Below are 50936 nucleotides of genomic sequence, written 5' to 3'. Positions count from 1 at the left end.
GCAAATAACGTCGGTGAAATCAATTGCCGTTTGTCATGTGCCGATATTCTTTTTGAAACCAAAAAATATAAGCCAATCGTCAATGTAAGAAAAGGTAAAACAAGCTTTAATACTTCGGTATCAACCCGCTGTACACACACTGCACCAGCCGCAGCGCCCAAAAACGCACAAACAATAGACAGGTACATTTGTCGCAAATCAACTAAGCCTTTGCGGACAAAATAAAGCGTTGCAGAAAAACTACCACCACTTGCTTGAAGTTTGTTCGTCGCCAACGCCGCAGTCGGAGGTAAGCCCGCCCACATAAGCGCGGGTATCGTGATAAGCCCACCACCACCCGCTACGGCGTCAATAAAACCAGCAATAACGGCGACTGCAAATAAGATACTAAACAACTCAAATGTAATCTCTATTGCCACGATATTAATCTCTTCTTATTTACGCGCATGACACTCCGATATACCCATTTGTTGGTCATGACCTCTTCGCGTGTAATTCAAATTCGATGATTCAAACCAAAAATGAAAAAAGCCACCAAATTGGTGGCCTTTTCATCATTCACATTCTAATGCTGACACTGGTCATCACATTGATGCTGCGACGTATCTTCATCAGCAAATTCATCATCGCCTTCTTGGTGTTGCATCACACCCCAGCCATCAGACTGACCACCAAACTCTTGCGCAAACTCATGCAATATCGTTTCTTGCTCTACCAGTAATTCATATTCTGGAACCATTTCGATTCCAACGATGAGCTCCCACTTCGCAAGCTCATCGTTCATGTTCAACTCTGAATCAGCCTCTAAGTCAGAATTCACTATTTCCTCAAGAGCAGACTCTGCATCTCTTTGGTCATCAAATACTAAAAAGAAATCTACGGCTAAAGGTTTTGACAAATCAATGCCCGCCTCCGCCATTGCGGCTAACATTTTGCCGTTGTCATCATCTGGAAACTGCATTTTTTTCTCCAATTTGTCAGCCTTACGCAGCCGCAACAACTAAAACTGACTCACCATTAAATTCGACTGTATCACCAGCGGCAATTTTTTTACGTTTGCGAGTTTCTACTTCGCCATTGACGCTAACCATACCTTCAGCGATCACGTGCTTAGCTTCACCACCCGCACTGATCATGCCTTGTACTTTTAGTACTTTATATAATTCGATGTATTCATCTCCAGCGTTTAGAGACAATGTAGATTCTTGTTTAGTCACGTTTCGTGAGTCCTTCTATGCTTTGCTGGCGCCATTATACCGAGTCGCTATGAAACTGCAGCAATATTATTGGGAATTATTGAAGGTTCAACCCCATACTCCTTAAAGCTTACATCATCAAAATAACCGAAAAGATTCGCTCAATTTAAATCACCCTTTTGACTGAAATAAAATCAGCAATATGTGTGTTTAAACGAATAGGAACTGCCATAAAACCAAACATGCATTAGAGTCAAAAAAGAACAAAACGATAACCTACAATAGCGCAGCAAACATCTAATTTATCAACGCATTATATAGACATGCATTTAACAGTGAATTCGAAAGTAGAAGTGACGAATGCCATTTTGTCTTCATCTTTATAACGAAGATCAATGATTGGGTAACTAACCTAAAGTCCCAGTTGAAAAATTAGCCATGACCATGCTACTTTTAGTGGCAAATATTAATTAGACTAACCACTATACCAATTCTTTTAAGAGGGCATTTCATGAGTCAAACTAGCATTCCTTCAAAATTGCTTGCCAGCACATTCGTTCTCGGTTTATCCGTCAACGCTTGTTTTTCTGCATTAGCAATTTCTCACGTGCCGTTTTCCGTGTTCCCGTTCTTAACCATTTACTTTGTTGCGACGTACTTCTACAAGAACTACATCGAAGCTCAAGATCCATTGCCGCTCGCGCCAGCCTGGGCTGCATTTTTCTTAGGCCTGTTTTCATACTCAGCGTCTTTAGGAGCTCAGTACCCTGAAAATGGCTCTAACATTATTTCAATTGCATTTACTGCCGTTCTAGCTATCTGGCTAGTTTACAAGTTAATGGTCAATAAAAAGCAAGCTTAAGATTTTATCAAATCAATAAAAAAAGGCGGCTCAATGATGAGCCGCCTTTTTCTTTACTGCCAAAAATATCAACACTTTCAACGTTGCCATTCATTTGGCAGTAGCCCCATATGGTTAGCCGCGGCTGGTTACTTCTAGCAAGTGGTAACCAAATTGCGTTTGTACAGGGCCTTGAACTTCATTCAATGGCGCACTAAATACAACTTCATCGAACTCTTTAACCATCATTCCGGGGCCAAAAGAACCGAGTTCTCCACCTTGAGCACCAGATGGGCACGAAGAGTGTGCTTTTGCTAAATCAGCGAAATCTGCACCACCAATAATTTGCTGTTTCAACTCTTCACACTGCTCTTGTGTACTCACAAGAAGATGTCTTGCAGTTGCTTGAACCATTTTGTTGCTCCTATTTCACAAAGGCTATTTGCCTTTTTGCTGCCACAGTCAGCAGCTTATCATTTCATGTGCTTTCGAGTATAAGGAAGTTCACCGGTTAAACAAGCAAACTTCCTGACAATTTGAGCTGTATTAACTTTTACTTTGTTGAGCTATCCAGCGATCAATTTTTTGTTCCATAACCGCCATCGGCAGTGAGCCTGAAGTTAACAACTGCGCATGGAAATCTTTTAAATCAAAGTTGTCGCCCAATTTATTTTCAGCTCTTTCACGCAGCTCCAAAATCTTCAGCTGACCGACTTTGTAGGACAGTGCCTGGCCAGGAATTGCCATATAGCGCTCAACCTCAGCGACAATATCGGAATCTGCAAGGGGCGAGTTATCCATCATGTACTGAATAGCCTGCTCTCTCGACCAGCCTTTTGCATGAAGACCTGTATCTACCACTAAACGCATTGCGCGAAGCATTTCATCAGACAATTTTCCAAAGTATTGGTAAGGATCTTTAAACAACCCCATTTCAATTCCTAGGTACTCTGCATATAACGCCCAACCTTCTTCGAAAGCATTATAGCCGCTGAATCGCTGGAACTCTGGTACACCTTGTAACTCTTGCTTAATTGCGATTTGAAAATGGTGCCCAGGCGCCGCCTCATGCAAAGATAATGTAGTCACTCCCCACTTTGGCTGTGCTTTTAGGTTGTAGGTATTAATATAAAAAATTCCAGGGCGAGAACCATCAACGGCAGGCGACTCATAAGATGCCCCTGCAGCTGACTTTTCGCGGAAGCTCTCAACAGGCTTGACGACATAATCCGCTTTAGGCATGACATTAAAATAGTCCGGAAGCACAGCGTTGATTCGTTGTTTGGCTTCCATATAGCCTTGGATCAAGGCTTCCTTACTTTCAAAGAAGTACTGCTCCTCTGAAGATAAAGCCTCGAAAAACTGAGGGAGCGTACCTACAAAACCTACTTGCTCACGTACTCGGTCCATTTCCGAAAGAATTCGCTTCACTTCAACCAAACCAACTTGATGAATTTCATCGACGGGCATTTTGGTTGTTGTGTGATGATTTGCAAGGTGTTGGTACCATGCTTTTCCATTAGGTAGCCCACTCCAGCCATCACTTCCTCGAGCATTTTCTAAATAAGTACCTTCTAAGTATTCAGTAAAATCTTGTAATGCGGGCATCAATTTACTCTGAATTTGAGTTTGATAAGCCAAAGTTATTTCTTGCTTGTCTTTATCGCTCAAGGTGTCTGGCAATTTACGAATTGGCGTATAGAACAAGCTATCTTCAGCGTTTTGAACTAACTGAGACTTGAATTGAGGAATCATGCGCTCAACGAGTACTCGAGGCAAAACAACCTTACTTTCAATGCCTTGATTCATTCTCAGTTTTACGTCACCAAGCCAAGCAATAAATCCATCCATGCGCGACAACCAATTGTTGTAATCAGCTACGGTCTTAAATGGCTGCGCACTTTCACCACTAGCAAGCTGGATCATCGTAATGACAGGGCTATAGAACTGATTAATTGGTATAAATCGCTCTGGAAATTTCTCACCAATCAGCGCCATGTTCTTATCATACGCAAACATGTCGAAAGAGAGCTGCAAACTGTCAGATAGTTTGTCACGGTCTAGAGCTTTGACTGCATCAAGGTATTTAGTATTTAACTCATGACGAGCCTTCAAATAAGCCTCTGTCAGACCGTTACCAAACCTATCATTATGTTCATCTATTCCAACAAATGTTGCATACATCGGATTCAGCTTAGTGACATCTTTGAAATATTGGTCAACTAAGTTCAAATAGGTTTGGTCAGCACTTTGCTCCGCAGATACCGTTTTAGTGGCTGGATTGGCAGTATGATTCTCGGTCCTTGAGCTATTGTCGCAGCCTTGGAGTCCTAGCATTAGCGCAAGGCTAGCGGCAATATAATGGGTTTTCATTTTTTGAATTCTCCTTAAATCTCACTGCTTGCTTATTCTTTTCTATACTTATTAATAGATGAGTAAGCGGAGCCAACTATGATTTTTTCATTTAGTAATTCTGGGTTTCGAGATCCTGAAACCGGTGTGTATAATTTAACCTACTTTATGGAAGTATTTCATCGAGAATGGTACAGCCACTTAAGAGACGGTCAAGGTTTAGCGCTATTGTATCTTTGCCCTCATATACATGAAACCCATAACCAACCTCATTTGTTAGAATTTTTTACTAAACATGTCCAGCAATCACTCCTAAGACGCACAGACTTGATAGCTCGGGTCAATCAAAATAGGTTTGCTGTCGGACTGTTTAACATTGATAGTAGTGGGGTTGAGAAGGTTCTTAATCGCATTGATGAAGAAATTGCCAAATTTAACCAAGAATTTGGTAAACAACAAAGTATGCAAGTCGATTATAAAATTGTAGCCTGCATCTGCCTACCTAAACAAAAAACCCAGATAGAGTCTTTATTTTCAGCGGCCGACGAACATTTAATTAATCTAGAGCGAACATCAGATGACCATCGCGCACTCTACACACTTGCGTCTTAGGTTTGAACTCTAGCGGCACATTTTATAAAGAACAGTCATGAGCAACTCCTGATTAAAATTTGGCAATAAAAAAGCCCCTTTAAAGGGGCTTTTTAACTGAACATATTTACTATAACGTCACATTATGAATGCGAGCTTTCTCTTTAATATAAGAGATGTAACTCTTCGCAGAGCGAGCCGTTTTCTTATCTTTGCTTGCTTGCGTCGCACGTTTATAGGCTGATTTGTATTGCTTCAAGCTTAAATGTGCTAAAGCAAGTTCAAACTGCGCCTCACCTGGATTTTTGATACCCAGAGACAATGCTTTTTCAAACACTGGAATAGCACGCTTAAACTGACGATCTAGAGCAAGTATTCGTCCCTGCTTTAAATACAGAGAAGCATCTTCATCGATCGCAGCAGCAAGACCATAATACTCAGCTGCTTCTTTCAACTCTTTAGCGTTATGATAGAAACCAGCAAGAGACTTATATGACTTCTTGTTAGATTCGATCAGGCCTTCTTTCATGTGCTTTTCAAAAATTTTCGCTGCTTTATAGTGCGAACCTTTTTGTGATAATAACTGCGCTAATCGCGTGATATTACCAGCAGTTTCCAAAAAGCCATTTTTATACGCAAGGTCATAAGTAGCCAGTGACTTTGGATAGTTCTCTGTCATCAAATAGAACTGCGCCAATTGTACCCATAAACGCTTATCGTCTTGGAATAATGGCACCATAGTTTCGAGCACTTTAACAGCATTCTTAAACTGCTTCTTGTTAAAGTAAGCTGTCAACTTCATCTGATAGAGACCTTTATCAGGCTTATCAACTAAAGAAAGACCTTTGTCAGCAACTTGTAGTACTTTATCCCATTGTGATAGCTCTGAGTGAGCAATACCAATACGCTTAAATACGACAGCTTCCGTTTTACAGGTGAAGTCCATCCACTTGTAATAACTATCAATTGCTTCTTTGTACTTTTTCTCTTGAATAAGCAGGTCAGAATACAGCCTTAAAGTTTGTGCATGATCCGCACCACCAAGGTTATCCGCATCTACAGCTTTCTTAAGATACTTAAGTGCTGAGCTCATTTTACCTTTTTCAGCGTAAAAGTTACCTAACATTCTATCAACAAAGGCTTTATCAAAGTCGTTTCGAGGGTTCAGCTCTAGCATAATCGCTATCGCTTCATCTAGTTTCGACTCCTGATAGGCTTTATATGCCTTACCAACTTTCTTACCGACTCGCTCACCAACAGCCTTGTTTTGACGATCATCAATTGGGCATTTTGGTGCAGCAATAGCTGGAGTAACAGCTAGTCCAGTTAAAGACAGAACCACAGCAGCGGTGATTTGCTTCAATTTATTCATTGCATATCTCCTCTACTTATTTTGGTCGTCAAGTGAAAAGTCTAACTGAACAGTCAAGCCAGTACGCTTCATCGGTTTGCCATCAACAATTTTCGGCTTGTACTTCCACTTTTTAAGCGCCTTGATTGCTGACTTATTAAATAAGCGTTTTGGTTCAGCTTTAATAACTTTAACGTCGGCTGTGCTTCCGGTTTCCGTAATCGAGAAACTCAGTTGCACCCAACCTTCTTTTCCATCACGTAAAGCTTTGATCGGCCATTGTGGTGGAATACGTACGATTGGCGCTACATCACCATCGCGAGTCATCATGTTGCCAAGTTTAAAACCAGTGCTTGCATCACCTGTGTTTAAACTGCCCATACTAAACGCCATATTGGTATCAATATCTGACGAAGAGTCAGGTGGCGGAGTATCTGGCAGTGGTGGTTGCTCTGGTGGTTTTGGTGGCTTAGGTTTAACCCTAGGTTTATCCTGAACTTCTGTATCCTGCTTGTCCATGCTGATCTCGATCACTGGAGAATCAGATTTGACGTCGGCGCGTTTAGCGCCGCCGCCGACCAAAAAGGCCATGAATACGAACAGGGCAAAAGTAACAGCACCACCAACAATGAATGATACTATTCCTCTTAGCATATTACTCCTTCCCCGCTGATACCGATATTTTATCGACACCTGCTTTCTTAACATTATCCATGACCTTAATTACAATGCCATGTTCTGCTAGTTTATCTGCTTCAATCAAGACAGCAGCTTCGGGAGTTTCCGCTAACATACGTTCAACGTTCGCTGTAACTCGTTCAATGTCAACCTGACGGTTTTCCATCTTAATTACACCTGTGCTGCTCACACCAATAAAAATGTTCGCAGCCTTTTTCGTGGTCGCTGTCGACGCTTCAGGCTTATTATAGTCAAGTCCAGATGGCTTGATAAACGATGTTGTTACAATGAAGAAAATCAGCATGATAAACACGATGTCTAGCATCGGCGTCATATCAATTTGCGCTTCTTCGTCTACACTGGAATGCTTTTTACGTGCCATTTTCAATCTCTCTCTAGTGGTGCGGCAGACTGTCTTTCAGTCTCTCTAAGCTGATTTTCATTTTCGCATCGAGTCGGGTACTGAAGAATACGCCCGATAATGCCGCAACCATTCCTGCCATTGTTGGCATGGTCGCCATTGAAATACCAGCTGCCATCATACGAGCATTACTCGTGCCATGAACCGCCATCACATCGAATACTTGTATCATACCTGTAACTGTTCCCAATAAGCCTATCATTGGACAAATGGCAACTAAGGTTTTGATAATCAGCATACGTGCATTCAAATCTTGTTTAGCTTGGGACATCCAAGCTTCACGGATACGGTGTGCATACCAAGAGGTAGAGTCCTCTCGAGCATCCCATGCTGCAATAATCGCTTGATGTTGCTTTGGTGATATCCAGTTAAGATACCAGTAGCGCTCAAGCATTAGCACCCACATAAGGAAAAGCACAGCCGCGACTAACCAGAGGACATCGCCTCCGGAGGCCATGAAGCCCCTGACGGAATCCCAAATGTCCATCAGGAATAGCATCATTAGGCGTTCCTCTTCTCAGCGTGCGCAGCAACAAGACCTGCACTTTGCTCTTCAAGTATTTGAACTACAGATTTGCTACGAGCAATTACAATCGCGTGCATTAGCATTAATGGTAGTGCTGCAACTAGACCTTGTACCGTCGTCATCAGCGCCATAGAGATACCACCAGCCATTAGCTTTGGATCACCTGTACCGAATAGTTGGATACTTTGGAACGTTGCAATCATACCCGTTACAGTACCAAGAAGACCCATCATCGGTGCGATTGCAGCAAGAACTTTAATGATCGAGATGCGTGCTTCTAATGCAGGCGTTTCTTTAAGAATAGCTTCATCAAGTTTAAGCTCAAGAGTTTCAACATCAACATTCTGGTTTTCTTGATACACTGTGAGTACACGACCCAGAGGGTTGTTACCAGGGCTATCAACTTTCTTACGCTGACTTTTAACTTGCGCGCCAACTAGGTACAGCTTAACCAAACGTTCGATAGAGATTAATGCACCTAACGCCAGAAGGCCGATAATGATGTAACCAATAGTACCACCCGCTTCGATACGCTCTTCGATCGTTGCTTTTTGAGTGAATACGTTTAATAGAACACCACGTGCTGGGTCAACAAACACTTTAGCAAAACCAGAAGTTGTGCCTTCGAAGTCTTTTACGCTGGCGACATGCTGGCTACCTGGTTGCTGAGATAGTTCCTGAATCAACCCTAAATCAGCGTTGTAAACTACGTACTTTCCTTCAGCAAGAAGGTTATATGCACCAATTCGAGTCACTTTAGCATTACGAACATTGCCATCAATTCCGGTTACTGAGCCGTTAAAGCTTACAACCTTCGCAGACTCAGCCATCTCGAATAACTGTTCTTCCCAAAAACGTTCTAGCTCATCGATTTTAGGTAGTTGTTTACGAGCACCTAGTTCAGCAATAAATTTGTCGCGACCAGGGTACTGTGCACTGATGTTTGAACTGACAAGCTTACCCGCAAAGTCGCCGGCCTCACCCTTCACAACACCAAACATTTCACCCAAGTCACCTTGAGCCGTTTTTAAATCTTCTTCTAACTGAGCAATTTTACGCTCGTTATCTAAAAAGGCTTGGCTTAAATCTTTACCACGTTGTTTTTCAGCAGCAAGAGCTTGCTTCTCACGCTTCAGCAAAGCGGCTTTGTCACCACGCTCGTTTAAGAATTCCTTCTCTCGAGCTTTGTTAACTTTAGAATCTTTAGAGCGATCAACTTTTACTTGTTGCAATAGCTCTTGTATATTTTTAGGCGCATCGGCAGCTTGGGCAATACCCGCTGTCATAGTTAAGCTTGCTGCGATTAGCGCGGATGTTAGTAACTTCTTCATTATTGTGCAGCCTCCGCAGCAGGGATTGGTAACGCAAACATATCAGGAGCACCTTGACCGCGTGCCTGGCGAATCGCCTTTGTGATGTTGCGTAGGTAGCCATCTTCTAGCTTATCCCAACCTTTCGACTCAGCGTTATACATCCAAGCAGCCTTTTGATCTAAGCTTTGAGCATATAAAGCAACACGACCAAAGTTGATAAAATCAACCAGGATCTCTTTACCATCCATTTCTAACTGGCCAGTTTCAACACTCATCTTAGAGCCATACTCGCGCTCGATGTTATAAGCATCAAGAATGAGACGATACTTTTCAGCAAGCGTCACTTCTGCAGTACTTAGCATATCTTTTAGGCGAGCAACTCGTTCTTGACGAATTTCTTGATTAAATGGCAAGTCTAAAGCAATGAATTGCTCTAGTGCTTCTACCATTTTGAACATCAACGGTACAACACCTTGACGTAAAGCATCTACGCCATCGATATCTTGTTGAATTGACTTCATTGTCGCTTCTTGGTCTGCAACCAAAGTAGCAACATAGTCGTTATAAGATTTAAGAGACTCTCTTTCATCAACCACTGAGCCATACTCAAAGAGCATGTCTTGTGCTTGATCAAAATATTTATTGATTTTCTTTTGAGAAGAGGCTGCTTCAGCATGAATTTTGCTATCAGCTTTTTGTACATTGCTCAGCTGATCTGCTGCAACAACGTTACTACCGGCTAAAGCCATCGCACCCAAAAGCGCAGATGCGATTTTAGTTCTATTGCTTACCTTGGACATAGTTCCCAACCAATTTGAAGTGAGTTAAAAAGCTTTGACTCGTTTAAAGAAGCCCTGACGATAAATCTCAAACAGCGACTTCTAACGGTTCTACTTTCTTATGTGATTGTTTTTTTATTTTCAATTTTCTATGCGCTTAAGACATAGACCCGCTGGCATCATTCCATAAAATGTTGACCTATGTCAACATTACCAAGTGAAGGAAAATGCAAGAAAGATGCGTTAAAACATAAAAAATCATGAAGCGCGCGTTTTTACAATTTATTAACCTTTACATTTAACCTCAAGCAATCTCAAAACCAAAAACAGCTAGCTAAGCTGTTGATAAAAACAAACTATAGCGCTAACACTTAGCAGCAATCAAAATGATAAAATTTTGTATATTTTATAGCTTTTCTGCCTGAATGAACCAAGAAACGATCTGTTTTTCTGCGGTTTTAAGCACTTTCACTGCAACTAGAGTCAAACCAAATTTATTCAATTTTGAGATCAACTCTCCCAATTGATTTTCATCAATTGAGGCGTCCGTCAGCTCTTTTAATCGGAGCTCTAGGGCTAAAATCTGTTGTTTAACAAAATCAAGATACCGAAGCTTCTCTGCCAAAGGCCACAACATGCCTTTTTGAAATATTGTTGCAACATAAGACATAAGCTCACTGTCCTTTAATGCGTCTTCATCATTCTTAACTAACTGGTTTATCGTTGAGTTCAATTCCTTTCTGATCGTTTCACACGTTTCATTTGCCTTCACTCGAGCAATATCTTCTGGCTCCCGCACCTCCCCCATAGCTTTGACTAAACGAGCCATAGTCTCGAGCAACTGTTTAGTTTCTTTAGAGCGAATTAAACTTAAAATTCGTTCGTTCCGTCGGATAACTAGCGACTGAAAGTGATGCGAAACTATGGTAAGCACCCCTTTTGGTTTTAACACCCGACTTGCTTCAGGGAGGGATAAATTAAAATCTGAATACTCAATACCAAACTGTGAAATAACTGCATCAAACGATTGAGACTCATAGTCGACTAGGGCTTCGCAATTCTTATTCGACACCAAATCAACTTTAATCGTCGTATGTGCTATAGGTTCGGGTTGATGGACCTTTGCAAAATCAACGCCTATAACAGTTCCAACTTTACCTTCACAGCACTCTCTCACAAGAAGAGCAAGCGCGCCGTTACCAGTAGCTACATCGAGCACTTTGAACTGCTCAGGAAGTTCAGTGAAAGTTTCTTGCCAACAATCTTTCAAGACTCCTTCATAGTTACCTTGAAAGCTATCTCCAAAGGACGTCAAATGCCCTTGATTCCAGTAATCGCTCCAATGAGAATCCATCATTTAACCTTTTAAATTTTTGTTTAGTTTTATTACCGCGAGACACAAACGGACAATATCAATATCAGCATCAAGATCAAGCAAAAACAAAAAAGGGCCCGAAGGCCCTTTTGTATCTATAACTAACTTAGCTTAGAACTTGATTGTATAACTCGCACGGTATTCACGACCGTAGTTGTTGTACAAGTCAGCATCGTTAAACTGACCAGATGAAGTCAATACAGGGTCTTCATCAGTTAGGTTGTTAACACCCAACAAGATTACACCGTAATCACCAGAGTCATAAGTATAGCTGATGTTATGGATAGTCCAAGAGTCCAACTTACCAGTTGGGTTGAAGTCCGTATCACGTTCTTCAGCCGTAGAATCTGTGTAGTTGATGTTCCAAGAGAATCTGTGGTCACCATTAGTGTAGCTAGTCGTTAGGTTAGACTTCCACTCAGGTTGACCAGCCCAACCAGCTGTATCAGTTAGGATAGAGTTGCCAGCAGAATCAGTTTCAGCAATATCTTGCTTGTAAGATAGAACAAAACTGTTGCTCCAAGCTACGCCGAACTCACCAACTTCAGTTTCAAAGTTACCGTTTAATGCTAAATCGATACCTTCAATTTCAAAGCTAGCATCGTTGCGGTAACCTGTACCAACTGATAATGCACGACCTAGTTCACCGTTCGCACCATTTGGAGCACGATTTACATAGAATGTATCACTAGTTGCAATTGAGCCGCTATCAATGCCATCAATCACTTTCGTGTTTGATAACTGAGTAATTACGTTATCTACAGTAAGGTTAAAGTAATCAACCTTAACAGAAATATCATCAACGATATCCCACGCTACACCAAAGTTAATGTACTCAGAAGTTTCTGGACCTAACTCATCATTTGCTGTGATATAAGTGTCAATCTGACGGCTTTCACAATCAGCAAGATCAATACCGTTTGACTCACAGAATGGTTTATCAGTACCAGTTTCAGCACTGAATGTTTCAGCAGCATAAAGCTGATCTAGAGAAGGAGCGCGGAAGGCTTCAGAGTAAGAAGCACGAACAACGACGTTGTCCATAGCTTGCCAGCGTACAGAAGCTTTCGGAGACAGTTCGTCACCAAAGTCGCTGTAATCATCGTAACGAACAGCAAGGTTAAGCTCTACGTCATCATGAACAGGAAGAATGGTCTCATAGAAGAATGCAGTAACTTCACGAGAACCACCTGCAGAGTTACCAGCACTACCACCTACGTTACCCGCTTCAGAAGCAGCATCGTAGACAGAAGCGTAATCTTGCTCGAAATACTCCATACCCACATAGTGGCCAATTGCAGTATCGTTAATTTCACCAGCTTCGAAGCCTAAACCTGCAAAGTACTGATGGAACTCAGAAGAGTCTTCAGTCAAGGTTGTTGCCTTCATGTTGGCAATACCTTCTTCAGAACCAAGGTCGATATCATTCGCCTGGTTGTATGCAAGACCTGTGTAGCTTAAGTAGTACTTACCAACAGACTTGTTGTCAGCCTTGTTGTAGTGGTAATAAACTTCCCACTCAGCATCATTCCAAGAGCTGATTGTACCTTTAAGACCAGTTAAGTAGTCTTGGTTATAATCAGTTACAAAACCATCACGGTTACCGATACCAACCCAGCGGAAGTAACCAGTCGTTTCTTCACCGAACTCATTATGCACGTTATCAGCGCCCATACCACGCCAAGGTGCCGCTGGTGGAGCATAACGACCAAATGATTCGTTTTGCGTGAACATTACACGGCCAAACCACTCAACGTCATCAGCAACTTCATAGTTAGCGTCTACATATACTGTATTACGGTCTACAGAAGCTTTGTTGTAAGAAACGTTTGCGTAAGCAAACATACAGTACTCAGAACCTGCAGACCAATCATCATCAGCACGCACGCGAGCAAAAGTATTTGAGCCATATTCAGCAATTAGATCTTCACACAGTGGAGAAGCAGCTGCAGTAGAGAAATCAGGAGCGGCGACTGTAGCACCATAGATGCTCCAACCGTCAGTTTCAGTATAAGCCTGAATGATTCCGTCACCGTTAAAGTCGGTCATTTTCGCTTTAGTGAAGTCACGATCGCCGTCTGAGATACCTTTACGGTCTTGATGATCAAATGCAAAGGTAATATTACCTTTATCCATCTGATAACCAGCAGTAACCGAGAATTCTTTGCTCGTTAGGCCGCCATCACGTTCACGATTACCGCCACCAACATTAAACTCTAGACCTTGATAGTCTTTCTTCATGATGATGTTTACAACACCAGCAATCGCGTCTGAACCGTATACTGAAGAAGCACCGTCAGTTAGAATTTCAATGCGCTCAACGGCCGCCATTGGAATCGCGTTCAAGTTAGCAGAAGCACCGCCTAACGTAGGCGAGCCTGGGAAACGCTTACCGTCAATCAGTACCAACGTACGCTCAGAACCAGCACCACGTAGGTTAATGGTTGCTTGAGACTGAGCAGAACTACCAGAACGCTCAGAGAATGAACCGAACGAGTTCAAGTTACTGTTACGTAGTGCGTCAGCAACTGTAAAGTTACCTTCTACTTTCATGTCTTCAGTAGAAATAGTAGCAACTGGAGAAGCACCTTCTAGGTCACTACGCTTAATGCGTGAACCAGTAACTTCAATACGTTCTACTTTATCGCCTTCTTCTGCAGCGTAAACTGCTGGCATGGTAAATGCTGTAGCTGCTGCGCCGCCAATTAGTGCGAAGCGCACTGAATTAGCCAAAAAGCTATTCTTATGCATTATCAATCTCCCTGGATATATGTCTTTTATTATTACTGCCACTACATGGTGTGAGACAGTATATAGTTTCGATATAACAAAATTTCGTTACATCTTTTTATATTCGCAGGGGAATAGAATCACATTTGAAACACATTATCAACATTTGAAACGAAATAATCGAAACTTATGAACTTCACTGTGGTCATAAATTAATCGGCCAAATTCGTTTTTTTAGCACCCAGAACACTAAGCCCCCGCACAGCCCCTACCTACAAAGGGTTTGATCGTACTCAGCATTTTTTAATCAGGTCTAATTATATTTTGCTAACTTTGCCAAATGTTAAAAAAATGTTTTGCTGATTGTTTGTTAAATAAAACAAATTTCTATCAAAACTGTATAATTAGCAGCTAGCAACAACATCACTATATATTCACTTTTTTTGCATCAGTTAAAGCCCGACGTCAATCACAATAAAATGGAATTCAAAGATAAAGATCACAAACCATCTATCGACAGAACCTAAAGATATTTAACGTTCAAAGGCATTTACTCAGCCGTGTGCACCGTCATTTACGAGAACCTTGTCACATTCCCAAGAATTACTTATGCAAGAGTAGTCATAACAGGTTTGATACTATTGAACGGTTTTCACCTTTGAAGGCTATTCGCCTTGGAACGCAGGCATCAAGCTCTAGGGTATTGCTGTTCATTTATTTACAGCAAAGACATTTGATTGCTAGTGATCGTTGTAATTTCCTTCCCCAGCACCGCAAAAACCGGTTCGGCAATGGGCAACAGCTGCTTGTCTAAATAGTAGGAGTAATCAATTGCTGATTGGAGATGCTGTGTCGGTTCAGCGCCATTTATCGTTATCATGTACTCAACAAGAGCACCGCGCTTGATCACTTTTGAATCGCCGTTCATACCAAATAGTTTTAATGCTGCTTTGACGTGTGGAATCGATTGCGATTTATAATGTTCCACATTACGTTTTAGTCGCTTTTGAAACACAAGTTCTTGATCAAGCTTGCCTTGCCACAAGCTTTCAATAATATCTTGCAAGTATTGTTCTACAGGCTGATGCGTAAAGAGCCTCTCATACAGTTCATATTGAACCTTTCGTGCTAAAGGGCTCCAATCCGTTCTTACTTGCTCCATCCCTTTAAATACAATTTCTAATTGTGAGTCTGCTTTAGTGTATGCCCCAACATAGCGCTTCTTTGACCCTAGTGATGAGCCCCTTAATGTCGGCATGACAAATTGCTCAAAATGCGTTTCATACTCAAGAACTAAGTGGCTAGTTAAACTCATCTGGCAATTGAGTTTCTCACGCCATTTTTCGGTAATTTGTTGTGCAAGTTCATGACCAAATCTCTGGACATCCTGAGCATCATGCTTTTCGCCTAGCCATACAAAGGTTGAATCCGTATCACCATATATCACTTTATACCCAAGCGCTTCGATCCAGGCTTTCGTCGTCAACATGATTTCATGCCCCCTCATCGTAATTGAACTCGCAAGCTTTGCATCGTGAAACACACAGCCTCGAGAACCGAGTACTCCATACAGAGAGTTCATAATAATTTTTATTGCTTGTGAGAGTGGCAAATCTTTAGCCTGTTTCGCTTGTTCACGAGATGCGGAAAGCTCGGCAATCAAAGAAGGAAGGATAGGAGTGTTTCTGCTAAATTGTGCACCTAGAAAGCCCGGAACTAAGTTATCTTCTCCTTGCGTTGAGATAAGCCCCTTTGGGTCAATTAAAAAGGTTTGGATGATCGACGGGTACAAGCTCTTAAAGTCGAACACCAAAATATCTTTATAAAAGCCAGGGATAGAATCCATTACATAACCACCAGGGCTTTCAATCCCTGTACTCACAGGCTCTGCAGGAGCAATAAATCCAGAACGATGCAAATGCGGTAAATAGAGACGATTAAATGCCTCTACAGACGCGCCGACACGACCAAGCTCTAGACCGGTCAACTGGGCTCGCGCAATTGCAAAGTCAAACAATTTAGTCGACTCAAATATATCCCAAACTAAGCGACTGTCAGTGAGGTTGTAATGAGCTAAAGCGGGTTTATCTTGTATGAACATGGTTTCAATTTCTTCGAGTCGATTATCAACCTGCTCAATTGCTTTCCCTTCACCAAGCAAAGCTCGCGCAACAAACTCTAGTGAATACCGTTCAAAGTGATAAAAAGCAGCTTTAAGCCAATCAATACCATCTAAAACGACACGTCCAGGCAAGTTGAGAGTTTCAGGTCGATATTTATCCTCAACCTTCCAACCCAAAGATTGATTTTGTCGTCCAATGGTTAAATCAATCCCCAGCTTTTTGGCTCTTCGATAAAGCAAGGCCAGATCAAATGTAACCACAGCCCAACCAATGATGACGTCAGGGTCATACGCTTCAAACCAAGCAATAAGACAAGTAATTAGCGCAGCTTCGTCTGCAACAAACTCAATATATTCTTGTTTACCGAAACTCTGTTGATTATTTTTCGTCACTTGACAGACATCGGTTTCCTTCCCTACGAGTATCACTTTGCGATAACTTTTACCATAGAGCGCAACAGAATATAGTTCGCCATGACCACTACATTCAAAATCTAAAGAAATCGCTTTGAGGTTAACATCAATAGCGGCCTTTCTCGCTCTAGTAATAACAAAAATTGCTTGTGAAATTTGATGTTCAAAATAGCCTTCGCATTCGATATCTAATGCGATAAAACGCTCCGTCAAAAAACGCTGCTGGGGCTTAATATCCGCTTCATGAAGGCTGACGCCAAGGTCCTTGGCAACTCGCAATAAATGACGATAGTCTTTTGTAGAACGGCAATAAATTGCGCTCATGGGAAGATGTTGAAAACTTTTTAACTGAAGTGGTTGGGTTCTATAGCCGTTGTGTTGCAAAAGTTTACTTAAGGCTGCTAAATCTTTGCTCGGACAAAAGCAGACATATTCTTGCCCTCTCACTTCAGCCACGACAGACCCATTACGCGTTGCGATATAGTATCGAAGCGTCAGTCCGCTTTGCCCTTGTATAAGGTGACGACTCAGAATTCGGCCTGTTATCGTCTCCCTATTTTGTTCAATTAACATAATTGGTAGTTACTCTGTATCTAGGCAAACAAAAATTAGCAAACGATTAAAATCAAACTCTAACCTTGAATCGATTTAAACTGCAAGCATTCACTGTTATTATATACAGCATCTTACTTGCAAGTGATCCTCCATGTTAAAAGACCAAGTTAAAACTCAAATTCGAGATATCTATAAAGACGTCGCCACGGCTTTACCAAACTTTCGCTCCCGAAGGGAGCAAAACTATATGGTGGCAGAGATCTCTAAGACACTTGCAGGCGAATATGACAAAAACCGTCGAATTATAGTCGTTGAGGCGGGAACAGGTATTGGTAAGTCACTATCCTACCTCCTCGGTACAATTCCGCTCGCACTCGCAAACAAGAAAAAAGTCTGTATCGCCACTGCAACCGTTGCACTTCAAGAACAATTGCTACATAAAGATTTGCCTTTTTTCGCGAAAGAATCTGGACTCAACTTCCGCTTTGGTCTCGTTAAAGGACGCCAGCGCTACGTATGCTTATCTAAGCTTCGTCAATTAACCGGTACAGACAATGAAGCGCAAGCTGCTTTATGGCAAACCCGTCCAGACAACCACCAGGTCAAACAGCTACAAACACTACTTAAAGAATATGAAACGGGCCAGTGGAACGGCGAAGTAGATACACTGAGTGAACCTGTACCAGATCATTTATGGCAACAAATTGCTTGTGATAAACATAGCTGCCATAAACAAGTTCCAAGCCATAGCCATTGCCCTTTCCATAAAGCGAGGGAAGATCTCGATACTTGGGATGTCCTCATCGCCAACCACAGTCTTTTATTTGCGGACTTAGAACTCGGAGGGGGGGTAATACTCCCTGAGCCAGAAGACCTCTACTACGTTGTCGACGAAGCACATCACCTTCCTGTCGTAGCCAGGGATTTTTCGAGTGCACAAGCGACCCTACGCGGTGCATGTGATTGGCTAGAAAAAATCGGCAAAACAACCGCAAAATTACAAACTCAAATCAAGAGCAACAGCATTATTTCACCAGCTCAATCAATGCTAGATCATATAAGTGAACTCACCACTCAACTCAACCAAGTTGCAAACTTTTGTGAAGGCCAGATTCAGCAATTCTCTAACCCAGAGAACCGATATCGATTCGAACATGGTCAAATCCCAGAATCCTTACTTATCCTTGCAGAAAATTTATCAACAACATCAAACTTAGCTGTTAAACAGTTCAATAAAATGATGATGCTGCTTACCGAAGCAATTAAGGATGGCGATATAAATAAAATAATCGCAGAGCCATTAGTCACCGAAACAGGTTTTATGATGCAGCGGCTTGAAAACCTCCACAAGCTTTGGAAGATGATTGCTAAACCTGACAATAAAAAAGGGGCACCTCTCGCCCGCTGGATAGAACTCATTACGGGCAACAAACAAGCAGATTTCCTGTTTTGCGCATCCCCAATAGAAGTCGGCTTTATGCTCGAATCATTAATCTGGGAAAAAGCGGCTGGAGTGGTTTTATGTAGCGCAACGTTAAGGGCGCTCAATCAATTCGATCACTTCACCCATCAAGTGGGTCTATCTATCAACGATGGCAGCCGTTATTTAGCGCTACAATCCCCTTTTGACTATCAAAACAATGCAACACTGTTTTTGCCACAAATGGATACAGAGCCAACCCATGATGGCTATACCGAAGAGCTCGCAGAAAAAATCAGGTATTTAGTTGAAGACGAAATGGCAACGCTCGTTCTTTTTGCTTCCTACTGGCAGATGGACAAAGTTGCAGATTTACTAACCAATAAACTCAAAATAAAACTTCTAATCCAAGGCACATTGTCGCGACAAGAAATACTAGAACAACACAAAACAAATTGTGATAACGATATACCAAGTATTATTTTCGGAACCGGTAGCTTTTCAGAAGGGCTCGATTTGCCTGGAGACTATTTAACAAATCTCATCATTACCAAGCTACCTTTTGCTGTGCCTACCTCACCAGTAGAACAAGCACATGCCGAGTACATTAAAGTCAAAGGTGGGAATCCGTTTTTAAAGCTCACGATCCCCGATGCTTCTCGCAAATTAATCCAAAGCTGTGGACGTTTACTTAGAAAAGAGCAAGACTATGGTCGTGTAACAATTTTAGACCGACGCTTAGTTAGCAAACGCTATGGCAAGTCTTTGTTAGATGCACTACCACCATTTAGAAGAGTAATCGAGTAACTTTGGGCGTTCTTGCCTTTCATTTTTATTTCACGGGTCAAGCCAATTGAATTCAAAGCAACTCATCACAAAACTCAAACAACAATATTCTGCATTGGCTCAGGAAGTGTTCAATCACGATACTCAGTTGCCCGCGTCACAACAAAAGTTACTACAAAATATAGAGCGTTTTAACGAAGAACTATTTGTTCAAGAAGGAGCAAAGCTGTCGCCATGTGTAGAACAGCTGCGCCACGACATTCAACAATTGGAAAAACTACTTAATCACAAGGCGCACAATCAAGCCATTGAATTACATTGTGAGCGAATTCAGCAGCGCTTTTCAGCGATAAAACGAGCCATGACAACCACGCAAATAGACATTAAATCAGTCAAGCAGCAACAAGTCAGCAAACGGGCTCGAATCAAGAAATATCAAGAAAAAAATCACCAAAATGCAGGCTTTAATTGGATTGCATCTAATGTAATGCAATCGAGCCACCAGCTCTATGATGAACTAAATAAGCATCTAAACTGGGCAAAAAAAATTGAATATAAGATCCAGCAATTGCAATATCAGTTAGAAAGCTGTCATAGTGCTGAAAAAATTGCGAAGCAAAATGAAATTTTGCTCATGCATCGGCGATTGGGTAAGTGTCGTCAAGCGATCAGCTATATCGAAGATCGTATCCAAGTGTTCGAGCGCCCATATCAAAGTCATAATCGTTAAAGGAATGAGAATGAAGAAGCTACTTTCCGCATCCGCTATTCTAGCGCTTGTCAGTTCAACCTCTGTTTTTGCGGCTAATCTAAACATCCCTATGGATTTCGAATATTTAGCTTTAGATGGCAAAAAAGTGAAAACGAGCCTGTTTAAACACAAAGCCGACCTAGACTTGACCCAAGGCGAACACAAGATCGCAATTCGTTATGCAGACATGATTGATGATGACTTTAATGACAGCCAAAGCGAAGTTTCATCGAAGCCGTTTGTCATTACAATTCAAGTTGATGGAGACCACGAATACAAACTGAAGCCTGCCGAAGGTGAGTTTGTCAGAAATCCCCATAAATTTGCAGAGAAACCGCAAATTGTCATTCGCAGAACGGATAATGGTCCAGTCAACTATGCTGTAACCCAAACAAACATTGAAGAGAAAAGCTATCTCTCCAGCGTTTTTGGTGGCGATTCAAATGACCAAGCAGAGAAGCATATCGTCGCAACAACTGCAGCACCGACAACAGCACCAACAGCACCCGTCGCAGTCGTGGCTCCAGCAACTGCAGTTGCAGCTACAGCGACTGTAGCTCCAATATCGGCACCAGCCGTAAAAGCTCCAGCAGCAACGGATGCACGAGCACAGCAAATGCTGCAATACTGGTGGTCTCAAGCCGATGAAAAAACCAAAAAAGAATTTATGAGCTGGGCAATTCAACAGCTTTAAACTGACTTTGGCTTTAATGATTCGAGCAGCGAAAATCGTTTAATGATTGACCTTGTCTACCACGCCAGCTACTCCAAGCTGGCGTTACCCCAACAACATGGTTTTCCAATAACTAAATATCAGCACTTATTTGAATATTTGCTTGGACACAAACTAGCAATCGAATCACAATTCCATCAGCCGCAAAAAGCACAACCTGTTGAATTAAAACAAATCCACTCTCCCGAATACGTCACACAATTTGTCAACAATAAACTCTCTAGCAAAGCGATTCGTAGAATTGGTTTTCCTTGGTCTGAGCACTTAAAAGAACGAACATTGTACTCTGTCAACGGAACATACAAGACAACCGAGCTAGCCTTACAGAAGGGCATTGCGATTCACCTTAGTGGCGGGTATCACCACGCCCACTATGCTTATGGTAGCGGCTACTGCATTTTCAATGATTTATATTTTGCAGCACATCAATTGCTTCACAATAAGCAAGTACACAATATTCTTATTTTTGATTGCGACGTCCATCAAGGCGATGGCACAGCCGCTTTAGCTAGCCATGCCCCTGAAATCATCACCGCCTCGATCCATTGTGATAACAATTTTCCTTCCAGAAAACAAAACTCTGACTATGATTTTGCGTTACCGGCTCACGCTAATGACCAGCATTATCTAGAAACCGTCGAGCAAGCCCTCACACTACTTATTCGGCTTCACCAGCCCGATATCATCATCTATGATGCAGGGGTCGATATTCACCAAGATGATCGCTTAGGACACCTCAACATTACCGATCAAGGCCTATTCAAACGAGAGCAATTAGTTTTATCCATCGCCCAAAATTCAGGCATTCCGATTGCTGCGGTCATTGGTGGTGGATACGACAGAAATGAAACAAGCCTGAGCCAACGTCATAGCCAATTATTTAAAGCTGCTAATCAATTATTTGCGTAATCCCTTGATATGACCTCAAGTTATCGACAAAGTGTGCGCTATTACAAATCAATAATTTGCACCTATAATAAACCAATATAGACTAAAAGATTGAACATGATATTGAGTCGTAGCGACGACTAACATGCTAATCACACTAGAATTATTTGATTTAAGATTTACAAAAATCAATTTCAAACGTATTGTTTCTAGTGATGGCTGAAGACGAGTCCAATGCGCGAAACACGGAGAGTAGGTATGCAACTTGAAATTCGAAACTATTATGAAGTTTTATTGCTTGAAATACTGCAGGATGAAGGCCTTTTAGATGAACTTCCTGAAGACTATATTTCTGATCTATGCTGCGTCACGCTAAACCAGTTACCTGTGCGTTATGTCAGACACCTAGTCGACACTTACTTCTTTGAAGATTATAACGAATTACAACAAATGAAAGCAGAGATCCAAGATAAGCTTGAAAAATCGAGAGCCTTCCTCAAACAAAATCTACACAAAAAACTGAAAGAAGCAGAATAAACCAAACGGAGAGTTTTGGAGGTTCCCCTAGAGCCACACTCCGGCACACGAGTCGCCTGCTGCGGTTGCTCCCTTCCGGGCCTGGCCGAGTTCACAAGTTATCGTTGCGGAGGGACCCTAGGGTCACCATTGAATTTCTAGAGTTGCCTCTAGAACGGCGTGGATTATCCCCTAACCTAGTTCGATGATCAAGCCATTTACTAAAAGAATCCCTCAAGCATGCGCTAGGTGGTGAATCTATAGACAAAAGCCTGCTTGAGCAGGCTTTTTCTTTGATGAAACTTCGCCAAAATCTTTACAGTCGTATATTGGCTCTGTTCTGCTCAACGATTACCGGGCCGATGCCAGGGACGGCCGTCAAATCATCAATACTGCTAAAGCTTCCATATTTATTCCGGTAATCCACAATGGCTTGAGCCTTCTTTTCACCCACGCCTTTCAGAAGACTCAATTGCTCCGCAGTATCTTTATTGATATCTACGCTTTGCATCGTGGTCTTCACATTGGCCTCAGCATGATTAACCTTGGTCGTCACTGCTTGAGTTGCGAGCGAGAGTTCAAGGCTAAAGGGTTCTGCGTCAACACTCAAAGTGGATAAGCTCAGGCCAACAAGCCCGGCAAGTAATAACTTGTTCATATTTAATTCCTTGTATAGTCCATGAATCACTAAACCTACCAACAGGTCACTGGCAACAATCTAGTTCCTTGGTTTAGTGACATAAATCTAGGATATGAACTCAACATTTGCAAAATACGAATTAAAATTAAAACCAGTCACATTGCGATTCAGCTCACTGGAACTAAAGCAACTTTCAATGCATGAATCAAGTCATCAACATCTTCTAAACCTACCGATATTCGCAACAAATTGTCTGTAATACCCGCGGCATCTCGAGCTTCTTGAGTATACGGAGAATGGGTCATTGAAGCGGGGTGCTGAATTAATGATTCTGCATCCCCCAAACTAACTGCGATTGAAAACAAATCTAGACGATTGATAAAAGCAAGCGAACCTTCAAAATCCGTCGCCAATTCAAAAGCAATGACGCCACCCGCTCGCTTCATTTGAGTTCCAATGTGGCGATGCCCTTGATGCTCATCGAGCCCTGGATAAAATACCCGAGCAACTTTCGAATGTTGATTTAGAAAGTTCGCTATTTTCTCCGCACTGTCGCAGTGACGCGTTAAGCGAATATCAAGGGTTTTTAATCCCCGAGAAATCAACCAAGCATCATGGGGGGATATTACTGCACCAATATCTTTAAGCGTTTGAAATTTTACTTTCTCAATAAACTCACTTCGTCCACACACAACACCGGCGATAACATCGCCATGACCATTCAAATACTTAGTGGCCGAATGCACAACCACATCCGCGCCTAAATCCAAGGGTTGCTGTAAAAGCGGCGTCATAAAAGTATTATCTACTATCGTAATAATTTGTTGTGGTTTGGCTATACCAACGATTGCTTTGATATCAAACACTTGCAAATGAGGATTCACTGGCGTTTCAAAAAAGATAACCTTTGTGTTATCTGAAATTGCGTGTTTTATAGCTTCAGGCTCGGTAAAATCGACCAGAGTACATTCAATTCCAAATTTAGCCAGCTGCTCAGTTAATAATGAAAATGTACAACCATATACCGCATTGGAAGCAATCACATGGTCCCCTTGCTGCAGCGCTGATAACAGGGCAGCAGAGACGGCCCCCATACCAGATGCTGTTGCGGCAGCGGCCTCTGCCCCTTCTAGACAGGCGATTTTTGTCTCGAGTTCGGTGGTTGTAGGATTACCTAATCGAGTATAGATGTAACCGGTTTCGTCACCACGAAAACGAGCTCCGCCTTGTTGTGCATCGTCAAAAACAAAAGTCGCGCTTTGGCATAATGGTGAAACTAATGCGCCACTGACATTCGGCAGGTGGCCCGCATGGATCGCAATCGTGGCTGGCTTCCATTTTTTTTCCATCGTTTGTTACTCCTCTCCCCTTCCGTTTAATTATAGTTATGGGGAGGCTCTAACATAATCGCTCGAACTATTTAGCCCAATGTTAGCTGCAGAGAAACCTAGTCTATCGATGTAAGATTTTTGTTACGCTCTTTGCGAAGTGCGTTGACTGAAAAGCGTTTGAGCTCAGCTAAAAGTTGTTGATGAATTTTTGAAAGCTTGGGTCGACTATCAGTAGTAAAAGGTACAGAACGACACAGTGCCATTGCTTGATACCCTAGCCGAGCAGTTAACAAGCCACCACCGAGCCCTTGACCCAACCTCGCCGATAATCGATGCGACATTTCAACCGAAAATAACTGAGTGCCTAAGTCAGTGATTATCTCTGTCGTCCCAGCATATACGATATTCGTAACAATCCCTTTTATAAGCCGAATGCGAGACCAATACCCCAACTCAATGCCATACACTTGCGCAATTTGATTTATCATCCGTTGATTTCGCCACAGAATAATGGCCATATCAACGATAGCTAAGGGGCTGGCTGCAAGTAATAAAGCAGATTCTGCCGCAAAACGGCTCACTAATTTTTTCGCTATTGTGTCTTGTTTCTGCACCACAGTTCGTTCAAACAATACAAGCTTTTCACTATCGTTATGATCATCATTTTGCAATTCAATGTAGCGCTGAATATCTACGCCCGGTGTAATATTCGCGAGCAAAGGATTGATAAACTTGTCCGCTTCACCAATTTGCATGCTTTGACGTAACCGATTAGCAATCTCATGTTGAGAAGCAACATGCTTTAATCGTCGTAGCTTTCTCCACTCGACAAAAGTCGTTTTGGCTGCAATGAATATAATTAAACTCGCAACAAAAGAATACAGCCCAAACAGCATGGGGCTCGTCAGCCAAGCTTGCTGTAAACTCAATGCAGTTTCTACGATAAATAGCAAAACTAGACTTAAAAGCAATAACTGAAATAATAGAGATTTAAATATGGATGATGAACTGTGGTTTTTGTTTCGCGTAGCGCCAAGGCCTAACTGTTCAATATCAAGCCCTGATTGTATTGCTGCTTTTTCGGTTTCAGAGTCCAGCGTGGCATCAAGCGCTTCCAGCTTTGCATCATTATCAAATTCTAATTGTTGTGCGAGTTGCTCAATATCGTCTGCCGAATTTGCATTAGTATTGTGATTTTCATTTTCAAAAACCTCTTCATGATGAGTGTTATCTGGCTCTTTAGCCGGTCTCTCACCTTCACTAAAGTCAACTTTTGGCTGCAAGCTATCCTGCTCGTGACCGAGCTCATCACGATTATTCGATACGTTCATATTCACTCCAACTTATCGCCAAGTAAGAACTGCAGTAAATGATCAAGGCGAATATGTTCAAATGGCTCTCGACGATTTAATGGCACAAAGGGCGGTGCAAATGAGACAAACTCAAATCCTTGTTTTTGCCAAAATTTAGAATCTGGTAGTTTTCTTGGCACCTCACCGGGATACAAAGTAACAGCCTTTCGTTGCTCGAGAGACAGGCCTCGCACAACTTCGAATGACTGTTCGTCTTTCTTTACCATTCCGTGTTGCGTGGACTTAATAGCGCTTATAGCCATGGTTTCTACTTCGCAGCCTTCGAAGCTCGCAAAGTGCTGGCAGTGGCTCAACATATCGCTCAACAGGCTCAAAGTATTCCCTTGTTGATCACGAGTAATGTGATCCACTTTACTCGCTGCAAACAACAATTTATCGACTCGCGGAGAAAACAAACGCCTTAAAAGGCTTGATTGGCCAAATTGAAAACTTTCAACGATGCCATTCAAGGCATGGGTCATATCTTCAAACTGAGAGCGACCTTTATTCAAAGCGCTAAAACAATCAACAAGAACCAGTTGTCTATCGAAGCTTGCAAAGTGGTTGCGATAAAAGGGCTTCACCACCTGACTGACATATTCTTGGTAACGCCGTTTTAATATCTTGTAATTAGATTCGCTATCGAGTCTTTCATAACGCTCCACCTGTTCCTCTGTAAGGTTAAGGAGTGGGAAAAAAGTCAGCAGTGGAGTGTCTTCGTACTCCCCAGGAAGCAGCATGCGCCCCGGCTGAGCGAGGTAGTAACCTTGGTTTTGCACTAAATCAATAAGTAAACTTCGGTAACAACCAGCAATAAGCTTGAGCTGTTTGTCCTGAGCTGGCGCTTCAAGGTCTAACAATTTAAATTGATTTTCAAAATCAGCAAATAATGGCGATTGCTGAAATGCTTGTTGACGCTTTGATTGACTTATAGACCACTGGCAGTAATCAAGCTTCAACATTGGTAAATCAAGCAGCCATTCACCGGGGTAATCGACAATATCTAAATATAACGTGGCAGTATCTGAAAGTTTGGCTAAAAGCCCTTTTTCTGGACGATATTTTATCGCGAGTCTGAGTTCAGTGATGGTTCGAGTTGATGCAGGCCACTGCGTAGGTTCTTGGCTAAAGCATGCCATTGCCGATGGATAATCAAAGGTGGCAATATCTAAATCTGGCTGCATGCTTGATTTTACACCAAGTAGTCGCCCTTCCCGATTGACTTGCCATAAAGGTAAACTACTTTGATTCGAGCACGTACCCGAAGCGAGAAGTTGATTCACCAGCCCTGTAATGAAAGCTGTCTTGCCAGCACCGGCCAGCCCCGTGACCGCTAGTCTTAAATGTCGGTCTGCGCTTCGACTGGCTAAATCTAATGTTTTCTCGGTTATTTTGTTGAATGATCTTTCAAATATGCTCATACAACTCACAAATCTAAAGAATGGGAGCGGTGCATCAGTTGTAACTGTTACCGCCCATGGGATAGTGAAACTATAAGTTGTCTATTTCTCTTTTCAAATCAAATTGATCAGATGTTACGTACTGTTCAAGCTTTTGTAGACGTAACTCGAGTGAACGAAACTGTCCATTTACATCTCGAAGTGCTTGTTGTGCCGGTTCTCCAGCCTGCCAAAACTTCTTCTTTACCTCGATATCCTTATGCTCATACTGCCCTTGCACTGTTGCCGGCTTAATATCAAGGATCATCCACAATAGAATATAGGCGATAACAATGATCCCAGAGCCGCCCAGCAAAAAGATTGAAACCGTTGCAACTCTGACTAACCAAGGTTCGAAGTTAAAATACTCAGCTATCCCTGAGCATACCCCAGCAATTTTGCCAGTTTGGGGTATGCGATATAGTGTTTTATTTTCAGGTCCGCTCATGTTTAGTCCTCCACTCTGGCGACTCTGTATCTAATATCGATTCGAGTGTTTCAATACGAGTCGCCATTTTATCGGCCTTCACAATCAGTTCATTGAGCTGGTTATACTCTTCTTCGCTAAACCCTTGGCTTACTTGCCTTTTACTTCGGTAATGAAGAATCAACCAAATAGGGGCAACAAATACCATGAACACAATAATTGGTACCACTAGAATCTCTAATTCCATAATTCACCCCGAGTATTAATTAAGATTTTGCTTTGGTTTTCTTTGCATTCACTTTGGCTTTCAGTGCTGCTAATTCATCACTTACTGCATCTTCAGCTTCCAGTGAGGCAAACTCATCTGCGAGTGTATTCTTATTCCCGAGGTCATAAGCTTCAACTTCAGCCTCTAAACCTTCAACACGGCGCTCATATTGTTCAAAACGCTGCATTGCATTATCAATTTTGCTTGAATCTAGCTGACGCTTGACATCTAATCTTGAATTAGCAGTCTGCTTGCGCATGATAATTGTCTTTTGGCGCGCTTTGGCATCGGCAAGCTTTTCTTGTAGCAAACCCACTTCTTCTTTTAAGCGAATAATATGCTCTTCAACAACAACCAACTCATTTTCTAGTGACTCAGCAATGCCATTGACCTTTTGCTTTTCAACTAAAGCGGCTTTGGCAAGGTCTTCTCTATCTTTCGAAAGTGCCAACTCAGCCTTATCTTGCCAATCTTGAATTTGCTGCTGCACACGAGTTATGCGGCGATGTAGCTCTTTCTTCTCTGCGAGTACCTTCGCTGACGTTGAGCGAACCTCAACCAGTGTATCTTCCATTTCTTGGATAATAAGGCGAACCATTTTTTCTGGATCTTCAGCTTTATCAAGTATAGAGCTGATGTTCGAGTTAATGATGTCTGCGAAACGAGAGAAAATTCCCATAATAATGTCCTCAATCTAAAAGTTATTTTCGATAAGAGTAATACACATACCGTGCCAAACTTACAAAAACAACCAATAACAATGACTTAATCAAATATTTAACTTTTTCTTTATTTTATTAACCAAGCCACTTATTATGAATTTCACCAAATGTTAGCGTGAAAGACTAAAAATTACTGTGACTACAAAATTTCAGCAAGATAACCTCATTGGACAATCCAACGCATTGCTTGAAGTATTAGAGCATGTCTCTTTAGTTGCGCCTCTTTCTAAACCTGTATTGATTATCGGTGAGCGCGGTACTGGTAAAGAGCTAATTGCAGAACGCTTACATTACCTTTCCCAAAGATGGGATCAAAGCTTTATTAAGCTAAATTGTTCATCTTTGAGTGAAAACTTACTAGAAAGTGAATTGTTTGGCCACGAATCCGGTGCTTTTACTGGTGCCAAAGGAAAGCATGAAGGACGATTTGAACGAGCCGATAGCGGCACGCTATTTCTTGATGAATTGGCGAATACGTCCGGTTTAATCCAAGAAAAGCTTTTGCGCGTGATTGAATACGGTGAGTTTGAGCGAGTGGGCGGAAGTAAAACAGTACAAACCGACGTCCGTTTAATCTGCGCCGCGAATGAGGACTTACCTTCACTTGCCGAAGCTGGCGAGTTCAGAGCAGATCTCTTAGATCGTCTCGCGTTTGATGTGATCACCCTACCGCCACTTCGTTCTCGCCCAGAAGATATCATGCCACTTGCAGAGTATTTTGCGGTCGGCATGGCGAGACAGTTAAGCTTAGAACTATTTAATGGTTTTGCTAACAGTGCGATTGAGCAATTAATGAATTACAGTTGGCCTGGAAATATTCGCGAACTAAAAAATGTCATCGAGCGCAGTGTTTATCGCAACGCAGCCGAAACTCAAGCCATTACTGAAATCGTTCTTGATCCTTTTGCGTCTCCCTACCGCCCAACGCAACGAGTAAAAACCAAGGAGCGCCAACAAACGCCAAGTAGCCAACCGATAGAAACAGCACAAGATATCACTCCTAAAACCCCGAATTCAAATACAGTTGAACCGGCAAAAGAATTAACCTTCCCTATTGATTTTAAAGAATATTGTGAACAAAGGGAGGTGGACGTAATTCAAGCGGCACTAGCTGCGGGTCAATTTAGCCAAAAGAAAACTGCGGAGCTCCTTGGGCTTAGTTACCATCAATTAAGGGGGATTTTGAAGAAGTACAATTTGCTTGATAAGACATAAGCACGTTGCTCATAGGCAATTACCCCTGCTAAAATAAATGCTTAACATCTTTTTTAACAATGGCCGCCCATGAGAGTACTGATGAGCCAATTCAGTATACGTCTACTTTGTTTCACTTTTGGCCTACTGCTAATCGCTTGCGGCCAGCAAAAAGTGCCGTCAGGCCTTGTGTACTGCTCGGAAGGTAACCCTGAAACCTTCAACCCTCAGTTAGTGACATCCGGCACGACAATTGATGCAACTTCTCACCAAATATACAGCCGCCTTGTTGATTACGATGCGCAAACAGGTCAAATCGTTCCTGCACTAGCGTCAGATTGGCAAATGGCTGCTGACGGGCTCAGCTATCGCTTCAACCTGCGCAGTGATGTGAGATTTCATCACTCGCCACATTTCATTCCCACGCGTGTCTTTAATGCTGATGACGTGTTATTTTCATTTAATCGCGTGATTCAAGAAAACCACCCTTATCATTTTGTGTCACGCACCGGCTACCCATTTTTTCAGAGTATTGGGCTTGATAAACTAGTTCGACAAATTGAAAAAGTTAATGATTACCAAGTGATATTCCATTTGAATCATGCCGATGCGTCGTTTCTTGCCAACTTAGCCACCGACTTTGCCATCATTCAATCGCAAGAATATGCCAATCAACTCTGGAAACAGAAAACGCCAGAAAGAATCGATAGCGATGCGATAGGTACAGGCCCATATCAGCTTGCCAAATACGTTAAAAATGATCATATACGCTATCGTCGCCACGAGTTTTATTGGGGGCCAGCACCAAAAACAGATGTTCTCGTTTTTGATATTACGCCAAGAAGTAGCCGACGCCTTGCAAAACTCATTACAGGAGATTGTGATGTTTCCGCCCTACCAAAAGCAGGGGAGCTTCCGGTCATCAATGAGCACGCAGAGCTTAGATTGGAACAACAAGCAGGCCTAAACGTTGCTTACTGGGCGTTCAACACACAAAAACCACCTCTAGATGATGTCCGTGTCCGAAGAGCGTTATCCCATGCGGTGGACAGGCAAAATATTCTACGCGCGGTTTATCAAGATACAGCCGTTGAAGCCACAGGTATTTTACCGCCTGCATCATGGGCTTATCAGCCGAACGATAGTTTAAGCGACTATAACCCGGCAAAAGCTGAAGCTTTGCTAAAAGAAGCAGGTATTAAGGATCTCGCGATTGATTTATGGGCAATGCCCGTTGCACGAACTTATAACCCCAACGCACTAAAAACCGCCGAGCTAATCCAAGCAGACTTAGCTAACATCGGAGTCCATGTGAACATTGTCAGTTATGATTGGAGCGTGTTTACACAAAAGCTGAATCAAAGTGACTATGACTCCGTTCTTATTGGCTGGAATGCCGACAATAGCGACCCAGACAACTTTTTTACACCCACATTGAGTTGTGATTCCGTCATTTCCGGTAGCAACCGAAGTAAATGGTGCCACCCAGACTTCGATCAAATTTTACGTCTCGCAACAGCAACGATGGATCGCAGTGAACGCACTGAACTCTATCAGCAAGCCGAAGCCATTCTCGCGGAAGATGTACCACTGATCAGTCTTGCTCATGCAAAGCGATTGGCTCTAAAACGCACAGACGTCACCGAAACCAGAGTCACTCCCTTTGGCGGGATTTCCTTTGCTGATTTAAAACCGATGAAGGTACTTCGTTAATGGGCAAATATTTATTGCGTCGACTCAACCTTTTTGTCGCAACATCGTTAGTTTTAGCGGGTGTGCTGTTCTACACGACGGGTTTATTCCCTGTTGACCGAATCACAGCACTATCAGGAATTGTATCACCCTCTCCCGCTCAGGTTGAGCAAGTCACTGAACTCTATGCTTTGAATAAAAATACCCCCCTGCAATTTTCTGCATTTCTTCAGCAGCGACTCAGTGGTGACCTTGGCATATCGATTACATCTCAACAAAGTGTTTCTCAAGAACTAATGGCCCGCTTGCCTGCCACGTTAGAACTGGCCAATGTGGCTGCGCTACTAGCCCTTGTCTTTGGCGTCCCAATCGGAATATTGGCATCGTTAACACAGCATCGCCTCACGCAGCATGCAATTATGGCAATGACGCTGACCGGCTATTCGATTCCGGTTTTTTGGCTCGGCCTTACCTTATCACTATGGTTCGGCGTCCATCTGGGTTGGTTACCCATATCTGGTCAAATAAACCTACTTTATGAAATAGAACCCGTCACTGGATTTATCTTATTTGATACTTGGGTCTCAGACTCAGAATATCGAATGGCAGCTTTTTTAGATGCGCTTCAGCATATGATACTCCCATCAATAACCCTTGCCGTTTTGCCTTTCACCGTTGTCGTGCGAATTACGCGGTCAGCAATGCTCAACATTATGAATCAAACCTTTATTCGCGCCGCCGAAGCGAGAGGGTTGAGTACAGCGAAGATCGTGCTTCGCCATGCATTACCCAATGCACTCATCCCTGTGTTAAAGCATTTGGGAATTATGCTTGGTCCCTTTGCGAGCTATTCCATCATCGTCGAAGTGATATTCTCATGGCCAGGTGTAGGCTCATGGCTAGTTTCAGGTATATACCAACGTGATTACACGGTGATTCAAGGCGGGATATTGGTCGTTGCGCTTTTAATTATGCTTTCTAGTATCTTGATTGAGATTGTGCATACAGCAACGAACCCAATTAGTAGGAAAGAGCTTTATGCCTCAAATTAAAATATATCAAGAAGATGAGATCCCCTCACCATCACTTCGAATATGGCAAGTGTTTTCATCAAACCCGTTTGCGGTTCTCGGCTTATGGTTAGTGATATGTTTACTGCTGCTGACCGTTTTCGGGCCGCTAATAGCACCGTACACAGCTGAGCAACAAGACACTCAGGCATTACTCCTCCCTCCCTCATGGGATCCTGCAGGAACTGTGGAACATTTTCTAGGCACAGACGACCTTGGCCGAGATATATTTAGCCGGCTGCTCCACGGTGCACACCTCACGTTTGGGATGGCGTTATGGATAGTGATATCTGCACTATCAGTTGGCCTCGTCATTGGCTCGTTGTCAGGCATGATGAAAGGTATTAAGTCCAGTATTTTAGGTCATTTGCTTGATGCACTCCTTTCTATTCCATCAATGCTCCTCGCTATATTAGTCGTCGCGGTTATGGGACCAGGGCTTGAAAATATATTCTGGGCTGTTGGTTTAGCACTTACCCCCCAGTTTGTCCGTTCAACCCATTTGGCGGTGCGTGAAGAATCACAAAAAGAATATGTGAAAGCCGCTATTCTTGATGGTGCAAACCCGTTACAAATATTTTGGTTTGTGATCATGCCCAATGTCTGGGAAACCATCATCGTACAAACGACGTTGGCAATCTCGGTCGCGATTTTGGATATTGCAGCACTTGGTTTTCTTGGGCTTGGCGCGCAAGCCCCTAGTCCAGAATGGGGAGCAATGATTGCGCAAGGGTTAGACAACCTTCTCACAGCGCCGTGGACAGTAACCATTCCCGGAGCGACAATATTGGTAAGCGTGCTTTCAATTAACCTTGTCGGCGATGGTTTACGAACTGCCTTAGCGCCAAGGTAATGGAAGATGTGTACCATGCAAACGATAGCATTATTTTTACTTAAAAATTAAAGACGGCTTTTTGCCCTTTTGCGACTAAACAATGCAGTTACTGGATATTCGAAACCTAACCATTGAGTTAGATACCCCACAGGGGAAGGTTAAAGCACTCGATCGCGTGAGCTTAACTATCCAAGATGGAGAGATCCACGGATTAGTCGGTGAGTCAGGCTCTGGCCGTAGCTTGCTTGCACGCGCTATTCTAGGGATCCCAGGCAGCAATTGGACCATAAAAGCAGACCGTATGATGTTGAATGGTCGCAATTTGCTTGAGATGAACAGCCAAGAACGACGTAGCATTATGGGTTCTGAGATGGCAATGATATTTCAAGATCCATCGAGCAGCCTTGATCCAGTGATTAGTGTTGGCTCGCAGCTCATCGAAGCAATGCCCGCATCAACAGGCTTTTGGTGGAGTCGTGGAAAAAAACGTAAGCGCGCTGCGGAGAAATGGCTTCACAAAGTCGGCATTAAAGATCATAAAAAAATTATGGCAAGCTTCCCATGGGAGCTATCTGAAGGTGAATGCCAAAAAGTAATGATAGCAATGGCCGTCGCCAATAGCCCAAAACTCTTGATCGCCGATGAACCAACAGCTTCAATGGAAACCAGCACCCAAGCTCAGATTTTTAGGCTGCTATCACAGCTCAATCAGCTCCATGGCGTATCGATACTGCTTATTAGTCATGAACTGGAAACTGTCTCTCAATGGTGCGAACGTCTGACGGTGCTCTATGCAGGGCAGGTGATGGAAGCCGGTCCGACTCAGCAACTGATCGCTAAACCTTTTCACCCATACACCAAAGCCTTGCTCGGGCATATTCCTGATTATACAGAGACAACACAACAAAAAAGCATTTTGCCGACCTTACCAGGTTCGGCGCCTGCGCTACAGCACCTTCCCATTGGTTGTCGCCTGGGACCTCGATGTCCTGAAGCCAAAAAGACCTGCGTAAAACAGCCAATTTTGTGTAGAAAAAAGGGCCGCCACTTTGCCTGCCATTTCCCTTATACCAACGAGACATGCCATGACAGCACCATTGCTTAGGGTTACGGACCTTCACAAACGCTACTTTGAAGGCTACCGCTGGTTTAAGCGCCAATACAAACAAGCGCTCAAACCCGTATCCTTTTGCCTCAATGAAGGGGAAACATTAGCGATTGTTGGCGAAGCGGGCTCAGGTAAAAGCACTCTCGCCCGAATCCTTGTTGGTGCTGCTTCTCGCACGGGTGGAAGTATCTGTTTTGAAGGTGAATCCTTAGCCAATAAGGACGTCAAACAGCGTTGTAAAATGATCAGAATGATTTTCCAAGATCCAAATACATCATTGAACCCACGACTCACTATTGGCGAGCTGCTTGAAGAACCACTGCGGTTTACTACGGGGATGAGTTCAAAAGAACGGAAAACACTCGTCTCAGAAACTTTAGTGAAAGTGGGCTTATTACCAGAACACTTTGAATTTTACCCCCATATGATTTCAGAAGGGCAAAAGCAACGTGTCGCCGTCGCTAGAGCCATAATCTTAAACCCTAAAGTGATCATTGCGGATGAAGCATTAACAGCTCTTGATCTCTCGGTTCGCTCTCAAATATTAAACTTATTGGTACAACTCCAAAAAGAGATGGGACTTTCCTATATTTTCGTTTCTCACAATTTAAATGTGATCCGACACGTTAGCGATAACATCATCGTGCTGCATAAAGGGGTTATCGTTGAGCAAGCTGCAACGGAAACCCTATTTAACGATCCGCAACACGAATACACCAAAAGATTGATCCGGGAGCAAAGTATGTTCACTCATAAACGTTGAACTGCTCCAACCACTGCTTGAATCACCCCAATTTTTTAAAAAAAAGTGCCATTTATTGAACGAAGTAATTATTCTATTGGCAATTTAAAAAGAAGAGCCTCAACATGATTATCAAACCAAAAATCCGTGGATTTATTTGTACAACGACCCATCCCGTTGGCTGTGAAGCAAACGTCTTAGAGCAAATTAATACAACTAAGGCCCTTGGCAAAAATGCAAACGGCCCGAAAAAAGTTCTGGTTATTGGCTCATCGAGCGGTTATGGACTCTCCTCTCGAATTGCAGCAGCTTTTGGAAGTGATGCGGCAACAATTGGCGTGTTTTTTGAAAAGCCGGGTACAGAAAAGCGTACCGGTACCGCTGGCTATTATAACTCAGCAGCTTTTGATAAATTTGCAAAAGCAGAAGGCTTATATTCTAAAAGTATCAATGGCGACGCATTCAGCCATGAAGCCAAAAACAAAGTCATTGAGCTTATTAAAGAGGATTTAGGCCAGGTTGATATGGTCGTTTACTCTTTAGCATCACCAGTTCGTAAGCTACCTGATACCGGTGAAGTGATTCGCTCTGCCTTAAAACCTATTGGCGAAACGTATACGGCTACCGCAGTTGATACCAATAAGGACGAGCTTATCGAAGCCAGTGTAGAGCCAGCGTCAGATCAAGAGATTGCAGATACCGTTACGGTTATGGGCGGCCAAGACTGGGAACTTTGGATTCAAGCACTAAGTGAAGCAGGCGTACTAACGGATAACTGTAAAACCGTCGCCTATAGTTACATTGGTACAGAGCTTACATGGCCTATCTACTGGCATGGCGCTCTGGGTAAAGCGAAAATGGATCTAGACCGTGCCGCAAACGCTTTAAACGATCAGCTCTCGGCAACGGGTGGAAGTGCCAATGTTGCCGTCCTTAAAAGCGTTGTGACTCAAGCAAGCTCTGCAATACCGGTTATGCCACTTTACATTGCAATGGTATTTAAAAAGATGCGCGAAGAAGGCCTTCACGAAGGTTGTATGGAGCAAATCAACCGTATGTTCACTGAACGTCTCTATAAAGCAGATGGCAGTGCCGCAGAGACAGATTCAGAAAATCGCTTGCGTTTAGACGACTGGGAGCTTCGTGAAGAAATTCAGCAGCATTGTCGCGATTTATGGCCACAAGTCACGACAGAAAACCTTGCTGAATTAACTGACTACCGTGAATACAAAGCAGAATTCCTCAAGCTATTTGGTTTTGGTATCGATAGTGTTGACTATGACGCCGATGCAAATCCAAAAGTTGACTTTGATGTGATTGATTTATAATGATTGGATGCCTTCTTTAGCTCTATAGAAGGCCATCAAGATATGTTCATAAAAACGCTGCTTCGCAGCGTTTTTTATTTTCTTCATTCATCACAGGTATTACTAACTGTATTTTCGTTGGCTTTGCTCAAGCATAAGTATTCAAAGCCTCTAAAAGAAGATCGAGTTTTTAAATAAAAAAGACCAGCATTTGCTGGTCTTTTTCAATATCTTTCGCAAAATCACTTTACATTTTGTAACCGTTATTCAGCGACTGGGTATAACACTTCTGAAGAAGCTTTCAACGAAGCCACCAGTGATTGATAATCAGCTTCACTATATTGTGAGTTCAAACGCTGTGTTATCGCCGCAACAGCTTCCTCTGCAATAGATTCAGCAGCATTAACCTTATCAAGAACTACAACAGCGTAACCATTGGCAAGCCCTACGGTGTCCACTGATGCGCCTTCTGCCGCTAATGGCATTTCGAAAGCTTTGCCGACGATCGAAGCATTAAGTTCATTAGTCATACGAGACAACTTAGAAACCGTTTTGAATTCAGCAGTTGATGCACCATCTTTAACTTGTGTCATCGCTAACTGAGCTTGGTCACGAGCTTGCTCGTTCGCTTTCTCTTGCTGCAAACGCGCAACAATATCTGCTTTAACATCCGCAAAATCACGTGTACCGGCTGCCTGATGTTCTTTCACTCGTAAAACCAATACATGGTTATCACCAAGCTCAATTACGTCGCTATTCATCCCCTCAACAACAACCTCACTAGAGAAAGCAGCCTTTACTGCATCGGCATTAAATAATGCCGGTGCGTTGTTACGGCTAAATAGATCAGTAGAAAGAACTTTTGCGCCAATTTCTGTTGCTGCTTCAGAAAGCGTGTCAGGTACTTCATAGCTGGTATCAGCGAGCTTCTGCTGTAAGCTATAGAATTCGTCAGCTGCTAGATTCATCTTCAACTGCTCTGTAACCTTATCTTTCACTTCCTCAAACGGTGCTGCAGCCCCGGGCTGAATATCAAGCAACTTAACAATGTGATAACCAAAATTAGTTTTTACAACATTTGAAAATGCGCCTTTTTCTAATGCGAATAGTGCAGTATCGAATTCAGCTTCCATTACACCAGGCTCAAACCAATCAAGTTTACCACCTTGCTCTCCACTAAACGCATCGCTCGACTCAGCTTTCGCTAACGCTTCAAACGTTTCGCCAGCAATTAGACGTGCATGGATTTTATTGGCTTGATCAGCATCTTCGACAAGAATATGCGCAGCTAAGCGCTTCTCTGCTGTTTGATAAAGTGATTTTTGAGCTTCATATTCAGCAAGGACTTCTTCTTCCGATACGGTAACCGACTGCGCGAGCTTCGCAGCATTGAGTTCAATGTACTCAACGCTTACAAGCTCTTGGCTCATAAACTGCGCTAGATTCTGCTCATAAAAAGCATTAGCTTCTTCATCAGAAACCACAACATCAGCTAGAAACGGTTGGGCTTCGATGATTTGGTAGCGAATATCACGGGTTTGGCCTTCAACTTCAGCATACTGCTTTGCTTCACCCTCAAGAACAAACTCAGTGCCAATGACTGCAGCTAAAAGCTGACGGCGCGTCATATCCACTCGCATCATATCTCTGAACGATGTCGTGGTATAACCGACTTGGCGAATAACGGCTTGATAACGCTCATTATCGAAAACACCGTCAGTATGAAATGCGGTTTCGTTAACAATCGCTTGCTTAATCTGTTCATCAGAAACACGTAGCCCAAGCTTATTTGCAGCCTGATCTACTAATCGTTCTGCGACAAGACGATCAAGTACGCGTTGCTTTATGCTCTGTAGGTAGACATCATTCGCAGCTAAAGCTTCGAACATCTCGCCTAACTGCTGCTCCATACGGCTACGTTCATTTTGATACGCTTGCTCAAGAGCTGATTGCGAAATATCTTCGCCATTCACCCTTGCCGCTGGCGTCTCAGTACTGCTGCCGAGATAACTACTTACACCTGCAAATGCGAAGGAAAAGATCACTAGCACCAAAATACTTTTGGCTACAACGCCCTGTGAACCTTCGCGGATTTTTTCTAACATTCGACTTCTCGCTCATTGCGATTAACAAAATAAAAAGGCGCATCACTGATTGATGCGCCTTTTGTAACCTTCGATGGACAAATATTTATGAAATGCCTGTCCTTAAAAAACGCAGCTTTGGCTCAATAGTGACCAAACTATGCTTTCTAAAATCCGTAAAAAGCACTGTCTAACCAGTGCTTAATACAGAACCATATAATGGCTACGGTGTTAAATTAGTTAACAGCGTCTTTCAGTGCTTTACCCGCTTTGAATGCTGGGATATTTGCAGCTGCGATTTTAATTTCTTTACCCGTTTGTGGGTTACGACCAGTACGCTCAGCGCGCTGACGCACTTCAAAAGTACCGAAACCAACAAGAGAAATCTTATCGCCTTCTTTTAAGCCGTCAGTTACCGCTGCGATAAAAGAATCTAGTGCACGGCCAGCAGCCGCTTTAGAAATGTCAGCACCAGAAGCGATTTTCTCGATTAGTTCAGATTTGTTCATGTCATCCCCTTGATTTTAATTTTTTTCGCCGCAACCAATTCCCTCTCTAGAGCGGTCTGCGGAGACTTTTTATATCAAGCCTGAAAGCAAAGTTCAAGCTTAGTACGAAAACCCAAAAATAATAATTGGATACAGCTCAAAGCCAGTCACGCCAAGGGCTTGGAAGCAACCAGACCCTCCACAGGCCTTAGGCTACCACAGCTTTGAGCTTAGTTAATCCCTTTTTTCATGTTTTTTTGGGTTTATTCAGCAATTTCTTGCATTAACCGGTATTTTTTACTACCTCAAACCCTTCAATTGGTCTTTCTAATGCCAACTTGAGCACTTCATCAACCCATTGCACTGGGCGAATATCAAGATCCGCGATGACATTATCCGGGATTTCCTCAAGATCTCTTTCATTATCTTTTGGAATTAATACCAATTTAATACCACCTCGATGAGCCGCTAATAACTTCTCTTTTAAGCCACCAATCGGTAACACTTCACCCCGTAAAGTAATCTCACCTGTCATCGCAACATCAGAGCGTATTGGGTTGCCAGTTAAACTAGAAACCAACGCAGTACACATCGCAGCACCTGCTGAAGGGCCATCTTTTGGCGTTGCCCCTTCAGGTACGTGAACGTGAATATCACGTTTCTCATAGAAGTCACTATTGATGCCAAGTTGCTCTGCTCGAGCCCGTACGACGGTCATTGCCGCTTGGATAGACTCTTGCATAACGTCACCCAGAGAACCGGTATAAGCAAGCTTACCTTTCCCTGCAACTGACGTTGCTTCAATCGTGAGCAGATCGCCACCAACTTCAGTCCACGCTAAGCCACGTACCTGACCAATCTGATTTTCTGACTCTGCCTTGCCGTAGTCAAAGCGCTGTACGCCTAGTAAAGACTTAAGGTTTTCTTCAGTCACTTCAACAGTCTTGATTGACTTATCCAGCAAGATTTTCTTCACTACCTTGCGGCAGATTTTAGACAATTCTCGCTCCAGTGAACGCACACCCGCTTCACGGGTATAGTAGCGAATGATGCCCAAAATCGCGCTATCATCAACTTGAATCTCTGCTGGTTTTAAGCCGTTGCGCTCTATTTGCTTAGTCAATAGATGCTGCTTAGCAATATTCAGCTTTTCATCTTCTGTATAACCAGAAAGACGGATCACTTCCATACGGTCCAATAAGGGGCCAGGAATATTCATCGAGTTCGATGTTGCAACAAACATCACGTCTGAAAGATCGTAATCAACCTCTAGGTAATGATCACTGAAACTCGCATTTTGTTCCGGGTCTAAAACTTCCAGCAGCGCCGAAGATGGGTCACCGCGCATATCTGAACTCATCTTATCGATTTCATCCAGTAGGAATAATGGGTTTTTCACGCCCACTTTAGACATTTTTTGGATAATTTTACCAGGCATTGAACCGATATAAGTTCTGCGATGACCGCGAATTTCTGCTTCATCTCGAACCCCACCCAAAGCAACACGAACATACTTACGACCAGTTGATTTCGCAATCGATTGCCCTAACGAGGTTTTACCCACACCTGGTGGCCCCACAAGGCAAAGGATCGGGCCTTTCAATTGCTTGACGCGGCTCTGAACCGCTAGGTATTCGAGAATACGCTCTTTAACTTTTTCTAAACCAAAGTGATCAGTATCAAGCACATCTTGCGCTTTACTTAGGTCGCGTTTAATTTTTGAGCGCTGACGCCATGGGACTGAAGTCATCCAATCCACGTAGCTACGAACAACGGTCGCTTCAGCTGACATCGGCGACATCATTTTCAATTTATTCAGCTCTGACAACGCTTTTTCTTTCGCTTCGGCAGGCATACCTGCTTCTTCGATTTTCTTGCCAAGACCTTCAAACTCGTCATGGCTTTCATCTAGATCACCAAGCTCTTTCTGAATCGCTTTCATTTGCTCATTCAGATAGTACTCTCGCTGGCTCTTTTCCATCTGTTTCTTAACACGCGTACGGATGCGCTTCTCAACCTGTAATAGATCAATTTCGCCCTCCATCATCGCCATTAAATGCTCTAGGCGCTTACCAACATCGACCATTTCTAACACGGCTTGCTTGTCTTCAAGCTTCAAAGGCATATGTGCAGCCATGGTATCGGCTAAACGTGCAGCTTCATCAATCCCCGAAAGCGAAGTTAAAACCTCTGGTGGGATTTTTTTATTGAGCTTGATGTAACCTTCAAATTGCGATATCGCTGAACGAACAAGAACTTCTTCTTCTTTTTCGTCAAGCTCTTCTGCCACAAGCGACTGTGCCGTAGCAACAAAGTAATCTTCTTCTTGGGTGTATTTTTCAATGCGTGCGCGACGTCCGCCTTCAACAAGAACTTTTACGGTACCGTCTGGGAGCTTAAGAAGTTGTAAAATTGAGGCAATAGTGCCTACTTCGAAGATATCGTCACTGGTTGGATCGTCGAGTTCGGCGTCGCGTTGAGCAACCAAGATAACTTGCTTATCTTGTTCCATAGCTGCTTCTAAGCAACGAATCGATTTCTCGCGGCCAACAAATAACGGAATTACCATATGTGGATAAACCACCACATCTCTTAGTGGTAGCACGGGTAGTTCGATATGAGCTTGATTTTCTATGGTCATAGTTCGATTCCGTTTGATGATTGTGAGTGCGTTAACTCAGTATATTGGGACGGGTCATCGAGTTTCAATGGCAAACATAAAAAAAGGAGCCTAAAAGACTCCTTATTTTTCATATCGATATCATTAGAAGAATTATTGCTCTCCTGATGCCACCTGTGATTCGTTATTCTCATAAATGAGAATGGGCTCAGACTCGCCTTTCACTACAGACTCATCAATAACCGCTTTTACAACCCCTTCCACAGAAGGTAAGTCGTACATGGTATCAAGCAAAATATCTTCCACAATTGAACGCAGACCACGCGCACCTGTTTTACGCTCCATTGCTTTTTGTGCAATTGCCTTCAACGCATCTTCACGAAACTCTAATTCGACTTCTTCCATATCGAAAAGAGCGCCATATTGCTTCGTTAAAGCATTCTTCGGCTCAGATAAAATTTGCACTAATGCTTCTTCATCTAGTTCGGTAAGCGTTGCAAGTACTGGCAGACGACCAATAAACTCAGGAATTAATCCGTACTTCACCAAATCTTCGGGTTCAACTTTCAAGAACGAGTCTGAAAGCGTCGCTTTATCCCCAGAAGCTTTCACTTCAGCACCAAAGCCGATACCCGTTCCGGTATTCGAGCGTTGCTCAATCACCTTCTCTAGACCTGCAAAAGCACCACCACATACAAATAAAATCTTTGATGTATCAACTTGTAAAAACTCTTGCTGCGGATGCTTACGCCCACCTTGTGGCGGCACAGCTGCAACAGTTCCTTCAATCAGCTTCAGTAATGCTTGCTGCACACCTTCACCAGAAACATCCCTCGTGATTGAAGGGTTGTCAGACTTACGGCTGATTTTGTCAATTTCATCAATATAGACAATACCGCGCTGCGCTTTTTCAACATCGTAATCGCACTTTTGTAACAATTTCTGAATGATGTTTTCCACATCTTCACCGACATAACCTGCTTCAGTCAAAGTCGTTGCATCGGCCATGGTAAACGGCACATCAAGAAAACGAGCAAGGGTTTCAGCGAGTAGCGTTTTACCACTACCGGTTGGCCCAATAAGCAAAATATTACTTTTACCTAGCTCGATTCCATCTTTAGGCGTGCCATTTCTTAAGCGTTTATAGTGATTGTAGACGGCAACAGATAGCACTTTTTTGGCTTGCGGCTGACCAATTACATAATCATCAAGGTGTGCGCGAAGCTCATGTGGTGTTGGCAACTTATCTTCATCACGCTTAGGTGATATTTCTTTAATCTCTTCTCGAATGATGTCATTACACAGCTCGACACATTCATCACATACATACACAGAAGGACCGGCGATAAGCTTACGCACCTCATGCTGACTCTTTCCACAGAAAGAGCAATACAGCAACTTACCATTATCACCGCTACTTTTATTGTCGCCCATTACACTACCTCTAACTGCAGCGAGTTGTTCTCACTGCCTTCTATATCTTTATTTACGCTATTACACACATGATAGCGTAGCGCTAGGCAAAAATCAGCTTCGCTTACTCAACACTGAATCGACAAGGCCATATTCGACTGCTTCTTCGGCACTCATAAAGTTATCTCGATCGGTATCGCTTTCAATAACTTCAAGTGGCTGTCCGGTATGATCGGCCAACATCTGATTCAGTTTTTTCTTAATACCGAGGATCTCTTGTGCATGAATCGCAATATCCGAAGCCTGACCTTGAAAACCGCCTAGGGGCTGATGAATCATCACGCGAGAATTCGGTAAACAATGACGTTTTCCTGCTGCACCACCGGCAAGGAGAAAGGCACCCATACTGCAAGCTTGCCCCATGCATACCGTGCTGACATTAGGTTTAATGAATTGCATGGTGTCGTATATCGCCATCCCAGCAGTCACAGAACCACCAGGAGAATTAATATAAAGATAAATATCTTTATCTGGGCTTTCAGATTCCAAAAACAGTAACTGAGCGACAATTAAGTTCGCCATATGTTCTTCAACTTGACCGACTAAAAAAATCACTCGTTCTTTTAGTAGACGAGAATAGATATCATAAGAGCGCTCGCCCTTCGACGTCTGTTCAACCACCATAGGAACGAGAGCATTCAGTACTGATTCTGGCGCATTATGCATCATGTAATTTCCCTAAAATAAAAATGGCTCGTACGAGAGACCTCATACGAGCCATTATAAATGGCTAAGTGCCAATTAAGTCAAGCGAAGCTTATACTTGAGCCTTAGCCTTGTTCATAAATTCTTCGAATTCAACAGGCTTGTCGGTAACTTTAGCTTGTTCAAGTAAGAATTCAACAGCTTGCTCTTCAAGGGCAACGTTGCGCATATTGTTCATTAACTCTTCGTTACCGTTGTAGTAAGCAACAACTTCTTTTGGATCTTCGTATGCAGAAGCCATAGACTCGATTAAGCCTTGAACACGCTCATCTTCAGCTTTAAGCTCGTTTGCTTTAATCACTTCACCAAGAAGTAGACCAACTTTCACGCGGCGCTCTGCTTCATCAGTGAACAAATCAGCTGGTAGCTCAGGCATGTTTTCAGCACCTTGGGCACCGAAACGCTGCATCGCTTGCTTGCGTAGCACTTCAATTTCACCGTCGATCAGTGCTTTTGGAAGCTCTAGTTCGTTGCTTTCAAGTAGACCATTGATCACTTGTTGCTTAACTTCAGCTTTAAGCGCTTGATCAAGCTCACGATTCATGTTCTTACGGATTTCAGTTTTCAGACCTTCTAGGCCGCCTTCTGCGATACCAAACAAAGAAGCAAACTCATCGTTAACTTCTGGTAGCGTTGCAGCAAGAACTTCATTCAGCGTGATAGCAAATGTCGCAGCTTTACCTTTTAGGTTTTCTGCGTGGTAATCTTCAGGGAATGCGACTTCGATATCGAACTCTTCACCAGCTTTGTGGCCAATTACACCATCTTCAAAACCAGGGATCATACGGCTGCTGCCGATTTGAAGTTCGAAGTCATCAGCTTTGCCGCCTTCAAACTCTTCACCATCAACACTACCGACAAAGTTCAATTTAACTTTGTCGCCATCTTCAACAGCACGCTCTACAGCATCATAAGATGCATGTTGCTGACGAAGAGTATCAATCATCGCGTCAACATCAGCATCTTTTACTTCAGCAACTGGCTTTTCAACTTCAAGCGCATCAACAGCTTTTAGCTCTACTTCTGGATAAACTTCAAAAGTCGCAACAAACTCAAACTGCTCGTCTTTAGTTTCACCTGGCGTAAATGTCGGTGCACCCGCTGGGTTTAGTTTTTCGGCAACAATGGCTTCTACGAAGTTCTGCTGCATAGCACGACCAATTACGTCTTGACGAATTGCCTTACCATAACGCTTGTTGATCACACTCACTGGTACTTTACCTGGACGGAAACCAGAGATGCGAGCAGTTTTAGCTTCTTGGACTAACATGTCTTTAACCGGCGTTTCGATCTGCTCAGCAGGAAAAGAAATGGTCAGGCGACGCTCTAAGCCTTGTGTTGTTTCAACAGAAACTTGCATTGTTTTAACCTCAAATATGTCTAACGTCCTTTGCTAATAGTCGAGATAGTCAACTATTAAGGTATTCGTTTCTTGATCTAAAAATTGTGACGACATTGACCTGCAAATATTGGCTATAGTTACCGTCATTCGTTGTTGATATTTATCAAGACGCGACATTATAGCTATCGATATCAATGGAGTCGACCTAATATGAAGAAATAAAGACGTAAAAAAAGCGACCTAAGGTCGCTTTTTTTATTTTTCTTCAAAAAGAAGTGGGGTGACTGATGGGACTTGAACCCACGACAACCGGAATCACAATCCGGGGCTCTACCAACTGAGCTACAATCACCACTGAAAATGGTACGCCCGGCAGGATTCGAACCTGCGGCCATCCGCTTAGAAGGCGGATGCTCTATCCAACTGAGCTACGGGCGCGTCGAACAGAACTACTCTTCACTAATATGAATTACATATCAGTTGTAACTTTCAATGGCACTTCGATTTAGTACGTCAAATCAAAGTTCCTAAATTTGGTCGGTGATAGAGGATTCGAACCTCTGACCCTCTGCTCCCAAAGCAGATGCGCTACCGGGCTGCGCTAATCACCGGATATTCACAGCGTCCTGATATACAGTATCGCTTGAACGGAGCGCATATTATCCCCTCGCCTATGCAGCGTCAATAACTTTTTGGATTTGAATGCTTGCATGGCGAATTTACCAGCTAATTCTATCTGCATTCAATCTCTCAAGCCTAGATTATTGAATTTATATCATCGTTTTGAAAAGCGGAAACAGAGTATTAACGGTGACACCCAGATCTGCCAATGCTAAAATATCGCCGTTTTATCGCCCTCCGTAGCAGCATTAACAAGGAACATCACCGCCAATGACAGCTCAATTGATTGATGGTAAGGCTATCGCCCAATCTATTCGTTCACAATTAAAACAAAAAGTCAGTGCTCGAGTAGCTGCCGGTAAAAGAGCGCCAGGCTTAGCGGTCATTTTGGTGGGAAGCGATGCAGCATCGCAGGTTTATGTCGGTAGTAAGCGACGGGCCTGTGAAGAGGTTGGTTTTGTTTCACGTTCATATGATTTAGAAACAGAAACATCAGAGCGTGATTTACTCGCACTGATTGATCAATGCAATGAAGATCCTAGCATTGATGGCATCCTCGTTCAGTTGCCCTTACCTGAACATATTGATGACACTAAGGTTATTGAAAGAATTCAGCCGAATAAAGATGTGGATGGTTTTCATCCATATAACGTAGGCCGACTCGCTCAGCGCATTCCAGTATTAAGGTCATGCACGCCGATGGGTATTATGACTCTTGTAAAGTCGACCGGTATTGCAACTCACGGACTAGATGCAGTTGTCGTTGGTGCCTCAAACATCGTTGGCCGCCCCATGACACTCGAACTTCTATTGGCAGGCTGCACCACAACAACCTGCCATCGCTTCACAAAAGATTTAGAAGCAAAAGTGAGACAAGCCGACTTATTAGTTGTCGCCGTCGGTAAACCCGGATTTATTCCAGGCGAGTGGATTAAGCCAGGCGCAATTGTTATTGATGTAGGCATTAATCGCCTTGAATCAGGGCAACTGGTTGGCGATGTTGATTTCGAAGTCGCAAGTCAGAGCGCTAGTTGGATTACCCCAGTTCCAGGTGGCGTCGGCCCAATGACAATTGCGAGCTTGTTAGAAAATACATTGTACGCAAATGAAAACTACCACGACTAACATGAATGCAAACAGTTGACTGGAGTATGCTATTTATTTCGTTAGGAGCAGATTGCTAAAAAGTCTCGCTCGCTAGTGCACTCGAGATGCAGTTCACTCAATGCTCAAATAATTCATACAAAAAAGCCTGCAAATTGCAGGCTTTTTCGGCTAAAAATAACAACTTTATTTTTTACGCCAAGTGGTTCCGTTTGGACCATCTTCTAACACAACACCGAGGGCATTGAGGCCATCGCGAGCTACATCCGCCGCAGCCCAATCTTTCTCTGATCTGGCTCGATTTCTTTCAACAATAAGGGCTTCAATTTTAGCAACTTCATCATCATTGCCTTCGCCTTTAAAGAACGCATCAACATCTTGATCTAAAATGCCAAGCACATCGGCCAATTGTTTCAGACTAACACCAAGAGCAGAAGCCGCCGCCATATCAGTTGTTTTTAAGCGATTAATTTCGCGTACCATATCAAATAATACTGAATAAGCTTCAGGCGTATTAAAATCATCATCCATCGATGTTTTAAATTTGCTGACATACTCTTCTGCCGCTGCGGCTTCAACTGATAAATCAAGCCCTTTCAAAGCTGTATATAGTCTCTCTAATGCAGCTTTGGCTTGTTTTAAGTTGTCTTCTGAATAATTTAACTGGCTTCGATAGTGTCCAGATAGGAGAAAATAACGTACTGTAGCAGGATCGTAGTGCGCTAACACATCACGGATCGTGAAGAAGTTATTCAAAGACTTTGACATCTTTTCTTTATCCACCATCACCATACCGGTATGCATCCAGTAATTAACGTATGGCGTATCATGAGCACAGCACGATTGTGCTATCTCATTTTCATGGTGAGGAAACTGTAGATCTGAGCCTCCGCCGTGAATATCAAAATGTAAACCAAGATGTTTACTGTTCATTGCAGAGCACTCAATGTGCCATCCCGGTCGGCCCGCTCCCCATGGAGATTCCCAAGTTGGCTCTCCTGGCTTAGACATTTTCCATAATACAAAGTCCATCGGGTTGTGTTTGTCTTCATCAACCTCAACCCGCGCCCCCGCCTGCAACTGCTCTAGGTTCTGACCAGACAACTGACCATACTGCGCATAGGAAGGCACACTAAATAATACATCACCATTGGCGGCCACATAGGCATGTTTTCGCTCGATTAAGCGCTGAACCATTTCAATAATTTCGTCAATATGTAGTGTCGCTCGAGGCTCAAAATCAGGACGTTCCATATTCAGCGCATCAAAGTCACTATGCATTTCACCGATCAAGCGTTCAGTCAGTGCTTCGCAGCTTTCTTTGTTTTCATTTGCACGCTGGATAATTTTGTCATCAACATCTGTGATATTACGCTGGTAATTCACATCGTAACCACAGTAGCGTAGGTAACGAACAATCATATCGAAAGAGACAAAAGTGCGACCATGGCCAATATGGCACAAATCGTAAATTGTAATACCACAAACATACATACCAACTTTGCCAGGGTTTATCGGCTTAAACTCTTCTTTTTGACGACTCATCGTATTGTATATTTTTAACATTGATATTCTCTTTCAGTAGTACTTTGACTATTTGCTACAACCTGCCCAACGTTTTATTTGATTGTGAATAATGACAAGACAGCACCTTGGCTCTCATTCCATTATCAAAAAACGCAGACATAAATCAGGGCTGGCAGTTTATCACGCTGAAATAAGCTTGAATACAGGACTTTAAGCCCCAACCTATATAAGTTAGAATCCTGCCACTTAATATTTTAAAGGTAAAAATATCATGATCACATTGCACACAAATTTAGGCGATATCAAAATCGAACTTGATACTGAAAATGCACCAGAAACTTGTGCAAACTTTCTTGAGTATGCAAAGGAAGATTTCTATGCCGGTACTATTTTTCACCGTGTTATTGACGGATTCATGATCCAAGGCGGCGGTTTCACTGAAGATATGGCACAGAAGCCTACTAAAGCGACTATCAAAAATGAGGCAAACAACGGTCTGTCGAACAAGGTGGGCACTTTAGCAATGGCTCGAACTTCGGATCCACACTCTGCGACAGCGCAGTTCTTCATCAACATTAAAGATAACGATTTCTTAGATTTTAAAAATGAGTCAGTCCAAGGTTGGGGATACTGTGTATTTGCCAAAGTTGCAGAAGGCATGGACGTCGTTGAAAAAATCAAAAACGTCGATACAGGTAATCGCGGTATGCACCAAGATGTACCTTTAGAAGCGGTTATCATCGAAAAAGTTACTGTTGCCGAATAAGAAAAGGCTGCATGAAAACTTTGTTTATTGCCGATCTGCACTTAAGTGCAGATCGGCCTGATATTACCGCCGCTTTCGAACGTTTCATTGACTCCTGCCAAGAAGACGTTGATGCCCTATATATCCTGGGTGACTTGTTTGAAATATGGATGGGTGACGATTTGGCAGAACCGTTTGCGCTCAATATCGCTGCCAAGCTAAAACAACTATCACAAACGACACCGATTTTTTTTATTCACGGTAATCGAGACTTTCTGATCAGTAAACCATTTGCAAAAGCCGCGGGATTGACGCTATTACCCGAGGTTTGTGTCATCAATTTATATGGCACACAAACTGTTATATTGCATGGGGATTCATTATGTACACTCGATAAGCCCTATCAACGCTTTCGCCGCTTTAGGAATTCAGCCTTAATCAAATGGTTGTACGCTCACTTACCAACGGCTAAACGTCGCACTATTGCAAACAATATTCGACAGAAAAGTCAGCAAGGGAACCAGCAAAAAAGTTACAGCATCATGGATGTTGAAAATAGCGCTGTAGAAGCACTTTTACAGAAAACCCAAGCAACGCTGATGATCCATGGCCATACGCACCGTCCAGATATTCATCAATTAGAGCACAATAGACAACGTATTGTATTAGGCGATTGGTACGAACAAGGCAGTATGCTAAGCATGGCGAAAAATGAGATGAGCCTAAGCTCATTCAAACTCTAGCTATACCATCAAACATGGTTTCGTCTAGAAATGAGCAGATTAAACATGAGGCGTACCGCTGTGAAATCTAAATTCATCATCGGGCGCCAAAATCAAATCCGCTTCCAATGTCGCAAAATAGGTCACCCGTTCGCCAATGTCACATCCAGCAACTTGCTCAGCTAAGGCAATATAATCTTGAAAATGTCGTGATTCTGAGCGCAAAAGCGAGATATAAAAGCGCGTTAGGTCTTCGGGAAGAAAAGGGGCAATTTTGGCAAATCGTTCACATGAACGAGCTTCAATCAAAGCGCCAATAATCAATTTATCAATTAATGCTGCAGGCTCAAAGGTCCTCACATGCTTCATCAACCCTTTGGCATAATGGCCTGAGCGAATGTTTTGGTAAGCCATGTCTCGACTTTGCATGATCTCTAAAACTTGATAGAAGTGATGAAACTCTTCTTTCACAAGCCGCACCATTTTTTCAATTAACACGTCACCAAACTGAACCCCGGCCTTGGGCTTGAGTCGGCCAGCAAAACTATGCTGCCGAGCCATTTGCGCTAGGAAATTAGATTGATCGCGAGATTTATCATAAATAAACCGTTCATAGGGCTTCGCCCACGCGACAAGTTCGGCCTGGCTTGACTCATCAACAGCATACTTCCTCATTAGCAAAAGTGCTGTCTGCGCAGCTTTCAATTCACAATTACAATGATCAACCAACAGCAAGTTTAACCGCTCACTTCGACGCGCTTCCTCTACCCAAGCTTCCGGTGTTTCACATTTTAAAAAGTCTAATATGGGGGATAACAGTTGATCCATGATGCTTTTCAATACGTTACTAATCTTAAGTTGATGATATCAGAAATCACCAGACAATCACGGCCATCTAACAGATAAATGAGAATCGTTTAAAATACGGGTAAAACTTGACGTAATGCGACTTTTGGCTAATAAATAAACAAGGTCTAATAAAAGAGCAACGCACAATTCGGTTACTGGTACAGCGTTCGTCTGTAGTTTGGCGAGCAATT

The 50936-nt window shown here is 42.8% G+C and carries 45 protein-coding genes, 3 tRNA genes, 1 other RNA gene and 1 pseudogene; 17 read left to right on the top strand and 33 right to left on the bottom strand.

Annotation, left to right across the window (positions count from 1 at the left end; all coding sequences use genetic code 11):
• From IEY18_RS05765 to IEY18_RS05755, 3 genes and pseudogenes are all read right to left on the bottom strand, one after another.
• Positions 1-419 (bottom strand): annotated as a pseudogene (locus IEY18_RS05765) (TSUP family transporter); the annotation flags it as partial.
• A gap of 146 nt (positions 420-565) precedes the next feature.
• The gene (locus IEY18_RS05760; RefSeq protein ID WP_188918727.1) at positions 566-961 is read right to left on the bottom strand and encodes a ribonuclease E inhibitor RraB; all 396 of its coding nucleotides are present in this window, start codon (positions 959-961) and stop codon (positions 566-568) included.
• A gap of 22 nt (positions 962-983) precedes the next feature.
• Complete coding sequence (locus IEY18_RS05755) at positions 984-1217, bottom strand: RNA-binding S4 domain-containing protein (protein WP_188918725.1); 234 nt, start codon at positions 1215-1217, stop codon at positions 984-986.
• A 490-nt stretch (positions 1218-1707) separates the two neighbouring features.
• On the opposite strand from IEY18_RS05755, the gene IEY18_RS05750 reads away from it, so the two are divergent.
• Positions 1708-2058 carry a DUF1422 family protein gene (locus IEY18_RS05750; RefSeq protein ID WP_188918723.1) on the top strand — a complete coding sequence of 117 codons (351 nt, stop codon included), beginning with the start codon at positions 1708-1710 and terminating at the stop codon, positions 2056-2058.
• A gap of 114 nt (positions 2059-2172) precedes the next feature.
• On the opposite strand, the gene IEY18_RS05745 is transcribed toward IEY18_RS05750, so the two are convergent.
• Together IEY18_RS05745 and IEY18_RS05740 are read right to left on the bottom strand one after the other, a co-directional pair.
• Positions 2173-2451, bottom strand: coding sequence for a peptidylprolyl isomerase (locus IEY18_RS05745; RefSeq protein ID WP_188918721.1), 279 nt, complete (start codon positions 2449-2451; stop codon positions 2173-2175).
• Positions 2452-2583: 132 nt separating this feature from the next.
• On the bottom strand, positions 2584-4410 hold the full coding sequence (locus IEY18_RS05740; protein WP_188918719.1) for a DUF885 domain-containing protein: 1827 nt from the start codon (positions 4408-4410) through the stop codon (positions 2584-2586).
• Positions 4411-4488: 78 nt separating this feature from the next.
• Between IEY18_RS05740 and IEY18_RS05735 the strand changes: the two genes are divergently transcribed.
• A complete protein-coding gene (locus tag IEY18_RS05735; protein ID WP_188918717.1) occupies positions 4489-5001 on the top strand; it encodes a diguanylate cyclase domain-containing protein in 513 nt (170 codons plus the stop codon).
• 109 nt (positions 5002-5110) lie between these two features.
• Here the strand turns inward: IEY18_RS05735 and IEY18_RS05730 are convergent, their stop codons facing one another.
• The 9 genes from IEY18_RS05730 to IEY18_RS05690 all read right to left on the bottom strand — a co-directional run bounded on the left by IEY18_RS05730 (position 5111) and on the right by IEY18_RS05690 (position 17262).
• Entirely contained in the window at positions 5111-6352 is a 1242-nt protein-coding gene (locus IEY18_RS05730; RefSeq protein WP_188918715.1) for a tetratricopeptide repeat protein, read from the bottom strand.
• Between the two features lie 12 nt (positions 6353-6364).
• On the bottom strand, positions 6365-6985 hold the full coding sequence (locus tag IEY18_RS05725) for an energy transducer TonB (protein ID WP_188918713.1): 621 nt from the start codon (positions 6983-6985) through the stop codon (positions 6365-6367).
• 1 nt (position 6986) lies between these two features.
• Complete coding sequence (locus IEY18_RS05720; protein WP_188918711.1) at positions 6987-7391, bottom strand: ExbD/TolR family protein; 405 nt, start codon at positions 7389-7391, stop codon at positions 6987-6989.
• 13 nt (positions 7392-7404) lie between these two features.
• Complete coding sequence (locus IEY18_RS05715) at positions 7405-7932, bottom strand: MotA/TolQ/ExbB proton channel family protein (protein ID WP_188918709.1); 528 nt, start codon at positions 7930-7932, stop codon at positions 7405-7407.
• Positions 7932-9287: a MotA/TolQ/ExbB proton channel family protein gene (locus IEY18_RS05710; protein ID WP_188918707.1), complete on the bottom strand. Its 1356-nt coding sequence runs from the start codon at positions 9285-9287 to the stop codon at positions 7932-7934. The genes IEY18_RS05715 and IEY18_RS05710 overlap by 1 nt, the downstream gene beginning before the upstream one ends.
• Positions 9287-10069 (bottom strand): DUF3450 domain-containing protein, encoded by a 783-nt coding sequence (locus tag IEY18_RS05705; protein ID WP_188918705.1) that lies wholly within the window; start codon positions 10067-10069, stop codon positions 9287-9289. The genes IEY18_RS05710 and IEY18_RS05705 overlap by 1 nt, the downstream gene beginning before the upstream one ends.
• 385 nt (positions 10070-10454) lie before the next feature.
• The gene (locus IEY18_RS05700) at positions 10455-11402 is read right to left on the bottom strand and encodes a class I SAM-dependent methyltransferase (RefSeq protein WP_188918703.1); all 948 of its coding nucleotides are present in this window, start codon (positions 11400-11402) and stop codon (positions 10455-10457) included.
• 132 nt (positions 11403-11534) lie between these two features.
• Positions 11535-14174 (bottom strand): TonB-dependent receptor, encoded by a 2640-nt coding sequence (locus IEY18_RS05695; RefSeq protein ID WP_188918701.1) that lies wholly within the window; start codon positions 14172-14174, stop codon positions 11535-11537.
• Between the two features lie 697 nt (positions 14175-14871).
• On the bottom strand, positions 14872-17262 hold the full coding sequence (locus IEY18_RS05690) for a DNA polymerase II (protein WP_188918699.1): 2391 nt from the start codon (positions 17260-17262) through the stop codon (positions 14872-14874).
• 133 nt (positions 17263-17395) lie between these two features.
• On the opposite strand from IEY18_RS05690, the gene dinG reads away from it, so the two are divergent.
• The 5 genes from dinG (at position 17396) to IEY18_RS05665 (ending at position 22359) form a co-directional block, all read left to right on the top strand.
• The gene (gene dinG, locus IEY18_RS05685; protein ID WP_188918697.1) at positions 17396-19471 is read left to right on the top strand and encodes an ATP-dependent DNA helicase DinG; all 2076 of its coding nucleotides are present in this window, start codon (positions 17396-17398) and stop codon (positions 19469-19471) included.
• A gap of 46 nt (positions 19472-19517) precedes the next feature.
• Positions 19518-20180 (top strand): primosomal replication protein, encoded by a 663-nt coding sequence (locus tag IEY18_RS05680; RefSeq protein WP_188918695.1) that lies wholly within the window; start codon positions 19518-19520, stop codon positions 20178-20180.
• 10 nt (positions 20181-20190) lie between these two features.
• Complete coding sequence (locus IEY18_RS05675) at positions 20191-20895, top strand: DUF2057 domain-containing protein (RefSeq protein ID WP_188918693.1); 705 nt, start codon at positions 20191-20193, stop codon at positions 20893-20895.
• A gap of 42 nt (positions 20896-20937) precedes the next feature.
• A complete protein-coding gene (locus IEY18_RS05670; RefSeq protein WP_188918691.1) occupies positions 20938-21843 on the top strand; it encodes a histone deacetylase family protein in 906 nt (301 codons plus the stop codon).
• A 237-nt stretch (positions 21844-22080) separates the two neighbouring features.
• On the top strand, positions 22081-22359 hold the full coding sequence (locus tag IEY18_RS05665) for a late competence development ComFB family protein (RefSeq protein WP_188918689.1): 279 nt from the start codon (positions 22081-22083) through the stop codon (positions 22357-22359).
• 24 nt (positions 22360-22383) lie between these two features.
• Here IEY18_RS05665 and ffs read toward each other — a convergent pair.
• From ffs to pspA, 8 genes are all read right to left on the bottom strand, one after another.
• Positions 22384-22480: signal recognition particle sRNA small type (gene ffs / locus IEY18_RS05660), an RNA gene on the bottom strand.
• 174 nt (positions 22481-22654) lie between these two features.
• Complete coding sequence (locus IEY18_RS05655; RefSeq protein ID WP_188918686.1) at positions 22655-22996, bottom strand: ComEA family DNA-binding protein; 342 nt, start codon at positions 22994-22996, stop codon at positions 22655-22657.
• 149 nt (positions 22997-23145) lie between these two features.
• Complete coding sequence (gene megL, locus IEY18_RS05650) at positions 23146-24327, bottom strand: methionine gamma-lyase (protein ID WP_188918684.1); 1182 nt, start codon at positions 24325-24327, stop codon at positions 23146-23148.
• 98 nt (positions 24328-24425) lie between these two features.
• Positions 24426-25640, bottom strand: a complete 1215-nt coding sequence (locus tag IEY18_RS05645; protein ID WP_188918682.1) for a TIGR01620 family protein — start codon at positions 25638-25640, stop codon at positions 24426-24428.
• Positions 25641-25642: 2 nt separating this feature from the next.
• Entirely contained in the window at positions 25643-27082 is a 1440-nt protein-coding gene (locus tag IEY18_RS05640) for a YcjX family GTP-binding protein (protein WP_188918680.1), read from the bottom strand.
• Positions 27083-27152: 70 nt separating this feature from the next.
• A complete protein-coding gene (pspC, locus tag IEY18_RS05635) occupies positions 27153-27548 on the bottom strand; it encodes an envelope stress response membrane protein PspC (RefSeq protein WP_188918678.1) in 396 nt (131 codons plus the stop codon).
• Positions 27535-27774, bottom strand: a complete 240-nt coding sequence (pspB, locus tag IEY18_RS05630) for an envelope stress response membrane protein PspB (RefSeq protein WP_188918676.1) — start codon at positions 27772-27774, stop codon at positions 27535-27537. The genes pspC and pspB overlap by 14 nt, the downstream gene beginning before the upstream one ends.
• A 19-nt stretch (positions 27775-27793) precedes the next feature.
• Positions 27794-28474 (bottom strand): phage shock protein PspA, encoded by a 681-nt coding sequence (gene pspA / locus IEY18_RS05625; RefSeq protein ID WP_188918674.1) that lies wholly within the window; start codon positions 28472-28474, stop codon positions 27794-27796.
• Between the two features lie 178 nt (positions 28475-28652).
• Here pspA and pspF point away from each other — a divergent pair, with 178 nt between their 5' ends.
• The 7 genes from pspF to fabV all read left to right on the top strand — a co-directional run bounded on the left by pspF (position 28653) and on the right by fabV (position 36486).
• The gene (gene pspF, locus IEY18_RS05620) at positions 28653-29732 is read left to right on the top strand and encodes a phage shock protein operon transcriptional activator (protein WP_188918673.1); all 1080 of its coding nucleotides are present in this window, start codon (positions 28653-28655) and stop codon (positions 29730-29732) included.
• Positions 29733-29801: 69 nt separating this feature from the next.
• Positions 29802-31424, top strand: a complete 1623-nt coding sequence (locus IEY18_RS05615; RefSeq protein WP_188918671.1) for an ABC transporter substrate-binding protein — start codon at positions 29802-29804, stop codon at positions 31422-31424.
• Positions 31424-32455 (top strand): ABC transporter permease, encoded by a 1032-nt coding sequence (locus IEY18_RS05610; protein WP_188918669.1) that lies wholly within the window; start codon positions 31424-31426, stop codon positions 32453-32455. The genes IEY18_RS05615 and IEY18_RS05610 overlap by 1 nt, the downstream gene beginning before the upstream one ends.
• Positions 32442-33326 carry an ABC transporter permease subunit gene (locus tag IEY18_RS05605; RefSeq protein WP_188918667.1) on the top strand — a complete coding sequence of 295 codons (885 nt, stop codon included), beginning with the start codon at positions 32442-32444 and terminating at the stop codon, positions 33324-33326. The genes IEY18_RS05610 and IEY18_RS05605 overlap by 14 nt, the downstream gene beginning before the upstream one ends.
• Positions 33327-33408: 82 nt before the next feature.
• Positions 33409-34413, top strand: coding sequence for a peptide ABC transporter ATP-binding protein (locus IEY18_RS05600; protein ID WP_188918665.1), 1005 nt, complete (start codon positions 33409-33411; stop codon positions 34411-34413).
• The gene (locus IEY18_RS05595; protein ID WP_188918663.1) at positions 34394-35179 is read left to right on the top strand and encodes a peptide ABC transporter ATP-binding protein; all 786 of its coding nucleotides are present in this window, start codon (positions 34394-34396) and stop codon (positions 35177-35179) included. Before IEY18_RS05600 ends, IEY18_RS05595 begins: the two co-directional genes overlap by 20 nt.
• 104 nt (positions 35180-35283) lie before the next feature.
• A complete protein-coding gene (gene fabV, locus IEY18_RS05590; protein ID WP_188918662.1) occupies positions 35284-36486 on the top strand; it encodes an enoyl-ACP reductase FabV in 1203 nt (400 codons plus the stop codon).
• 242 nt (positions 36487-36728) lie between these two features.
• On the opposite strand, the gene IEY18_RS05585 is transcribed toward fabV, so the two are convergent.
• The 9 genes from IEY18_RS05585 to IEY18_RS05545 form a co-directional block, all read right to left on the bottom strand.
• Entirely contained in the window at positions 36729-38570 is a 1842-nt protein-coding gene (locus IEY18_RS05585) for a SurA N-terminal domain-containing protein (protein ID WP_188918660.1), read from the bottom strand.
• 215 nt (positions 38571-38785) lie between these two features.
• Positions 38786-39058 (bottom strand): nucleoid-associated protein HU-beta, encoded by a 273-nt coding sequence (gene hupB, locus IEY18_RS05580; RefSeq protein WP_188918657.1) that lies wholly within the window; start codon positions 39056-39058, stop codon positions 38786-38788.
• Between the two features lie 262 nt (positions 39059-39320).
• The gene (gene lon / locus IEY18_RS05575) at positions 39321-41678 is read right to left on the bottom strand and encodes an endopeptidase La (RefSeq protein ID WP_188918655.1); all 2358 of its coding nucleotides are present in this window, start codon (positions 41676-41678) and stop codon (positions 39321-39323) included.
• Between the two features lie 132 nt (positions 41679-41810).
• Positions 41811-43091, bottom strand: coding sequence for an ATP-dependent protease ATP-binding subunit ClpX (gene clpX, locus IEY18_RS05570; RefSeq protein ID WP_188918653.1), 1281 nt, complete (start codon positions 43089-43091; stop codon positions 41811-41813).
• Positions 43092-43184: 93 nt separating this feature from the next.
• Positions 43185-43796, bottom strand: a complete 612-nt coding sequence (gene clpP, locus IEY18_RS05565) for an ATP-dependent Clp endopeptidase proteolytic subunit ClpP (protein ID WP_188919178.1) — start codon at positions 43794-43796, stop codon at positions 43185-43187.
• A 91-nt stretch (positions 43797-43887) separates the two neighbouring features.
• Positions 43888-45195: a trigger factor gene (tig, locus tag IEY18_RS05560; RefSeq protein ID WP_188918651.1), complete on the bottom strand. Its 1308-nt coding sequence runs from the start codon at positions 45193-45195 to the stop codon at positions 43888-43890.
• Positions 45196-45453: 258 nt separating this feature from the next.
• Positions 45454-45529 (bottom strand) — tRNA-His (locus tag IEY18_RS05555).
• A gap of 9 nt (positions 45530-45538) precedes the next feature.
• Positions 45539-45615 (bottom strand) — tRNA-Arg (locus IEY18_RS05550).
• A 96-nt stretch (positions 45616-45711) separates the two neighbouring features.
• A tRNA-Pro gene (locus IEY18_RS05545) sits at positions 45712-45788 on the bottom strand.
• Positions 45789-46068: 280 nt separating this feature from the next.
• Here IEY18_RS05545 and folD point away from each other — a divergent pair.
• Positions 46069-46923, top strand: coding sequence for a bifunctional methylenetetrahydrofolate dehydrogenase/methenyltetrahydrofolate cyclohydrolase FolD (gene folD / locus IEY18_RS05540; protein WP_188918649.1), 855 nt, complete (start codon positions 46069-46071; stop codon positions 46921-46923).
• Positions 46924-47088: 165 nt separating this feature from the next.
• On the opposite strand, the gene cysS is transcribed toward folD, so the two are convergent.
• Complete coding sequence (gene cysS, locus IEY18_RS05535) at positions 47089-48468, bottom strand: cysteine--tRNA ligase (RefSeq protein WP_188918647.1); 1380 nt, start codon at positions 48466-48468, stop codon at positions 47089-47091.
• A 232-nt stretch (positions 48469-48700) separates the two neighbouring features.
• On the opposite strand from cysS, the gene IEY18_RS05530 reads away from it, so the two are divergent.
• Both IEY18_RS05530 and IEY18_RS05525 read left to right on the top strand, forming a co-directional pair.
• On the top strand, positions 48701-49195 hold the full coding sequence (locus IEY18_RS05530; protein WP_188918645.1) for a peptidylprolyl isomerase: 495 nt from the start codon (positions 48701-48703) through the stop codon (positions 49193-49195).
• Positions 49196-49206: 11 nt separating this feature from the next.
• Complete coding sequence (locus tag IEY18_RS05525; protein ID WP_188918644.1) at positions 49207-49917, top strand: UDP-2,3-diacylglucosamine diphosphatase; 711 nt, start codon at positions 49207-49209, stop codon at positions 49915-49917.
• A 39-nt stretch (positions 49918-49956) separates the two neighbouring features.
• On the opposite strand, the gene miaE is transcribed toward IEY18_RS05525, so the two are convergent.
• Complete coding sequence (miaE, locus tag IEY18_RS05520) at positions 49957-50724, bottom strand: tRNA isopentenyl-2-thiomethyl-A-37 hydroxylase MiaE (RefSeq protein ID WP_188918642.1); 768 nt, start codon at positions 50722-50724, stop codon at positions 49957-49959.
• Between the last annotated feature and the right edge of the window lie 212 nt (positions 50725-50936).

The organism is Shewanella gelidii, from assembly GCF_014647855.1.
GTDB lineage: Bacteria > Pseudomonadota > Gammaproteobacteria > Enterobacterales > Shewanellaceae > Shewanella > Shewanella gelidii.
This window is presented reverse-complemented; position numbering and strand designations above follow the sequence as displayed.

What these genes read in the sequence shown, in the direction of transcription:
- pspA (WP_188918674.1), bottom strand. Translation starts at nt 28,474, where the DNA reads ATGGGAATTTTCTCTCGTTTCGCAGACATCATTAACTCGAACATCAGC.
- fabV (WP_188918662.1), top strand. Translation starts at nt 35,284, where the DNA reads ATGATTATCAAACCAAAAATCCGTGGATTTATTTGTACAACGACCCAT.
- folD (WP_188918649.1), top strand. Translation starts at nt 46,069, where the DNA reads ATGACAGCTCAATTGATTGATGGTAAGGCTATCGCCCAATCTATTCGT.
- clpP (WP_188919178.1), bottom strand. Translation starts at nt 43,796, where the DNA reads ATGCATAATGCGCCAGAATCAGTACTGAATGCTCTCGTTCCTATGGTG.
- IEY18_RS05700 (WP_188918703.1), bottom strand. Translation starts at nt 11,402, where the DNA reads ATGGATTCTCATTGGAGCGATTACTGGAATCAAGGGCATTTGACGTCC.
- IEY18_RS05750 (WP_188918723.1), top strand. Translation starts at nt 1,708, where the DNA reads ATGAGTCAAACTAGCATTCCTTCAAAATTGCTTGCCAGCACATTCGTT.
- IEY18_RS05610 (WP_188918669.1), top strand. Translation starts at nt 31,424, where the DNA reads ATGGGCAAATATTTATTGCGTCGACTCAACCTTTTTGTCGCAACATCG.
- IEY18_RS05725 (WP_188918713.1), bottom strand. Translation starts at nt 6,985, where the DNA reads ATGCTAAGAGGAATAGTATCATTCATTGTTGGTGGTGCTGTTACTTTT.
- IEY18_RS05605 (WP_188918667.1), top strand. Translation starts at nt 32,442, where the DNA reads ATGCCTCAAATTAAAATATATCAAGAAGATGAGATCCCCTCACCATCA.
- IEY18_RS05665 (WP_188918689.1), top strand. Translation starts at nt 22,081, where the DNA reads ATGCAACTTGAAATTCGAAACTATTATGAAGTTTTATTGCTTGAAATA.
- IEY18_RS05740 (WP_188918719.1), bottom strand. Translation starts at nt 4,410, where the DNA reads ATGAAAACCCATTATATTGCCGCTAGCCTTGCGCTAATGCTAGGACTC.
- hupB (WP_188918657.1), bottom strand. Translation starts at nt 39,058, where the DNA reads ATGAACAAATCTGAACTAATCGAGAAAATCGCTTCTGGTGCTGACATT.
- IEY18_RS05655 (WP_188918686.1), bottom strand. Translation starts at nt 22,996, where the DNA reads ATGAACAAGTTATTACTTGCCGGGCTTGTTGGCCTGAGCTTATCCACT.
- IEY18_RS05595 (WP_188918663.1), top strand. Translation starts at nt 34,394, where the DNA reads ATGACAGCACCATTGCTTAGGGTTACGGACCTTCACAAACGCTACTTT.
- IEY18_RS05745 (WP_188918721.1), bottom strand. Translation starts at nt 2,451, where the DNA reads ATGGTTCAAGCAACTGCAAGACATCTTCTTGTGAGTACACAAGAGCAG.
- cysS (WP_188918647.1), bottom strand. Translation starts at nt 48,468, where the DNA reads ATGTTAAAAATATACAATACGATGAGTCGTCAAAAAGAAGAGTTTAAG.
- miaE (WP_188918642.1), bottom strand. Translation starts at nt 50,724, where the DNA reads ATGGATCAACTGTTATCCCCCATATTAGACTTTTTAAAATGTGAAACA.
- clpX (WP_188918653.1), bottom strand. Translation starts at nt 43,091, where the DNA reads ATGGGCGACAATAAAAGTAGCGGTGATAATGGTAAGTTGCTGTATTGC.
- IEY18_RS05525 (WP_188918644.1), top strand. Translation starts at nt 49,207, where the DNA reads ATGAAAACTTTGTTTATTGCCGATCTGCACTTAAGTGCAGATCGGCCT.
- IEY18_RS05710 (WP_188918707.1), bottom strand. Translation starts at nt 9,287, where the DNA reads ATGAAGAAGTTACTAACATCCGCGCTAATCGCAGCAAGCTTAACTATG.
- IEY18_RS05695 (WP_188918701.1), bottom strand. Translation starts at nt 14,174, where the DNA reads ATGCATAAGAATAGCTTTTTGGCTAATTCAGTGCGCTTCGCACTAATT.
- IEY18_RS05670 (WP_188918691.1), top strand. Translation starts at nt 20,938, where the DNA reads ATGATTGACCTTGTCTACCACGCCAGCTACTCCAAGCTGGCGTTACCC.
- IEY18_RS05600 (WP_188918665.1), top strand. Translation starts at nt 33,409, where the DNA reads ATGCAGTTACTGGATATTCGAAACCTAACCATTGAGTTAGATACCCCA.
- IEY18_RS05705 (WP_188918705.1), bottom strand. Translation starts at nt 10,069, where the DNA reads ATGTCCAAGGTAAGCAATAGAACTAAAATCGCATCTGCGCTTTTGGGT.
- IEY18_RS05675 (WP_188918693.1), top strand. Translation starts at nt 20,191, where the DNA reads ATGAAGAAGCTACTTTCCGCATCCGCTATTCTAGCGCTTGTCAGTTCA.
- IEY18_RS05720 (WP_188918711.1), bottom strand. Translation starts at nt 7,391, where the DNA reads ATGGCACGTAAAAAGCATTCCAGTGTAGACGAAGAAGCGCAAATTGAT.
- IEY18_RS05735 (WP_188918717.1), top strand. Translation starts at nt 4,489, where the DNA reads ATGATTTTTTCATTTAGTAATTCTGGGTTTCGAGATCCTGAAACCGGT.
- tig (WP_188918651.1), bottom strand. Translation starts at nt 45,195, where the DNA reads ATGCAAGTTTCTGTTGAAACAACACAAGGCTTAGAGCGTCGCCTGACC.
- pspC (WP_188918678.1), bottom strand. Translation starts at nt 27,548, where the DNA reads ATGAGCGGACCTGAAAATAAAACACTATATCGCATACCCCAAACTGGC.
- IEY18_RS05730 (WP_188918715.1), bottom strand. Translation starts at nt 6,352, where the DNA reads ATGAATAAATTGAAGCAAATCACCGCTGCTGTGGTTCTGTCTTTAACT.
- dinG (WP_188918697.1), top strand. Translation starts at nt 17,396, where the DNA reads ATGTTAAAAGACCAAGTTAAAACTCAAATTCGAGATATCTATAAAGAC.
- IEY18_RS05690 (WP_188918699.1), bottom strand. Translation starts at nt 17,262, where the DNA reads ATGTTAATTGAACAAAATAGGGAGACGATAACAGGCCGAATTCTGAGT.
- megL (WP_188918684.1), bottom strand. Translation starts at nt 24,327, where the DNA reads ATGGAAAAAAAATGGAAGCCAGCCACGATTGCGATCCATGCGGGCCAC.
- IEY18_RS05715 (WP_188918709.1), bottom strand. Translation starts at nt 7,932, where the DNA reads ATGATGCTATTCCTGATGGACATTTGGGATTCCGTCAGGGGCTTCATG.
- IEY18_RS05530 (WP_188918645.1), top strand. Translation starts at nt 48,701, where the DNA reads ATGATCACATTGCACACAAATTTAGGCGATATCAAAATCGAACTTGAT.
- lon (WP_188918655.1), bottom strand. Translation starts at nt 41,678, where the DNA reads ATGACCATAGAAAATCAAGCTCATATCGAACTACCCGTGCTACCACTA.
- IEY18_RS05760 (WP_188918727.1), bottom strand. Translation starts at nt 961, where the DNA reads ATGCAGTTTCCAGATGATGACAACGGCAAAATGTTAGCCGCAATGGCG.
- IEY18_RS05645 (WP_188918682.1), bottom strand. Translation starts at nt 25,640, where the DNA reads ATGAACGTATCGAATAATCGTGATGAGCTCGGTCACGAGCAGGATAGC.
- IEY18_RS05615 (WP_188918671.1), top strand. Translation starts at nt 29,802, where the DNA reads ATGAGAGTACTGATGAGCCAATTCAGTATACGTCTACTTTGTTTCACT.
- IEY18_RS05585 (WP_188918660.1), bottom strand. Translation starts at nt 38,570, where the DNA reads ATGTTAGAAAAAATCCGCGAAGGTTCACAGGGCGTTGTAGCCAAAAGT.
- pspB (WP_188918676.1), bottom strand. Translation starts at nt 27,774, where the DNA reads ATGGAATTAGAGATTCTAGTGGTACCAATTATTGTGTTCATGGTATTT.
- IEY18_RS05640 (WP_188918680.1), bottom strand. Translation starts at nt 27,082, where the DNA reads ATGAGCATATTTGAAAGATCATTCAACAAAATAACCGAGAAAACATTA.